This window comes from Planococcus donghaensis MPA1U2 (assembly GCF_000189395.1).
GTDB lineage: Bacteria > Bacillota > Bacilli > Bacillales_A > Planococcaceae > Planococcus > Planococcus donghaensis_B.
The window spans coordinates 115,343-171,480 of the sequence record NZ_AEPB01000001.1; the positions used below are offsets into that span (position 1 = coordinate 115,343).

Annotated in this window: 62 protein-coding genes, 1 pseudogene and 3 riboswitches (2 of these 66 running past the window's edge); of the genes and pseudogenes, 44 read left to right on the forward strand and 19 right to left on the reverse strand. The window is 40.8% G+C overall.

Annotation, left to right across the window (positions count from 1 at the left end; translation table 11 throughout):
• The 5 genes from GPDM_RS00465 to mtnW all read right to left on the reverse strand — a co-directional run.
• Positions 1-1,346: the beginning of a hypothetical protein gene (locus tag GPDM_RS00465; RefSeq protein ID WP_008427838.1), read on the reverse strand. Its footprint begins 1,855 nt before the window's first position; the window shows 1,346 of its 3,201 coding nt (coding positions 1-1,346); it begins with the start codon at positions 1,344-1,346; the stop codon falls past the left edge of the window.
• 141 nt (positions 1,347-1,487) lie between these two features.
• Complete coding sequence (locus tag GPDM_RS00470) at positions 1,488-2,018, reverse strand: 1,2-dihydroxy-3-keto-5-methylthiopentene dioxygenase (protein WP_008427839.1); 531 nt, start codon at positions 2,016-2,018, stop codon at positions 1,488-1,490.
• A gap of 15 nt (positions 2,019-2,033) precedes the next feature.
• Positions 2,034-2,648 carry a methylthioribulose 1-phosphate dehydratase gene (locus GPDM_RS00475; protein WP_008427840.1) on the reverse strand — a complete coding sequence of 205 codons (615 nt, stop codon included), beginning with the start codon at positions 2,646-2,648 and terminating at the stop codon, positions 2,034-2,036.
• Positions 2,645-3,310: a 2-hydroxy-3-keto-5-methylthiopentenyl-1-phosphate phosphatase gene (locus tag GPDM_RS00480; protein ID WP_008427841.1), complete on the reverse strand. Its 666-nt coding sequence runs from the start codon at positions 3,308-3,310 to the stop codon at positions 2,645-2,647. Before GPDM_RS00480 ends, GPDM_RS00475 begins: the two co-directional genes overlap by 4 nt.
• Positions 3,307-4,530 (reverse strand): 2,3-diketo-5-methylthiopentyl-1-phosphate enolase, encoded by a 1,224-nt coding sequence (gene mtnW / locus GPDM_RS00485; protein ID WP_008427842.1) that lies wholly within the window; start codon positions 4,528-4,530, stop codon positions 3,307-3,309. Before mtnW ends, GPDM_RS00480 begins: the two co-directional genes overlap by 4 nt.
• Positions 4,531-4,605: 75 nt before the next feature.
• A riboswitch (SAM riboswitch) is annotated at positions 4,606-4,715 on the reverse strand.
• Between the two features lie 232 nt (positions 4,716-4,947).
• Positions 4,948-5,101: riboswitch (SAM riboswitch) on the forward strand.
• 78 nt (positions 5,102-5,179) lie between these two features.
• Here mtnW and mtnK point away from each other — a divergent pair.
• From mtnK to GPDM_RS00510, 5 genes are all read left to right on the forward strand, one after another.
• The gene (gene mtnK, locus GPDM_RS00490) at positions 5,180-6,370 is read left to right on the forward strand and encodes an S-methyl-5-thioribose kinase (protein ID WP_008427843.1); all 1,191 of its coding nucleotides are present in this window, start codon (positions 5,180-5,182) and stop codon (positions 6,368-6,370) included.
• The gene (mtnA, locus tag GPDM_RS00495) at positions 6,367-7,428 is read left to right on the forward strand and encodes an S-methyl-5-thioribose-1-phosphate isomerase (protein WP_008427844.1); all 1,062 of its coding nucleotides are present in this window, start codon (positions 6,367-6,369) and stop codon (positions 7,426-7,428) included. Before mtnK ends, mtnA begins: the two co-directional genes overlap by 4 nt.
• Positions 7,425-8,507, forward strand: coding sequence for a sugar ABC transporter substrate-binding protein (locus GPDM_RS00500; RefSeq protein ID WP_008427845.1), 1,083 nt, complete (start codon positions 7,425-7,427; stop codon positions 8,505-8,507). The genes mtnA and GPDM_RS00500 overlap by 4 nt, the downstream gene beginning before the upstream one ends.
• A 63-nt stretch (positions 8,508-8,570) precedes the next feature.
• Positions 8,571-10,079 (forward strand): sugar ABC transporter ATP-binding protein, encoded by a 1,509-nt coding sequence (locus GPDM_RS00505; protein ID WP_008427846.1) that lies wholly within the window; start codon positions 8,571-8,573, stop codon positions 10,077-10,079.
• Positions 10,051-11,088: an ABC transporter permease gene (locus tag GPDM_RS00510; protein ID WP_008427847.1), complete on the forward strand. Its 1,038-nt coding sequence runs from the start codon at positions 10,051-10,053 to the stop codon at positions 11,086-11,088. Before GPDM_RS00505 ends, GPDM_RS00510 begins: the two co-directional genes overlap by 29 nt.
• A 416-nt stretch (positions 11,089-11,504) precedes the next feature.
• Here GPDM_RS00510 and GPDM_RS00515 read toward each other — a convergent pair whose 3' ends face one another.
• Entirely contained in the window at positions 11,505-12,041 is a 537-nt protein-coding gene (locus tag GPDM_RS00515; RefSeq protein ID WP_008427848.1) for a dihydrofolate reductase family protein, read from the reverse strand.
• Between the two features lie 230 nt (positions 12,042-12,271).
• On the opposite strand from GPDM_RS00515, the gene GPDM_RS00520 reads away from it, so the two are divergent.
• Both GPDM_RS00520 and GPDM_RS00525 read left to right on the forward strand, forming a co-directional pair.
• Positions 12,272-13,279, forward strand: coding sequence for an EAL domain-containing protein (locus tag GPDM_RS00520; RefSeq protein WP_008427849.1), 1,008 nt, complete (start codon positions 12,272-12,274; stop codon positions 13,277-13,279).
• A gap of 67 nt (positions 13,280-13,346) precedes the next feature.
• On the forward strand, positions 13,347-13,685 hold the full coding sequence (locus GPDM_RS00525; RefSeq protein WP_008427851.1) for a potassium channel family protein: 339 nt from the start codon (positions 13,347-13,349) through the stop codon (positions 13,683-13,685).
• A gap of 38 nt (positions 13,686-13,723) precedes the next feature.
• On the opposite strand, the gene GPDM_RS00530 is transcribed toward GPDM_RS00525, so the two are convergent.
• From GPDM_RS00530 to GPDM_RS00545, 4 genes are all read right to left on the reverse strand, one after another.
• Positions 13,724-14,731: a FecCD family ABC transporter permease gene (locus GPDM_RS00530; RefSeq protein WP_008427853.1), complete on the reverse strand. Its 1,008-nt coding sequence runs from the start codon at positions 14,729-14,731 to the stop codon at positions 13,724-13,726.
• Complete coding sequence (locus GPDM_RS00535; RefSeq protein WP_008427855.1) at positions 14,728-15,726, reverse strand: FecCD family ABC transporter permease; 999 nt, start codon at positions 15,724-15,726, stop codon at positions 14,728-14,730. Before GPDM_RS00535 ends, GPDM_RS00530 begins: the two co-directional genes overlap by 4 nt.
• Positions 15,727-15,816: 90 nt before the next feature.
• Positions 15,817-16,731: an iron-hydroxamate ABC transporter substrate-binding protein gene (locus GPDM_RS00540; protein WP_008427857.1), complete on the reverse strand. Its 915-nt coding sequence runs from the start codon at positions 16,729-16,731 to the stop codon at positions 15,817-15,819.
• 5 nt (positions 16,732-16,736) lie between these two features.
• Positions 16,737-17,528: an ABC transporter ATP-binding protein gene (locus GPDM_RS00545; RefSeq protein WP_008427859.1), complete on the reverse strand. Its 792-nt coding sequence runs from the start codon at positions 17,526-17,528 to the stop codon at positions 16,737-16,739.
• Between the two features lie 133 nt (positions 17,529-17,661).
• Between GPDM_RS00545 and GPDM_RS00550 the strand changes: the two genes are divergently transcribed.
• Positions 17,662-18,711, forward strand: coding sequence for an NAD(P)/FAD-dependent oxidoreductase (locus tag GPDM_RS00550; RefSeq protein ID WP_008427861.1), 1,050 nt, complete (start codon positions 17,662-17,664; stop codon positions 18,709-18,711).
• 245 nt (positions 18,712-18,956) lie between these two features.
• Here GPDM_RS00550 and GPDM_RS00555 read toward each other — a convergent pair whose 3' ends face one another.
• From GPDM_RS00555 to GPDM_RS00565, 3 genes are all read right to left on the reverse strand, one after another.
• Positions 18,957-20,156 (reverse strand): MFS transporter, encoded by a 1,200-nt coding sequence (locus GPDM_RS00555; RefSeq protein WP_008427865.1) that lies wholly within the window; start codon positions 20,154-20,156, stop codon positions 18,957-18,959.
• A gap of 93 nt (positions 20,157-20,249) precedes the next feature.
• On the reverse strand, positions 20,250-20,594 hold the full coding sequence (locus GPDM_RS00560; RefSeq protein WP_008427867.1) for a heme oxygenase: 345 nt from the start codon (positions 20,592-20,594) through the stop codon (positions 20,250-20,252).
• An 87-nt stretch (positions 20,595-20,681) separates the two neighbouring features.
• Entirely contained in the window at positions 20,682-21,275 is a 594-nt protein-coding gene (locus GPDM_RS00565; protein ID WP_008427869.1) for a histidine phosphatase family protein, read from the reverse strand.
• 122 nt (positions 21,276-21,397) lie between these two features.
• Here GPDM_RS00565 and GPDM_RS00570 point away from each other — a divergent pair, with 122 nt between their 5' ends.
• Positions 21,398-21,952 (forward strand): class I SAM-dependent methyltransferase, encoded by a 555-nt coding sequence (locus GPDM_RS00570; protein ID WP_008427871.1) that lies wholly within the window; start codon positions 21,398-21,400, stop codon positions 21,950-21,952.
• A 57-nt stretch (positions 21,953-22,009) separates the two neighbouring features.
• Here GPDM_RS00570 and GPDM_RS00575 read toward each other — a convergent pair whose 3' ends face one another.
• On the reverse strand, positions 22,010-23,233 hold the full coding sequence (locus tag GPDM_RS00575; RefSeq protein ID WP_008427873.1) for a dicarboxylate/amino acid:cation symporter: 1,224 nt from the start codon (positions 23,231-23,233) through the stop codon (positions 22,010-22,012).
• A gap of 152 nt (positions 23,234-23,385) precedes the next feature.
• On the reverse strand, positions 23,386-24,237 hold the full coding sequence (locus GPDM_RS00580; protein ID WP_008427875.1) for a MurR/RpiR family transcriptional regulator: 852 nt from the start codon (positions 24,235-24,237) through the stop codon (positions 23,386-23,388).
• A gap of 125 nt (positions 24,238-24,362) precedes the next feature.
• Between GPDM_RS00580 and gnd the strand changes: the two genes are divergently transcribed.
• The 12 genes from gnd (at position 24,363) to GPDM_RS00635 (ending at position 33,782) form a co-directional block, all read left to right on the forward strand.
• The gene (gene gnd / locus GPDM_RS00585) at positions 24,363-25,247 is read left to right on the forward strand and encodes a phosphogluconate dehydrogenase (NAD(+)-dependent, decarboxylating) (RefSeq protein WP_008427877.1); all 885 of its coding nucleotides are present in this window, start codon (positions 24,363-24,365) and stop codon (positions 25,245-25,247) included.
• 113 nt (positions 25,248-25,360) lie between these two features.
• Positions 25,361-26,701 (forward strand): GntT/GntP/DsdX family permease, encoded by a 1,341-nt coding sequence (locus GPDM_RS00590; protein WP_008427878.1) that lies wholly within the window; start codon positions 25,361-25,363, stop codon positions 26,699-26,701.
• 65 nt (positions 26,702-26,766) lie between these two features.
• Positions 26,767-28,311 (forward strand): gluconokinase, encoded by a 1,545-nt coding sequence (gene gntK / locus GPDM_RS00595; protein ID WP_008427880.1) that lies wholly within the window; start codon positions 26,767-26,769, stop codon positions 28,309-28,311.
• 379 nt (positions 28,312-28,690) lie between these two features.
• On the forward strand, positions 28,691-30,361 hold the full coding sequence (locus GPDM_RS00605) for an FAD-binding dehydrogenase (protein WP_008427885.1): 1,671 nt from the start codon (positions 28,691-28,693) through the stop codon (positions 30,359-30,361).
• Positions 30,351-30,776: a DUF4181 domain-containing protein gene (locus tag GPDM_RS00610; RefSeq protein WP_008427887.1), complete on the forward strand. Its 426-nt coding sequence runs from the start codon at positions 30,351-30,353 to the stop codon at positions 30,774-30,776. Before GPDM_RS00605 ends, GPDM_RS00610 begins: the two co-directional genes overlap by 11 nt.
• 273 nt (positions 30,777-31,049) lie before the next feature.
• On the forward strand, positions 31,050-31,226 hold the full coding sequence (locus GPDM_RS16785; RefSeq protein ID WP_008427889.1) for a hypothetical protein: 177 nt from the start codon (positions 31,050-31,052) through the stop codon (positions 31,224-31,226).
• 41 nt (positions 31,227-31,267) lie between these two features.
• A complete protein-coding gene (locus GPDM_RS16790; protein WP_237704112.1) occupies positions 31,268-31,516 on the forward strand; it encodes a DUF4181 domain-containing protein in 249 nt (82 codons plus the stop codon).
• Between the two features lie 22 nt (positions 31,517-31,538).
• Complete coding sequence (locus GPDM_RS16665) at positions 31,539-31,703, forward strand: hypothetical protein (RefSeq protein ID WP_008427891.1); 165 nt, start codon at positions 31,539-31,541, stop codon at positions 31,701-31,703.
• Positions 31,696-32,100, forward strand: coding sequence for a GNAT family N-acetyltransferase (locus GPDM_RS00620; RefSeq protein ID WP_008427893.1), 405 nt, complete (start codon positions 31,696-31,698; stop codon positions 32,098-32,100). The genes GPDM_RS16665 and GPDM_RS00620 overlap by 8 nt, the downstream gene beginning before the upstream one ends.
• A 42-nt stretch (positions 32,101-32,142) precedes the next feature.
• On the forward strand, positions 32,143-32,682 hold the full coding sequence (locus GPDM_RS00625) for a GNAT family N-acetyltransferase (RefSeq protein WP_008427894.1): 540 nt from the start codon (positions 32,143-32,145) through the stop codon (positions 32,680-32,682).
• 34 nt (positions 32,683-32,716) lie between these two features.
• Positions 32,717-33,274: a GNAT family N-acetyltransferase gene (locus GPDM_RS00630; protein ID WP_008427896.1), complete on the forward strand. Its 558-nt coding sequence runs from the start codon at positions 32,717-32,719 to the stop codon at positions 33,272-33,274.
• Entirely contained in the window at positions 33,231-33,782 is a 552-nt protein-coding gene (locus tag GPDM_RS00635; protein ID WP_008427898.1) for a GNAT family N-acetyltransferase, read from the forward strand. Before GPDM_RS00630 ends, GPDM_RS00635 begins: the two co-directional genes overlap by 44 nt.
• Here the strand turns inward: GPDM_RS00635 and GPDM_RS00640 are convergent.
• Positions 33,774-34,541, reverse strand: coding sequence for a nucleotidyltransferase domain-containing protein (locus GPDM_RS00640; protein ID WP_008427900.1), 768 nt, complete (start codon positions 34,539-34,541; stop codon positions 33,774-33,776). The two genes, GPDM_RS00635 and GPDM_RS00640, sit on opposite strands and share 9 nt — an antisense overlap.
• An 81-nt stretch (positions 34,542-34,622) precedes the next feature.
• Between GPDM_RS00640 and GPDM_RS00645 the strand changes: the two genes are divergently transcribed.
• From GPDM_RS00645 to GPDM_RS00665, 5 genes are all read left to right on the forward strand, one after another.
• Complete coding sequence (locus GPDM_RS00645) at positions 34,623-35,309, forward strand: Type 1 glutamine amidotransferase-like domain-containing protein (protein WP_008427901.1); 687 nt, start codon at positions 34,623-34,625, stop codon at positions 35,307-35,309.
• A gap of 265 nt (positions 35,310-35,574) precedes the next feature.
• Complete coding sequence (gene panB / locus GPDM_RS00650; RefSeq protein ID WP_008427904.1) at positions 35,575-36,411, forward strand: 3-methyl-2-oxobutanoate hydroxymethyltransferase; 837 nt, start codon at positions 35,575-35,577, stop codon at positions 36,409-36,411.
• Positions 36,412-36,560: 149 nt separating this feature from the next.
• Positions 36,561-37,460 (forward strand): DUF5996 family protein, encoded by a 900-nt coding sequence (locus tag GPDM_RS00655; protein WP_008427906.1) that lies wholly within the window; start codon positions 36,561-36,563, stop codon positions 37,458-37,460.
• A 15-nt stretch (positions 37,461-37,475) separates the two neighbouring features.
• Positions 37,476-37,754, forward strand: coding sequence for a GNAT family N-acetyltransferase (locus tag GPDM_RS00660; protein WP_008427907.1), 279 nt, complete (start codon positions 37,476-37,478; stop codon positions 37,752-37,754).
• 145 nt (positions 37,755-37,899) lie between these two features.
• Positions 37,900-38,505: a flavin reductase family protein gene (locus GPDM_RS00665; RefSeq protein WP_008427909.1), complete on the forward strand. Its 606-nt coding sequence runs from the start codon at positions 37,900-37,902 to the stop codon at positions 38,503-38,505.
• Positions 38,506-38,547: 42 nt separating this feature from the next.
• Here the strand turns inward: GPDM_RS00665 and GPDM_RS00670 are convergent, their stop codons facing one another.
• The gene (locus GPDM_RS00670) at positions 38,548-39,879 is read right to left on the reverse strand and encodes a murein hydrolase activator EnvC family protein (protein WP_008427910.1); all 1,332 of its coding nucleotides are present in this window, start codon (positions 39,877-39,879) and stop codon (positions 38,548-38,550) included.
• A 383-nt stretch (positions 39,880-40,262) separates the two neighbouring features.
• A complete protein-coding gene (locus GPDM_RS00675; RefSeq protein ID WP_008427911.1) occupies positions 40,263-40,727 on the reverse strand; it encodes a universal stress protein in 465 nt (154 codons plus the stop codon).
• A gap of 173 nt (positions 40,728-40,900) precedes the next feature.
• On the opposite strand from GPDM_RS00675, the gene GPDM_RS00680 reads away from it, so the two are divergent.
• The 18 genes and pseudogenes from GPDM_RS00680 (at position 40,901) to GPDM_RS00765 (ending at position 55,595) form a co-directional block, all read left to right on the forward strand.
• On the forward strand, positions 40,901-41,458 hold the full coding sequence (locus tag GPDM_RS00680; protein WP_008427912.1) for a methyltransferase family protein: 558 nt from the start codon (positions 40,901-40,903) through the stop codon (positions 41,456-41,458).
• 139 nt (positions 41,459-41,597) lie between these two features.
• Positions 41,598-42,017 (forward strand): organic hydroperoxide resistance protein, encoded by a 420-nt coding sequence (locus GPDM_RS00685; RefSeq protein ID WP_008427913.1) that lies wholly within the window; start codon positions 41,598-41,600, stop codon positions 42,015-42,017.
• Between the two features lie 23 nt (positions 42,018-42,040).
• Complete coding sequence (locus GPDM_RS00690) at positions 42,041-42,478, forward strand: MarR family winged helix-turn-helix transcriptional regulator (protein ID WP_008427914.1); 438 nt, start codon at positions 42,041-42,043, stop codon at positions 42,476-42,478.
• Between the two features lie 36 nt (positions 42,479-42,514).
• A complete protein-coding gene (locus tag GPDM_RS00695) occupies positions 42,515-42,994 on the forward strand; it encodes a glutathione peroxidase (protein WP_008427915.1) in 480 nt (159 codons plus the stop codon).
• Between the two features lie 76 nt (positions 42,995-43,070).
• A pseudogene (locus tag GPDM_RS00700) lies at positions 43,071-43,202 on the forward strand (DUF3934 family protein); the annotation flags it as partial.
• Between the two features lie 242 nt (positions 43,203-43,444).
• A riboswitch (cobalamin riboswitch) is annotated at positions 43,445-43,623 on the forward strand.
• A gap of 149 nt (positions 43,624-43,772) precedes the next feature.
• Positions 43,773-44,258, forward strand: coding sequence for an acyl-CoA thioesterase (locus GPDM_RS00705; protein WP_008427917.1), 486 nt, complete (start codon positions 43,773-43,775; stop codon positions 44,256-44,258).
• A gap of 1 nt (position 44,259) precedes the next feature.
• On the forward strand, positions 44,260-46,545 hold the full coding sequence (locus GPDM_RS00710; protein WP_008427919.1) for a ribonucleoside-diphosphate reductase subunit alpha: 2,286 nt from the start codon (positions 44,260-44,262) through the stop codon (positions 46,543-46,545).
• Between the two features lie 12 nt (positions 46,546-46,557).
• Positions 46,558-47,604 (forward strand): ribonucleotide-diphosphate reductase subunit beta, encoded by a 1,047-nt coding sequence (locus GPDM_RS00715; protein WP_008427921.1) that lies wholly within the window; start codon positions 46,558-46,560, stop codon positions 47,602-47,604.
• Entirely contained in the window at positions 47,585-48,028 is a 444-nt protein-coding gene (locus GPDM_RS00720; protein WP_008427923.1) for a flavodoxin domain-containing protein, read from the forward strand. The genes GPDM_RS00715 and GPDM_RS00720 overlap by 20 nt, the downstream gene beginning before the upstream one ends.
• A gap of 388 nt (positions 48,029-48,416) precedes the next feature.
• The gene (locus tag GPDM_RS00725; protein ID WP_008427924.1) at positions 48,417-48,824 is read left to right on the forward strand and encodes a DUF1259 domain-containing protein; all 408 of its coding nucleotides are present in this window, start codon (positions 48,417-48,419) and stop codon (positions 48,822-48,824) included.
• Between the two features lie 22 nt (positions 48,825-48,846).
• Positions 48,847-49,194 (forward strand): GNAT family N-acetyltransferase, encoded by a 348-nt coding sequence (locus GPDM_RS00730; protein ID WP_008427926.1) that lies wholly within the window; start codon positions 48,847-48,849, stop codon positions 49,192-49,194.
• A 161-nt stretch (positions 49,195-49,355) separates the two neighbouring features.
• Positions 49,356-49,979, forward strand: a complete 624-nt coding sequence (locus GPDM_RS00735; RefSeq protein WP_008427928.1) for an anthranilate synthase component II — start codon at positions 49,356-49,358, stop codon at positions 49,977-49,979.
• Complete coding sequence (gene pabB, locus GPDM_RS00740) at positions 49,954-51,699, forward strand: aminodeoxychorismate synthase component I (RefSeq protein WP_008427930.1); 1,746 nt, start codon at positions 49,954-49,956, stop codon at positions 51,697-51,699. The genes GPDM_RS00735 and pabB overlap by 26 nt, the downstream gene beginning before the upstream one ends.
• Positions 51,700-51,846: 147 nt before the next feature.
• The gene (locus GPDM_RS00745) at positions 51,847-52,590 is read left to right on the forward strand and encodes an SDR family NAD(P)-dependent oxidoreductase (RefSeq protein WP_008427933.1); all 744 of its coding nucleotides are present in this window, start codon (positions 51,847-51,849) and stop codon (positions 52,588-52,590) included.
• Positions 52,591-52,801: 211 nt separating this feature from the next.
• The gene (locus GPDM_RS00750; RefSeq protein ID WP_008427935.1) at positions 52,802-53,476 is read left to right on the forward strand and encodes a FusB/FusC family EF-G-binding protein; all 675 of its coding nucleotides are present in this window, start codon (positions 52,802-52,804) and stop codon (positions 53,474-53,476) included.
• A 177-nt stretch (positions 53,477-53,653) separates the two neighbouring features.
• Positions 53,654-54,214 carry a bifunctional transcriptional activator/DNA repair enzyme AdaA gene (locus tag GPDM_RS00755; protein WP_008427937.1) on the forward strand — a complete coding sequence of 187 codons (561 nt, stop codon included), beginning with the start codon at positions 53,654-53,656 and terminating at the stop codon, positions 54,212-54,214.
• On the forward strand, positions 54,211-55,107 hold the full coding sequence (locus GPDM_RS00760) for a DNA-3-methyladenine glycosylase family protein (protein WP_008427938.1): 897 nt from the start codon (positions 54,211-54,213) through the stop codon (positions 55,105-55,107). Before GPDM_RS00755 ends, GPDM_RS00760 begins: the two co-directional genes overlap by 4 nt.
• Complete coding sequence (locus GPDM_RS00765; RefSeq protein ID WP_008427940.1) at positions 55,104-55,595, forward strand: methylated-DNA--[protein]-cysteine S-methyltransferase; 492 nt, start codon at positions 55,104-55,106, stop codon at positions 55,593-55,595. The genes GPDM_RS00760 and GPDM_RS00765 overlap by 4 nt, the downstream gene beginning before the upstream one ends.
• 264 nt (positions 55,596-55,859) lie before the next feature.
• Here the strand turns inward: GPDM_RS00765 and GPDM_RS00770 are convergent, their stop codons facing one another.
• Positions 55,860-56,138, reverse strand: partial view of a class F sortase gene (locus GPDM_RS00770; RefSeq protein ID WP_008427943.1) — the final stretch only. The gene runs 690 nt beyond the window's last position; 279 of the gene's 969 nt are visible here — the last part of the coding sequence; its start codon lies beyond the right edge, outside the window — the gene reads right to left on this strand; it ends in the stop codon at positions 55,860-55,862.

A 56,138-nucleotide genomic window follows, 5' to 3' on the forward strand; every position in this document is an offset into this window, starting at 1 on the left:
TCACCAATTGCTTTAAACCAGCGGTCATATTCCGCACGTGTAATAGCGGCTTCACCAGGAAACGTTCCAGGTTTGGCCATGCCTAAGTTTACACCTTTAATAGTAAGAGGCTGCCATTTACCGTTTTCGTAAACTTCAAATGTTTGATCGTTTATACGAGAAGGATATGAAATGCCATTTTCGACAGCCAGCGTTTTTTGTGCTTTTTCAATAGGTGCTTTTTTGTCTTCGGCATTTGCCAAAATGGACTCCATCATTGGGATATACGTTTTCCAGTAAAAGCTCTTTTCAGCGTCTAATGATTCTGTAGACAGGAAAGAACGTAGTTTTGAGAAACCTGCAAAGCGGTAGAAATTCGGAACATCATTGATATCAACAAAATCCCCTGCAAAATAGTAAAGGTCGGCACCGTATTTCGATTGGTGGAACACTGCCGGGAAGTTCTGTGGAATGCCCGCTTTTTCCAACTTCTCTTTACCTGAATCCTGTAAGTCCCACTGGTAATCTGCAAGAACTTCCGTTTCTGGAGCAGCCAAATTAATGTCAAACCAATAATCGAAAGAAGGGCTCTCTGTCAAATCAAACTGAGCAATGCCTTGCTCAGTAAATGCAAGGTTAAGACCGTTGCTGCCAATTTCCTCAGCATCTTCAGAAAGCACAACAATTTCACCTGAATCGTCGTTAACTAACACAAATCCAGCACCCTCAAACTGCCATTGCTCACCATTTTTTTCGTAATTAGTAACAATCCACTGCGGAACGGCATCTGTAGAAGTTTGGAGCTCTTCAAAATAACGACCACTCCAACCGCTCCATTCAAGACCTAAAAACTTATTCATATCTTTAGATACTTCTGTAGAAGTCGGAGAAGCGAACGTGTTGAACTCCATGACTAAGTCTGTACCTTCAGACTGGACTTGCTGTTTAATCGCTTGCCACTCATCCATTTGAAGTCCGCCTGTGATCATAGATGAACTACCAGGTGTTTTTTCTTGAGTCTGCCACGGGAGATCTTCTTCGTAAACTCCATAAGAATCTGCCAAATAAATAAGGTCAGTTCCGGAATAATCTGTAGGTAATTCACGAATCGTATAACTTTCGTCTGTTTCATCTGGAACAAAACCGTAGTAATCGGTCGTAGCATTATAGGCCTGTTCTGTTTCAGAAACGTAGCGCTGATGATTTAAAAGCCATGTTAGACCTTTATGTTCCCTATAGCTTTCGGTGGGAACGGTTTTATCGATAATAGCGACATTAACTATTTTTTCTTCTTTTAAAAACCAAATTAAAATAGGGAGTGCAAGTAAAAGTATCACTCCACCAATAGACAAAATTATTTTTTTCATATGAACCGCTCATTTCTAATTTTAAAATATCACTCACAAGCCATTATAGCTTAAAAGACATTATAAATAGAAAGAAATTACCTTTTTTCTCAAAATAAAAAGACTCGATTTGGTCGAGTCTCTTCTTATTAGCTAGTCGATTTATACGGTGCTTTCTTCTTGATAAACAGGGACCCATCCTTCAGTTGTGACGAAAATACGAATGGCCACGACTTTCCGATCTTCAGCAAGAGTAAAGTAATGTGTGATGTTTTCAGGAACCGAAATGAGGTCGCCTGGCGTCAAATGAACTTCAAAGAAATTCTCATCTTTTCCTTGAATAATGAAAACCCCATGTCCGCTGACGATATAGCGTACTTCATCGTCTGTATGGATATGTTTGCGTTGGAAGTTTTTTAACAGCTCATCTAATTTAGGGTTAGAGTCTGATAAAGAAATAATATCCGCTGCCTGATAGCCTCGGCGTTCTGAGATATCACTGATTTCTGTTTGAAATGCTTGAAGAATTTCATCTTTATCGGTATCCGTCAAATCGAATTTTTCACGTAAATGCGCTGGTAATTTATCGATATCCCAATGCTCGTAAACAACCTCTTGTTGTTCCAAAAATGCAGCGACTTCGCTTTGCGCTTTAATCGTTTTTTCTGTTCCTTGAATTTTAATGATAGCCATGTTAATCTCCCTTTCTTACTTTAATTGTAGTTGTAAGGCCAATTGGTATTGAAACAAAAATTCACAAGCTTCAAGTAGTTTTTTCGCCTCAAAGCTATTTTTCCCCCAAACAGTAATTCCATGGTTACGGATTAGAACAGCTCCTTTATCTGCAGAAATAGTGGACTCAAACTCCCGCGTGAGTGTGGGAATATCTGCGTGATTTGCAATAATAGGAATTGTTAGGACCGCGTCTTCTTCCCACAACCCAAAAGCTTTAATCAGTTCCTGTCCTTGGAAGTCGATTTTTCCAGCGTCACCATATAATTCTGAAATGACATTATTAGCAACTGTATGGACGTGAAGGCTGCAACCGGCTTGGGTTTTTTTATAAATTGCACAATGCAATAAAGTTTCAGCAGAGGGTGTTAAAAATCTTTCGATAATAGGTTGTCCATTTCCATCCACTAGTAGAAAGTCTTCATCTGTACGTTTTTTCTTATCTTTGCCACTAGCAGTGACTAAGAATTCGAGTGGTTCATCAGCGACTTTAATAGCAAGATTTCCACTCGTCCCCATAAACCAATCGCGAACTGCTAGTTCATCTTTAACGTCCGCCAGTTCAAGCCATTTTTCATTCACTGCAATCATGACTTCACCCCTATATATTTATCCACTATAGCGATCACTTCGTGGAAAGTTTCGAATGGTTGATAATCGATTCTAGCATCTTTGCATTTTTCGGCCAGTAAATCTCTAGCGATGACAAAATCAGCTTCTTTAGCGGCTTCCCAGTCACTAATCGAATCTCCGATAACAATGCTGTTAGTGCCTTCGACTAAAAGTTCACGAATGATAGATGGTTTACAGCATCCACAGCCTTGACTCGTACAGATGTCATCACAGCCATGCGGAAACTCGATATTGATCAGATCTTTTGAAAAATCTGCGCTGTTGCAATAGATGTCGTCAAACGGACCGAAAGGGTCAAGAAGAGGATACACAAAAAAATCAATGCCACCGCTGACAATGTATAAAGAAAGTTCATGGTTTTTTACATAGGACACAAAATCACGAAAGCCTTCTCGTATTTCCGCTTGTTCGAGAACATATGAAATAATGTCATCTTTTTCTGCGACGGGAAGTAGTGAAAACATTTTCGCTACACCCTCACGTATAGTTATAGATTGGTCGAGAATTTGGTTTTTAATGGGCTCCCAACCAGGCGGATCGAATTTTTTCATGATGGCAATGATGTTATCGTTGGCTGTAATTGTGCCATCAAAATCGCAAAAAATAATTGGTTTGTTCAAGTTTTTGACCCCCATAACTCAAGTGCTGTTTGTAGTTGTTCGTGCTGTTTACTGGCATTTTGTAAGGTTTCTCCTTGCAGTACGGCATCAATCGCTTGTCTAAAAGCTTGTCCGCCGCCAACCGCTCCAGCTGGATGTCCGTGAACACCACCACCGGCATTAATCACACTATCGATGCCATAGTCAGCCATTAGCAATGGAACAAGTCCTGGGTGAATACCGGCTGATGGAACTGGAAAACTGCGTTTTAAGGGGCTTTCCTTAGTTAATTCTTCACCGAGTGACAGGGCAGAAGCTTTTTCCAATGCGACACTTCCGTAAGGAGATGGGAAAAGTGAGAAATCTGCGCCAGCATAACGGGTCAGTTTGCCAAGTGCCAGTGATGTGGCAAGTCCATAAAAAGCAGAAGAAGTAAAAGCACCGCTGAATGCGGGGTGTGCCATCAGAGGCAAAGCAATATCTTCGTCTTCAACGAGCTCTTGCATAACATCCAAGCCGTATGCGTGAACATTGAACAATAGCGCATCAGCACCTAGTTCGCGCGCTTTTTTGGCTTTTCCTCTCAGCTCAGAGGTTCGTCCTGAAAGGTTTACTGCATAAAGTGTACGGTGACCCGTTTCCTCATAAACCTGTTTTAATACTTCTTTGCCTGTAGTAATTCTCTTTTCAAATGGAGTCAGAGGGTTATCAAATAGAATTTCATCATCTTTAACGAGATCTACGCCGCCTAATGCTTGATGACGCAATTGAGTAGATAAGTACTCTAAGTCACGGCCGATGACGCCTTTGAATATGCTCATGAGAAGTGGTCGGTCAGTAACCCCAAGTGTATGGCGGATTTCTTCAATACCAAAGCGAGGTCCGGGAAAATGCTTCAATAAGTCATCGCTGAATTCCAGATCCAATAGCTTTACTTCACCATCCAAAGATAATTTTCCGAAAACGGTAGTTAAGATGGCCGGAAGGTCCGCTGAGAAATTTGCTGATGGATAAGCGATCGCAACTTCAGCTTTTATCAAACCTGGCTTTACTGGATGGGGATTTTCTTCAAATTCTTTTATGGAAATAACATTTCCTTTATGACGTTTTAATTGCTCTTGCTCAAGAAGTGGCAGGTTGGTCCAAGACCCGATTGTCAGTCCTAGCGCTATGCCTTCAGCTTTTTGCTCAAAAGATCCAGGATTTCCATATAATTGATAAATAGCAGTTAAAGTGCTCATTGAATTCACGCTCCTATGTAATGTTAAAAAATAAAAAACCTCTTCAAATAAGAAGAGGTTAAGGGCTTTAACAACTTCTTATTTCTCAGTCATTGTTTCTGACTGCAAGAATTAGCACCGTGTCCATTGCTGGACCGGTTGCCGGGTATCATAGGGCTTGTCCCTCCACCTGCTCTAAATAAGAAAGAATATGAAATTGGATAGCTTATTTTTATAAAGTGATTTAAGTAGTGATTATTCATGAGCGCACTCAGATTTCTTGAGATGCTGTCTAGAAGTAATTTTGATTATTTCACGTGTACAAGAGTCTGTCAACTCTATTGTTGCAAAATTGTTTTTATTTAAAAAATAGGATTGACAGTCAATTCTGAAACATGATAGGATTCTTTTCAGAACTTAATAGCGTGACTAGTAGTACTCTTATCAAGAGCTGGCAGAGGGATTTTGGCCCGATGACGCCCAGCAACCGACCGTAATACCGTTGTGAGACGGGGCGCTTTGGCGCCAGGATGAAATTCCTGCAAGGCACGGTGCTAATTCCATCAGAAATGTAATTTCTGAAAGATAAGAGGCATGGAATCTCTCTTATTCTGGCCTCTTTCTTTTAGAAAGAGGCTTTTTATATTGCAGAGAAAAAGGAGAGAAAACAATGACGCTTACTATTCCAACAACGTATAAAGGATTAACTGAAGCGACGGCAATTGCTTTAGCAAAGTCTGTCCATACCTTCGAGCCAACTGCCGAATTGAGTTGCCGAGAAATTGGAGACGGCAACTTGAATTATGTTTTCCAAATCGAAGATTCGAAAACAGGCAACCGTGTAATTATTAAGCAAGCACTGCCATATGCCAAAATCATTGGCGAAAGTTGGCCACTGACTTTAAAGCGTGCAACGATTGAAGCCAATGTTCTTAGAAAGCACGGGGAATTTGTGCCATCCTTGGTACCGGTCGTTTATGCGGCAGATGAAACATTGGCGATTACGGTGATGGAAGACTTGTCTCACCTTGTTATTGCACGAGAAGGGTTGATCAACGGACAAAATTTTCCTAAACTGTCGCAGGATATTGGAGAATACTTGGCGCAGACGTTGTTCCATACATCAGATTATGGTCTTCATCCTTTTGAAAAAAAACGTCTTGCTGCCGAGTTCACTAATCCAGAGCTTTGCAAGATCACAGAAGATCTTATTTTTACGGATCCATTTTTTGATCTTGAAACCAATAATTACGAATCACAGCTTCAATCAACTGCAGAAGCAATTTGGAAAGACCAGAAATTACAATTAGAAGTAGCTAAATTGAAAAAGAGCTTTTTAACTGAATCAGAAGCTTTGTTACACGGCGATCTTCACACAGGCAGTATTTTTGCCAATACAACTGAAACCAAAGTTATCGATCCAGAGTTTGGTTTTTATGGTCCAATTGGATTCGATGTTGGCTTATTCCTAGGCAATTTGATTTTCCAATGGATTACGCGTGAAGGTATTGAGCGTCAGGTGATTGCCTCACATATTGAGAAAACGTGGGAAGTTTTTGCTTTTTCGTTTAGTGATCTATGGAAAAGGGAGAGCGTTGAATCGTTTAGAGACACTCAAGGTTATTTAGAATTTGTTCTAGATAAAGTGTTAACAGATGCGGCAGGTTTTGCGGGCTGTGAATTGATTCGCCGAACGATTGGTTTAGCTCACGTGAAAGATTTAGACAGTATAGCGGAGACAGAAAAAAGAATTAACAGTAAAGAACAAGCGCTATCTATAGGGCGAGCATTGATCTTGCAGCGTCAACAAATTGACTCAATCACTGATTTTCTAAAGATTTTACAGGAGGTGCACAAATGAGCATTCCTTTATCTATCAAATGGAATGGTCAACAACTGACTATTCTAGACCAACAAAAACTACCACACCTTATCGAATACGTAACACTTGAAACTATAGAAGATGTTTACGAAGCCATCTTTTCATTAAAAGTTCGAGGTGCTCCAGCCATTGGCATCACAGCCGCCTATGGATTGGCTCTTGGAGCTCAGCGGCATGAAACGGTTTCACTGGGAGCTTTTCAGCAATACATAAAAAAAGATGTATCTTACTTAAACGCTTCAAGACCAACAGCCGTTAACCTAGCTTGGGCGCTGAATCGTCTCCAGGATAAAGTTAGTGAAGCAACTAATGTTGAGCAGGCAAAGCAACTATTGTTAGCAGAGGCCATTAAGATTCATGAAGAAGACGAAGCTTCTTGTCGACGTATCGGTGAGCATGCGTTGACGTTGTTAGAAGGGCGCACAAAAGTCATGACGATTTGTAATGCTGGTTCCATTGCGACTGCAAAATATGGCACAGCCCTGGCACCGTTTCATCTAGGCAGTGAACGCGGCCTTCATTTTGATGTCTATGCTTGCGAAACTCGTCCAGTTTATCAAGGTGCGCGTTTAACGGTATGGGAACTGCAACAATCAAACGTTGATGTGACCTTAATCACTGACAGCATGGCGGCACATACGATTAAAGCAAAAGGCATCGAAGCTATTATTGTCGGTGCAGACCGCATTGCCGCTAATGGGGACACCGCAAACAAAATTGGTACTTTTAATTTGGCTTTATTGGCCAAAGCTTTTAATATTCCTTTTTATGTTGCGGCGCCAGTTTCGACATTCGATTTGGAGATTGAAGACGGGACGGCAATTCCGATTGAAGAGCGCAACCCGGAGGAAATTACTCATATGAATGGACGGCCGATTGCGCCACTTGGCACAAAAGTATTTAATCCCGCATTTGATGTGACACCGTCGCAGCTGATTACCGCAATTATTACCGAAAAAGGCATTATTACCGCCGACTACCAAAAAAATATCTCTAGGTTGCTTGCCGCATCTATAAGAAAAGGAGAAAAAATATGAAAAAACAATCGTTCTGGCTACTTGTCACTTTATTATTAATCGGTATTGTATTGGGTGCTTGTCAACCTAAAGGAGAGGTTACAGAAGAAAAAACTTCTTTAGAAACAGAAGCAAAAACCTCAGCTCATCCGCTTGCAGGTAAAGAAATTGCTTTAATCATGCAGATCAACCTCGGTACTTTTTCTGCACAATACATAGCAGGTGTTGAAGAGCAAATTAAAAATTTCGGAGGCAAAGTGACGGTTTTCACTTCTGAAGGAGATTTGGCAAAAATGGCTTCTAACTTAGATGCTGCGATTAACCAAGGCGTCGATGGTATTTTAATTGATCACGGCACAAAAGAAGCGTTAAACCAAGGTGTGGAAAAAGCGCTAGAAAAAGGGATTTCAGTTGTGGCATTTGATGCAGGGATTGATATGGACGGCGTCGTTTCTTTGGAACAAGGCGATCAACAAATGGCACAGATGACTTTGGAAAAATTAGCACAAGACAATGAGGGCAAAGCCAATATCGTCAAAATTTGGACTGCTGGTTTTGCACCGATGGAAAGACGTCAAATAGCATATGAAAAATTCTTGGCAGATAACCCGAATATCCAAGAAGTCACAGCATTTGGATCTGCAACTAGCAATACGGCATTGGATACGCAGTCACAAATGGAAGCAATATTGAAGCAATATCCAAATGAAGGAGAAATTACAGCAGTATGGGCTTCATGGGACGAATTTGCTAAAGGCGCTGTTCGTGCTATCGAACAGGCTGGTCGGACAGATATTAAAGTTTATGGAATCGATATGAGTGATGAGGATCTTCAGTTAATGCAAAAAGAAAACAGCCCTTGGCTAGCTTCTGCAGCGGTTGACCCAACAGATATTGGGCGCATTCAAGTGCGCTATTTATACCAATTGCTAAATGGAGAACAGCCGGAAGAAAAAGTAATTCTAGAACCTATATTTATTGAGGCACAGAATTTACCGGAAGAAGCGGTGACAACCGATAAACTGAGCGACTATATAGAAGGTTGGGGGTCAAGTGACCAAGGTTATACAGATGATTTGCGTGAATTAGAAGGACAATAATTTTTATCAAATTGAGCTGTCCTGAAAAGTAGGACAGCTTTTTTACCAGAAAGGAGCATTGTTATGGCGGAACCTTTACTTTCGATGTCGGCGATTGGAAAAAAATTCGGTACAGTGACAGCGTTGCAAAATGCAGAGTTCCACTTAAAAAAAGGTGAAGTTCATGCCATTCTAGGCGTCAATGGTGCGGGCAAAAGCACATTGATTAAAATCCTGTCCGGTGTTTATCAACAAGATAACGGAACTATCTATTTGGATGGTTCTCTTGTTCAACTAGCCACGCCAAAGTCAGCTAAAGAAAAAGGGATTTATTGTGTCTATCAGGAAGTAGACACTGCAATTGTGTCGGACTTAACGGTAGCAGAAAACATCTTGCTCGATACATTTGCCAACAAGGGTAAGTTGTTTATCTCAAGACAAAAACTCAACGACAAAGCTCGAATGATCTTACATGAGTTGCAAGTAGAACATATTAATGTGCAACAAAAAGCGATGCACCTAACTTTAGCGGAAAAACAGATGGTGTTAATTGCAAGAGCATTGGTCCATTCAGCAAAAATCATCATCTTTGATGAACCTACAGCTCCTTTATCAATTCATGAATCGGAAAAATTGTATGCCGTTATCTCGAAACTAAAACGAAAAGGCGTTGGATGTGTCTTTATTTCGCATCGGTTGCCAGAAGTGTTTGAAATTAGTGACCGGATTACCGTGATGCGTGAAGGAGCCTGGGTTGAAACTTATGCTACAGTCGCTGCCGATCAAAGTCAGGTGATAGAAGCAATGCTTGGTGAGGCACTGAGCCATGAATTGGAACCAAGCACGCACTTTCAAGGTGCACCTTTTCTGCAAGTGGAAAATTTATCGGATGGTGACAAACTTAAAAACTTGTCGCTTACGGTTTCATCAGGCGAAGTGGTTGGTGTGGTCGGTCTCGTCGGTGCCGGAAAAACGGAACTTGCAAAAGCTTTATTTGGAGCAACTCCTCTTACGTCAGGCACGATAAAGCTTGAAGGCAAGGTGACCAAAATCAAGCACCCAGCTGACGCCATCAAAGCAGGAATGGCATTAATTCCTGAAGAACGGAGAAAAGAAGGGTTATTTGTTCAGGAATCACTGGAGATTAACGCCACATTTCCAAACTTGAAAAAATTCTCTAAAGGTTTGTTCATAAACCGTAAAGCTGAAAAAAGGTATGCAAATGAGATTATTGAACGTTTGCGCGTTAAAACTAGCAGTACTGACACTGCGCTTCTTCATCTAAGTGGTGGAAACCAGCAGAAAGTAGCAATTGGTAAATGGATTTCGCTCGATTCTGCTTTGTATCTATTTGATGAACCGACTAAAGGTGTGGATATTGGAGCGAAAGTGGATATTTTTAAATTGATCCGTCAATTGACGGAAAAAGGCAAAGGGTGTTTGTATTTTTCTAGTGAAATTCATGAAGCGATCGGAATTTCTGATCGTATTCTCATTATGCACAATGGTCAAATCGTGAAGGAATTGTCACGGCAAGAAGCGACCCAAGAAAGGATTTTGTTGTATGCAAGTGGTGGAAAAGAACAATTTTGAGAAAAACAAGAGCTCAGTAAAAAACAATGCGGTTCAGTTTCTATTCAAATATGGCGCAATTGCTTTGCTGGTGTTTATCATTTTTTATTTTAGTACAATCAGTGATGCCTTTTTTACATATGATAATTTCACGGACATTTTACGCTCGATTTCCATTGTGACATTATTAGCTTTAGGCGTGACGTTCACGCTTGTAGTAGGTGGCTTTGATCTGTCAGTGGGTTCGACAATGTCATTTTCAACCGTCGTTTCTGCATCATTAATGGTGTGGTACGACATGCCGTTGTGGCTTGTTCTTATTCTGCCATTATTAATTGGAGTTTTAGTTGGTCTATTTAACAGCTTTCTCATTGTGATTATTGGCATTCCAGACTTGCTCGCAACTTTGAGCGTGATGTATATCGTAGCTGGTTTGCACCGAACTTATACGGAAGGCTACTCAATCTATAATAATATGCCTCTAACTTCAGGGAGCACCGCGCCTGGTCAATTGTCGGACGCCTTTCTTTGGATTGGCCAAGGACAATTAATGGGCCTGCCAGTTCCTGTTTGGATTATGCTAGTGATGGTTACGGCATCTTATATCGTACTGCACCACACTCGTTGGGGACGAATTCTTTATATGACGGGTGGGAATGCTGAAGCTGCTACGTTGTCAGGAGTTAACGTTAAAAAAGTGAAATTTACAGCTTATGTGGTATCTGGTATCTTTGCATCAATGGCCGGTATCCTCTTTACGGCACGTGTAGGTTCGGGACAAATTGATGCGGGAGCTCCCTTAATGATGGAGGCGGTGGCGGCTGTCTTCGTGGGATATTCAGTTTTAGGAGCAGGTAAGCCAAATGCTTTAGGTACATTTTTCGGTGCAGCAGTTATTGGGATTTTGTTGAACGGACTGACGATACAGAACCTTCCCTATTATGCTTTCGATATTATTAAAGGAAGTGTATTAGTCGCTGCCTTAGCTGTTACTTATATTTATGCTAAAAAGAAACTCAACAGAACATAATTTCTACAAAAAAAGGCTCCTTATATAGGAGCCTCAGCTTGTAGACAAAAGAATACTTACTCATTTTTTTGTATGCAGATGGGATTCTCCGCCCCCAGTGGACGCTTTCCACGGACTCCGCGCTGAGCCTCCTCGTCGCAAGCTCCTGCGGGGTCTCATCACTTCGTTTTTCCGCTGGAGTCGCCACTGGCTGCTCCGAATCCTTTAGTGAGTAGAAAAAATCTTTCCATAAGTTACTTTTAATATGAAGCGTCTTAAAGGATCTCACTTTATTTGTAGCAAGAAGCCTTCAACTGGGCTGGTCCACGGAAAGCGAAGTGGCCAGCCCAGTTGAAGAGTATGCATCACTATTCAGTTTAATAAGACTTTGTCTACAGTCTGAAGGCTCCTTATATAGGAGCCTTTTTAATATCGACTTATTTATCCGGTGCATAACTAGCAATCAAAACACCTGAATCGGTTGAACGAACATTTTGTAGGTTGAACATTTTCTGATCGGCATTTTCCTTGAATAACCGTTTTCCTTCACCCAATACAAGTGGGAATGTCATTAAATGAAGTTCATCAATCAAATCATGTCTTAGCAAGGTTTCGATAAGTTCGGCACTTCCATAGACCAATAATCGTTGACCGGTTTTTTTAAGTTTAGCCACTTCTTGGGCTACGTTGCTCGTGATTAGACGTGCGTTCCATTCTGTACGCTTTAAGCTTGTCGAAACAACATACTTTGGTAATTTGTTGATTCGTTCAGCAAAGCCTTCTTCATCTTCTGCAGAAGGCCAAGCGGCGGCAAACCCTTCATAAGTTACGCGTCCAAGCAACAAGGCATCACTGCTAAACAGCAGATCCAATTGAAATTTAGCAATTTCGTCATCCCAGTAAGGTGCTGTCCAAGACGGTTCTTCCATAACCCCATCAAGTGTTAAATACATAGCCACAATAATTTTTCCCATAATCATTCTCCTTTGTGAATGAATTAATAGCGGGCGGTTCTTGAAGCATGATAGTTAGGTTGTCTATAGCTTTAATTCGATTTCAATTAGAAAACTCCTTTAAAGTTCTTTTGGAAATTAGCAGCTGTTTAAATAATAAAAAAGAATAAATTTACTTTTTTATAAAAAATAACAGTTTTTAGTATTTTTCAAGTAAACTATAACTACTGTATAAATAGGAGTGATAAATAATGCAATGCAATAGCTGCACAGTTGCAGCCATCAAATTTGAAATTAAGCTAGAAGGACAAACAAATCTTTCGGCGTTGCCAATGGTCATAGAGCACTTGAAAAGAAGAGAAATTGATGTTGTTTTAAAAGGCAACAAGCTGCAAATAGATGAAAAAGGTGCAAGAGAATTCCTCGATTTTTGCAATGATTTACTAGTGATGGAGACTGCTACTTTTCGTATTAACCAGGAAGCTTGGCAGCCACTACAAGAGATGTCAAAAGTTTTCGCTATGGAATGGATCGATGCCGTCATTAAAGAGGAGCGGATTGTTTGTCACTATCAACCGATTGTAGACGGCGATGAAAATATTTATGCGTTTGAAATGCTAGCGCGTTTCCAAAACGAAGATGGTTCAATGATTTATCCAAATGAAATTTTTCCTGCGGCAAAAACACGTGGTCGTTTATATGCACTCGACCGGGTTTGCAGGATGACTGCGGTGAAATATGCAGCCGCATTAAATGGAACAAAAGCGTTTATCAACTTTATCCCGACCTCGATTTATTCACCCGAATTTTGTTTGCGGTCGACCATCGCATTGTCTGAGAAATTAGGGGTAAACCCAAATTCGTTAGTGTTTGAGGTAGTGGAAACTGAAAAAGTAGACGACATCGATCACTTAAAGAAAATTCTCAGTTATTATAAATCGAGAGGCTTTGACTACGCATTAGACGATGTTGGCGAAGGGTATAGCACGATTGAATTATTGGCTGATTTAAAGCCTAAGTATATGAAACTCGACATGCAATTTGTTCAAGGCGTTGCAACGGATACCAAAAAACAAGAAATCGCCAAAAAGTTTCTGGAAAAAGCTCAAGAAATTGGCTCGATTCCATTAGCAGAAGGTATAGAAACACGTCAAGATTTTGATTGGCTAAAGCAGCTCGGTTATCAATTATTCCAAGGGTATTATTTTGGAAAACCAGCAGCAACGCCTATAACTGTAGTTCAAACCCCAACAACTTAACTAGTTGTTGGGGTTTTTTATCAAAGTATTTATACTGAGAGAATAAATAAAAAGAAGAGGCGATAAAATGATATCCTTTATTTTGACATTAAGACGCATGCTAAAAGCCTTTTTTCAACTGATTAAGGATAAAGAATTCCAAGTATTGCTTGGATTAACGGCAGTGATTTTGTTATCGGGCACGATTTTTTATTCGACAGTAGAAGGCTTTACCGTAGTGGACGCATTGTATTTTAGTGTCGCAACATTAACAACTGTTGGGTCAGCAACTCTAGAACCAGCAACTGATTTCGGTAAAATTTTCACCATCTTATATATGATTACAGGTATTGGCGTTATGTTGAGTTTAATCTTGAAAGTATCTGTGCAAATGCAAAACAAAAAGAAACAAACGGATTTAAAATAAACAGCCGGGATTCTTCGACTATGAAGAATCCCGGCTGTTTATTTTCTCAACAACAAATAGATGAAGTAAGGCGCACCGATTAACGCGGCCATAATGCCTGCTGGAATACCTGAAGGCTCGAGTAAGTTTCGTCCGATTGTGTCTGCTAGTAACAATAGCCAACCACCTATCAAAATCGCAAGTGGTAAAAACAATTGATGTCGCGGTCCAACGATGGCTTTGGCGATATGCGGGGCCATTAGCCCGATAAACGCGATTCCACCAGTAACAGAAACCGCAGAAGCGGCTAAAGCGACAGCTGCCAGTAGCAACACAAGTCGTTCTTTTTCAATAGAAACACCAATCCCGACAGCGACAGGATCGCTCAGCCCAAGAACGTTCATGCGGTTTGCTTTATATAACGTAAACGGGATTAATACCAATAACCACGGAAGAATAGCAATGATAAATGGCCAATCCGCTCCCCAAATACTACCTGCTAACCAATTGGCGATAAAATCAACTTTTTCTGGTTCAGCAGAAGAAATGAGCACAATCATAACACCAGAAAGTGCCATCGAAAAGCCGATTCCGACGAGAACTAATCGAACAGGTTGTAGCCCTGTGCTTCGAGAATAAGAAAAAGCATAAATTAATATAGCCGTTAAAAGTGCACCACCAAAAGCGACAATCGGTAGCAAGTAAGCAAAAGCCCCAACTTCAACTGGGATAAATAAGAAGAACACCGCAATGGCAACACCAGCTCCAGAATTGATCCCAATGATTCCAGGGTCTGCCAAGTCGTTACGCGTCACACTTTGTAAAATAGCGCCAGATAAAGCGAGTGCCATTCCGGCTAGTAAGGTAATTAAAATTCGCGGCAAGCGAATTGAAAACAAAATAAATTCTTCTTTAAATGTTCCTTGTCCCAATATAGCAGGCATTAACCGATCATAAGAAATAGGTGAATAACCTAAGCCCATACTGAGCATAGCTGTTAGTAAAATCAGTGCCAGCAAACCATAATACGAAATTCGTTGCTTTTTGCGTAAACTAGGATGAATCATGCGAATGCTTTGCCTCCTTTACGAACGATGATTAGGAAGAACGGCAAACCGAGAATTGCAATGATTGCGGCGACTGGAGTTTCAAAAGGCGCGTTGATTGTCCGGCCAATTAAATCGGCGAGCAACATAAAAATCGCTCCAGCTACGGCAGACATCGGAATGATAAAGCGGTAATCGGTTCCAACAATCGCACGAACGATATGGGGAATCATCAACCCGATAAATGCCATATTGCCAGCTAGTGCCACAGCAGCACCTGCAAGAAGAGTAATGACGATAAAAAGAATCGCTTTAATTTGCGCCGTTTTTTGTCCTAAGCCAATTGCAGCTTCTTCACTTAAACTTAAAATAGTTAATTGCCGTGCTAACACGAAGGCCACGAGTAACGACACAGCGATAAAAGGAACCACTACTTGTAGTTGTCCCCAAGAAGTGCCGATCAATCCACCCGCGGTCCATTGTGAAACGTTTTTTGAGATATTAAAGTAAAGACCAATACCTTCAGCAATCGCCGTTAAAAATGCCGATATCGCGGCCCCAGCGAGCACAATGCGAAACGGTGAAAATCCACCTTTTTTAGCGGCGCCAATCCCAAACACTAACGCAGCACCCACCGCGGCACCGATAAAACAAGCGATCATAATACCGAAATAATTTGCCGCCGGAACAAACGCTAAAGTAAACGCAAGCGCGGCATTAGCCCCAGCTGTTAAACCGAGAAGCCCCGGGTCAGCCAGTGGGTTGCGCGTCATGCCTTGCATCATCGCACCGGATACAGCAAGTGCAGCACCTACAAAAATGGCCGCGACTTCACGTGGCAATCGAATTTCGCGAATCACACCAATATGATCGCTAGAAGAAGTCGAAAACAAAGCGAGTCCGACTTCTTTTAAACTGATATCCGCCGCACCGAAAATTAAAGAAATCATCAAGGTCAGTGCGAGTAAGACAAAACTCAAAGTTAATTTAATTGGAAAGGGAATTTTAGGTGTCATTAGTCATCATCTTTTCCTAAGAATAAAAGAGAGATTCTTTAACAGAATCCCTCTTTTTTTGTTATATAAATTGGACTCGCTAGTATTGCCTCACTCACCTAAAAAGTTTTCGATAAAGAAATCCAATTGGTATTCGAGTGTGAGGGGGTCGTTAAAGTAAAATTCTTTGGCGTTGGCTTCAAAAATTTGTCCGCTTTTGGCAGCCGGAGTGTTTTTGTAAACATCTGTTTCTTGGAAGGAGTTATCTTGCGTGCTGTCTTTACTAAAGATAACGTAATCACCCATGTATTCCGGTAATACTTCTTGAGACAACATGTAATAGCCGTCTGCTAACGCCATTTCTTCTACTTTTTCAGGCATTTTTAATTTCATTTCTTGGTAGAGAATTTCGGTTCCGCGTCCCCAGTTATCTCCGAAAACGTATAATTGCTTATCGAAGTTCTCAATAACCGAAACAGTGGTATCTTGTCCGATTTTCGCACGAATGTCTTCTCCAGCTTGTTGCGAACGTTCTTGGAAATCGGTAATCCACTCTTGCGCTTGCTGTTCTTTGTTCAGTAATTTCCCGATTTCAAGATGTTGTTCCAAATAGCTTAAATTGCCGTATGTAAATGTCACAGTTGGAGCGATTTTATTTAATTTGTCAATATTATTGATAGTGGACCCACCAATAATCAAGTCTGGACCTAATTCAATAATTTTTTCAAGGTCTGTGTCGGCTACTTCTTCTACATCTTTTAGTTGCTCTTCAAAGCGAGGATTCATTTTTGACCAAGAATCGACACCGACTAATGGAACGTCTAGAGACATTACGTCTCCGCTATATGTAGATAAAACAATAACGCGCTGTGGATCAGCTGGAACTTCTACAGGACCATTTTCAGATTCATAAGTAATCGTGTCAGAGCTGGTGTCGCTCGTTTCTTTTGCAGCAGTATCAGAATTACAAGCACTAAGAAGAAGTAGTAAAGAAAATAAAGTGAAAGGTAAAAATAGTTTTTTCATATGGGTTAAACTCCTTTGATTAAGTTATAAGTTGTACACATCGGTTTTTGCGTTCGCGGATCAAGCCCGATTTCTGCATCAATTCGAAAAACTTCTTTCAGAACGGGTTGCGTAATTACGTCATGGCAATTGCCGGCTTTAACGATTTTGCCGTCTTTCATCGCAATAATATGGTCTGCAAAACGAGCGGCTTGGTTTAAATCGTGAAGCACCATAATGATGGTTCGTTCTTGCTCTTTGTTAAGTTGTTGCAAAAGCTCCAATATTTCTAGCTGATGCGCCATGTCCAGGTACGTTGTAGGCTCATCTAAAAAAATCATTTCAGTTTCTTGTGCAAGTGCCATTGCAATCCATACACGTTGGCGTTGACCACCAGATAACGCATCGACCGGATGGTATTTAAAAAATTGTGTACCGGTAACATCGAGTGCCCAATTGATGATGTCATAATCTCTTTTAGACAGACGGCCAAATCCTTTTTGGTAAGGAAAACGACCGTAAGAAACGAGTTCACCAACTGTAAGTCCGGCAGCACTATCAGGTGTTTGCGGAAGAATTGCCATTTTCTTTGCGAGTGATTTTGTGTGTTCTTGTGCAATATTGCCGCCATCTAAAACCACTGTTCCGGATTGATGCGGAATCACACGAGTCATTGCTTTTAAAAGTGTAGATTTTCCACAGCCATTCGAACCGATGATTGTCGTAATCTTTTTATCCGGAATTTCAACAGACAAATCCTTCACAATCAAGCGATCTCCGTAGCTAATATTTAGCTCCTCGGTGAATAAGCGCACCATTTCCAAATCCTCCTTTGCAATATTTAATGTATTTTTCATTGATAATGATTATCATTTTCAGTACAATACACACTATAAGACTAATTTTTAAGCTTGTCAATACAGAATCTGATAGGACAGGAGTGAGGTATAGATGGGGAAAAGTGTGCTTTTTGATGTAACAATTATCGGTGGGGGACCTGCAGGTTTGTACTCTGCGTTCTATAGTGGCTTACGAGAAATGAAAACAAAGATTATTGAATTTCAACCGCAATTGGGTGGAAAGATTCATGTTTATCCAGAAAAAATGATTTGGGATGTTGGAGGACAGCCTCCGATGCAAGGTGCTAAATTGATTGATCAGCTAGTAGCACAAGGACTGACATTTCAGCCAGAAGTGGTATTGAATGAAAAAATAGAAGCGATTGCCAAAAACGAAGAGGGACTTTTTGAATTGAAAGGTTCTTCAGGAGAGGTGCATTTGTCGAAAACAGTTATTGTGGCAGTAGGAGGCGGTATTTTGAACCCTCAAAAGCTACAAATCGAAGGAGCAGAACGTTTTGAAGTATCCAATTTAAATTACACCGTAAAATCTTTAGAACGCTTTAAAAACAAAACCGTGCTCATCTCTGGAGGAGGCAACTCAGCAATCGATTGGGCGAACGAGCTCGAGCCTATTGCTAAGCAAGTGTACATTACGTACCGTAAACCAGAACTCGCAGGGCACGAAGCACAAGTAACGCAGTTGATGAACGGATCAGCAATTTGCTGTTTGGAGACCAACATTACGCGCCTGATTGCATCGGACGACCGGGATGCTATTGAATTTGTTGAGCTAACTCATCAAGGAACAGGAGAAACTCAAATTCTCTCCATTGATGAAATGATCATCAATCATGGCTATGAACGAGATATTAGTTTGCTAGGTAACAGTCCTTTAAACATCGACATCGCCGACGACTATTACATTGCAGGAACACCAAGCAGTGAATCTTCTGTTGAAGGTCTGTTTGCAGCCGGTGATATTTTACAGCACGAGGCGAAACTGAATTTAATTGCGGGAACATTCCAAGATGCTGCTAACGCCGTCAATAAAGCCAAACAGTGGATTCAGCCAGACGCGCGTAAAGTTGCCATGGTGTCTTCGCACAACGAAGTGTTTAAAAAGCGTAACAAAGAGTTGGTCAAACAACTGTTTGTGTGAGAGAAAGGTACATCCATTTAAAATCTTTAAACGCACCTTTATTTGTAAAAAATGTATGGTAAAGTGTGGTAAAAGGGGGATGTGCCATGGGGTGGATGATCATAATAGTCATAGCGTATTTGCCAATTTTTTATCGAATTCATAAACGCCTAAATTTTCTTGAGAGTGAAGTAGCTAGGTTGAAAAAAGAGCAGTAAAATAGGAAAACGCCTAACCTAAAGGTTAAGCGTTTTTTTGCGGAGCAGTTATTTATAACCCAACGCAACTGCATTTGCGCGTTCTTTTTTGCCATGTAATACATAATAAAGAATAGAAGTAGCAAGTACAACAAAGCCTAAAATTCCATAAAGTGAAGAATAACCGATTAGTGGAATGATAAAACCAAGCAGGTAAGGTCCAAAACCTAATCCTGCATCCATCGCGATGAAAAATGTCGATGTCGCAAGTCCCATTCGGTGAGTCGGCGTTAACTTTATGGCTACAGCTTGAGTCGTCGACTGCATATTGCCGAATCCAAATCCAATTAATGCGCCTGCGACCAATAAGCCGGCACTACTGCTAGATACATTCAACAAAAACAATCCTGCTGCAAAAAGCACAAATGCTGGGTACATAATAAAGTTGGCGCCTTTTAAATCCATCAGTCGTCCTGTAAATGGACGAGATAGTAAAATGGCAATTGCATAAACCAAGAAAAAGTAACTAGCAGCTTGCACAAGGTTTTCTTCATTTGCATAAAAGTTAATAAACGACAGAACACTCGAATAACAAAGTGCGACAACTAAACAAATAATGGCGATGGGCACGGCTTTGGGCTCAATAAATCCTGAGACCTTGAACCCTTTCGTAACGTGAGTTGTCGGAGGTGCTTCTACTGGCGGTACATAGACTAACAAAGAGACGATTAAGCTGACTACACCAAGAACTAAACAAACAGTAAAGATCATTTCATAACTGCTGTACTGACTCAACATCAAGCCAATAAACGGGCCAAAAGCTGCTGCCAAAGTCGAACTCATACTAAAATAGCCGATGCCTTCACCTTTACGGGTCATGGGGATAATTTGCGCCACAATGGTTCCTGCAGCAGTGCTGGCCATCCCTAAAGTCATGCCATGAAGAAAACGATTAGCCATTAAAAACGGCAGTCCCAAATTCAAGAAGTAGAAAAACGTCGTTAACGTAAATAAGGTCGTACCAACGATCATCGTTCTTTTACGACCTATTTTATCAATGCTACGGCCGATGAAAATTCGGCCAGTTAAGGCGCCTAAGATGAATATTCCTGTAACCAATCCGGCTTCACTTGTTGAAGCGCCGTATTCTGTTACTGCGTAAACGGCGATGGTCACCATTAGCAAGTAAAAAATGAGGACCAAAAAGAAATTTACCAATGAAGTCAGGATAAAATCTCTTGTCCATAAAGCAGGTTTAAATTTGTTCATAATGAGAGGCTCCTTGTTAAGAGATAATAATCAGATGGTACGAAAAATCAAAAATAAACAGACAGCCCAAACTAGGCCATCTGCTTATTTCACTTAGTTTGAAGTTGTGGCTTCAACCAGGCCGACAACTTTTGTAATGACGAGCTCGCTGCCGAGCATCGGTGATTCTTTTTTTGGTTCATTGCTGTCGCCACTAGGTTCAGGGCGTTTGTGAGCTTGTTTAAACGCATCACTTGTTTTCCATGCTTCAAAATTTTCGAGCGTTTCCCAATACATATTAACGTTTAGCTCATCGTATTCAGCCAAATTTTGCGTGATCGCGACTTCGACTTTGATAAAGCCTTCCATTTGTTGCAGCGGGCCTGGACGTGAAAAGTTAGGAGCCATTTTTTCTGCAAATCCAGGTTTCATTTTAATGCGGTTCGATACGATATACATGAAAGAGCTCTCCTTTTTGTTTGTATTTAAAGTACTAACTATTGCTTACTTTATCACATTCATCGAACGAACTAGTTGCGCCAACGATCAAAAACTTTTACTATTTTCCAAATGCACCGTGCAATTATATAATGAACAGTCCCATTTGTTTTCAGCGTTCGTCAAAATCGTAATGGATGTATTATCTAAAGACTTTTTTGTGAATTTTTCAGGCAATAGTTTTTTTAACGTCAAACCAATCAATCCCCCGTGACTCACAAGCAACGCACGTTGTCCTTTGAAATTGACTAACACATCTTCAACAGAAGAAATGCCTCTTTCTGCTGCATCGTCCAAATCTTCCATGTCTAAGTCGAGAGTTCGCCAATCGGTTCCCCATTTTTCAATGCGTTCTTGCTCAGTCGTGCCTTCGATTTTACCCCCGCTTCTCTCGCGAAGTCGTACATCAAAATGACTTACTGGTAAATTGAGTTTCTTGCCAATAATTTCAGCTGTTTCTTTTGCTCGAGCCAAGTCGCTTGAGATGATTAAGTCCCATTCGTCTTCTTGAGCTAAGCGTTCTGCGAGTGCTTCTGCCTGCTGTTGTCCTATATCATTAAGTGAAACGTCCGCAGACCCTTGCGCGATGCCTTGTATATTCCAATCCGTGATGCCGTGTCGTACAAATCCGATTGTGGTCATGAAAGCCATCTCCTTTGCTATACTTCTTTAAAGGATAACGGAAACCGAAAGAGCAGACAAATGTTAACAAAAGCTAAAGCGAATTACGCTTAGTTACCAATTTTAAGTAGGGAGGATAACTAATGAAAAAAGTAGCTTACGATAGTTATTATGAAGAAGAAAACTATTTTGGAAATCCCTATCCAGGTCTTGTAGCATTTTTTACAAATATCGAAATAAGAGGAACGGTTTTGGATTTAGGCTGTGGGCAAGGTCGGGATGCCTTACCATTAGGCAATCTAGGTTATAAAGTAATCGGCGTCGATCACTCGAGTGTTGGTATTGAACAACTAAATCAACAAGCAAAACTTCAAAAGTTACCGGTAGAAGGACGTGTTGGAAATGTTTGCGATTATCCGATTTCAGCAGAAATTGATATTGTGTTACTAGATTCCATGCTGCATTTTTATAAAAATGACTTGGCTAAAGAAACGCAGTTTGTGGAGAAAATACTAACAGAGTTAAAGGGTGGGGGCATCTTTGTAAACTGTCTCCTTAAGGGGCAACAACGCGAAGATACATTAAAACATATCATTGAAAAGTCACCATTTGAATGGGACATTTTGCTAGATGATTATACTGAATACAAAGAAGCGAATGCTGAGTTTCATTTGTTTGCGATTAAAAAAAGAAGTTAAAGTCACAATTAAAACCCCTTAAGACGAGCAATTGCTCATTTTAAGGGGTTTTAATTGTTAAGCTGTTTGTCGTTTCTTTTCGTTTTTATCAATGAGGGTAGTGCCGACTAAGTCTCCTGTAACGTTAAGCCCTGTGGCACCCATGCCGACTAATGCATCAATAGCAGTCAGCAATGCGACCGCTTCGATCGGTAAGCCTAATTGAACAAATACCGTTGCAATCATCACAATACCAGCACCCGGTACACCTGCAGTGCCCACTGATGCAAGTGTTCCGATAAGAACAACCATCAGCATTTCAGAAATACTTAACGGGTCTCCAACGAGATTGGCTGCGAAAACCGCTGAAACGGCAATCCGAATGGCTGCGCCGTCCATATTGATCGTGGCACCGAGCGGCAAACTAAAACCATATAAACTTTTGGATAGCCCTAAATTCTTCGCAGCATTCAAGGTTAATGGCAATGTACCCGAGCTACTTTGAGTGACAAATGCCGTTAACATTGGCGTACGAGCTTGTTTGAAGAAATCCAATGGGTTTATTTTGAATACCAATAGGAGCACTACATACAACACAATTTGCACAATCAGTGCGACGTATAATACTAAGACCATCTCACCTAATGAAAAGAGGGTATCTAAGCCTTGATTTCCTACTGTTTTTGCCATAATCGCAAAAATACCAATTGGCACATATTGAAGAACGGCTTTTAAGACGAGCAAAGTCATTTCATTTAGCGCATTTACGGTTTTATATAAATGCTCGCCCAAACTTGCCAGTTCAGCGGAATTACGCATGTAAGACAAGGCGATACCGAAGGCAAAAGCGATAAAAATAATGCCGAGTAAATTGAGTTCAGTAAACGCTGTAAAAATATTAGAAGGGACAATGTTCAACAGCACACTGATGATGCCTGGGTTTTCCGGTACATCAAAAGTTTCGTTGCCTTGCAATTGCATCCCCATACCGGGTTTTAATAAGCTAGCTACTGTAAGCCCCACAATAATCGCAAACGCAGAACTCAACGTGTAATAGATAAACACTTTTCCACCCATTCGTCCCAGATCGCCAATAGATGATTGATTAATTCCGACCATCATGGTGAATAAGATTAAAGGAACGATTAAGAAGGTTAATAATTTCAGCAATAAGTCGCCTAGAGGTGCCAAAACAGCTGCTTGCTCTCCGAATATTAACCCAACGGCAACGCCGAGTATAAGTGCAATCGTAATTTTTAAAATCAATGAAGCATTTAAATACTTCGCCCAGATGGTTTTCATAACGTACCTCTCATTTCTACAAAAGTTAAATCCCTATAAAGTCTATCGGAATTCATCTTATTAATTTATATCAAGGGGGTAGGAGTGTCAATGCATCTGCTTGTTTATATAAAAAAACCCGTTCCTGAAGAGAAAGGAACGGGTTATTAGTGTTATAGACGTCTGTGCGACATTGCTTCGCGCATATCTTGGAGTGCTTTTTTTCCATCATCGCCACGAAGAATCATTAAATTGGTATAAAGAGCGTCGATTAAACTCAATTGAGCAATTCGTGAAGAAAGAGCTTCTGAACGGAAGTCTGTTTCTTCGGAAACGGTATAAAGAGCAATATCCGCTTCTTTAGACAACGGCGATTTAGCGAAATTAGTCACAGAGATAATGGTTACACCTTTTTCTTTCAATACACGGAGCACATCGAGTACATCAGTTGTTGAACCTGAATGGGAAATGACAATTGCCACATCATCGGATTGAAGCTGAGAAGCGGCCATAAGTTGCATGTGGGAGTCTAAATTCATTGAAACGTGAAGACCTAAACGAACAAACTTATGGTATCCATCCATCGCGACCATCGCCGATCCGCCATTGCCGTAAAAATCGATTTTTCGAGCGTTCATTAATTTTTGAATCGCTTGTTCCATCGCTTCATCATCGACAATTTGCAAAGTATCTTCCAAAGTTTTGATGTTGGAGCGGAAAACTTTTTCCGTAACCGCATTAATGCTGTCGCCTTCTTCGATTTTTTCATGAATGTCTTTTAAAGGGGCGACAACTTCGGCAGCAAGTGAAATTTTAAAAGCTTGGAATCCTTTAAAGCCAATGCGTTGGCAAAAGCGAAAAACAGTAGATTCGGCAAGTCCTAATTCATCCGCAATTTGATTGATCGTCAAATGAATAATATTCTTTGGGTCATTTAATACATAATCGGCAATCTTTTTTTCTTTTTCACTAAAATGGCGGTAACTACCGCGTATGGCAGCCAGCGCAAATTGCTGTTGTTTCATGATCCGCGCCTCATTTCTTTAAATAATATCTGTCTATTATAGAATAACATGTTGCGTACGGAAAAATATTTGATACAATGAATTCAATAAAGAAAAATATTCTTTTTCAAAGAGGAGGATTTTTAATGGAAATTGGAATTATCGGTTTAGGGAAAATGGGATTAAACTTAGCACTTAATTTAATCGATCATAACCACAAAGTCGTCGGCTATGACAGTCATGCAGTAATCGAAGAGAGCAATTTTAACCAAGTTTCTTCTATTGAAGCCATGGTGAAAGAACTAAAAGCCCCGCGTACGCTTTGGTTAATGGTACCAGCTGGAGAAATTACAGAATCTGTTATTCAAGGATTGATCCCGCTACTCGAAGAAGGAGATTCAATTATTGATGGTGGAAACTCCAACTACAAAGACACTGTACGTCGTGCAGCAAACTTAAAAGAGCACGGAATATTCTTCTTTGATTGTGGAACAAGTGGCGGAACAGAAGGCGCGCGTCACGGAATTTGTTCAATGATTGGTGGCGATGCTGAGAAATTCAAAACAATCGAACCACTCTTGAAAGACATTTCTGTACAAGATGGATATTTATATACCGGTGAAGCTGGAAGCGGTCATTTCTTGAAAATGATTCATAACGGAATCGAATACGGCATGATGCAATCTATTGCAGAAGGCTTTGACATCCTTAACAAAAGTCCATTTGGGTATGACTTTGAAAAAGTGGCTGACGTTTGGAATAACGGCTCTATTATCAGTTCGTACTTAATGGAGATGACCAAAAATGCATTTTCAAAAGACGCTAAACTAGAAGGCATCAAAGGGGTGATGAACTCTTCTGGAGAAGGCAAGTGGACAGTAGAAACAGCGCTAGATTTGAACGTTCCGGCGCCGGTCATTACCTTGTCGCTGATGATGCGCTATCGTTCGTTAGAAGAAGACACATTCGCAGGAAAAGTCGTCGCAGCTCAGCGCAACGAATTTGGCGGTCATGCAGTAGAGAAAAAGTAAGTGAATTTAGTTTGAAAATATGAAGAAGTCGCAACCAGTGTTGCTGGTTGCGACATATCCAAATGAAACAAGATCAACTATAAATGTATTGCACACAACAAGGGGGAAAAAATATGTCAGGTTCAATGTTGATTATGGTAGCGCTTGCAGGTATATTTTTATTGTTATTCTTAGTTATTCGCACGAAGTTACATGCTTTTGTGGCCTTATTATTGGTTAGTTTACTTGTCGGGATTGCTGCGGGTATGCCGTTGAATGAAGTAATCGCATCTATTCAAAGTGGGATGGGCGGCACACTTGGATTTGTCGCAGTAGTAGTTGGACTTGGTGCGATGTTTGGAAAAATGCTTGAAGTATCTGGTGGTGCAGAACGTTTAGCCGCTACGATGATTGCTAAATTTGGGGAAGATAAAGCACAATGGGCGTTAGGGGTTACTGGATTTATTGTAGCGATTCCTGTATTTTTTGATGTTGGTTTCATTATTTTAGTGCCGATTGTGTACGGATTGGCTAGAAAAACAGGTAAGTCACTTTTACATTACGGGATTCCACTATTAGCGGGTCTTGCAGTTACGCATAGTTTCATTCCACCAACGCCTGGACCAATTGCGGTTGCAGAGTTGGTTGGCGCAGAACTTGGCTGGGTTATTTTATTCGGTGTTCTTGCCGGTATTCCCGCAATGATTTTAGCTGGACCTGTATTTGGACGTTTTATCGGCAAAAAGCTACATATTGAAATTCCAGATTATATGGAACTTGAAAAGAAAGAATACGATAAAGACCTACCAAGCTTTGGCATGATTACGTCGTTGATTTTGATTCCACTTGTGCTGATCTTATTGAATACCTTATCAGGTGTGTTGCTAGAAGAAGGCAACACATTACGTGAAATCTTAACTTTCCTTGGTCACCCGTTCGTCGCGTTGACAATTGCAACATTGCTGACGTTTTATTTGTTGGGGACTAAGCGTGGGTATTCGCGCCAAGAAGTACAAGATATTGCGACGAAAGCGCTTGAACCTGCAGGAATTATCATTCTAGTAACAGGTGCGGGTGGTGTTTTCAAGCAAGTATTAATTGACTCAGGTGTTGGTGCAGTACTTGGTGATATGATGGGTGATTCGGCGTTACCACCAATCGTCTTGGCGTTCTTAATTGCTTCTGCGGTACGTGTAGCACAAGGCTCTGCAACTGTTGCGATGGTAACAGCTGCTGGTTTGATCACGCCACTTCTTGAAATGGTGGGCATGACAGGTCCTGCTCTTGGGTTGATCGTAATCGCGATTGCTTCGGGTGCGACCGTCTTATCACACGTTAACGACTCAGGCTTCTGGTTAGTTAACCGTTATTTTGGTATGGATGTTAAAGATACATTAAAGTCATGGACGGTTATGGAAACCATTATCGGGTTAACCGGTTTCGTGGTAGTGTTGATCATAAGCTTTTTTATCTAATGAAACAGGAAAGGAAAAAGGAGCTACTGCCTTTTTCTTTTTCTTGTATATAGAGGAGGATTTTTATGCCTGAGCAGTCGTATTATTTAGGCGTCGATATTGGGACGACGTCTACAAAAGCAGTGTTGTTTGACCGAGCGGGGAAAGTAATCGCAGGGGACACCGTCTTTTACGCATTAGATACACCAAATCCGTTAATAGCTGAACAAGATCCAGAAGAAATTTTTCGCGCAGTGTTAACTTCGGTACGAAAAACAATTCGTAAAAGCGAAATAGATACAAAGCAGCTGAAGTTGGTATCGTTTAGCTCAGCGATGCATAGCCTTATTGCCGTAGACGCAGCGGGAGGCTTATTGACGCAAAGCATCACATGGGCGGATACGAGAAGTGCAAAGCATGCCAAGTACATTAAAGAACGACTGAACGGGCACGAAATTTATTTGCGTACCGGCACACCGATTCATGCCATGTCGCCACTCGCAAAATTACTTTGGCTAAAAGATGAAAAGCCGGAAGTTTGTGAGCACGCGGCGAAATTTATTGGCATAAAAGAATTTGTCTTTCATGAACTATTTGGAACGTACGTTGTGGATCATTCCATTGCTTCAGCAACAGGACTTTTCAATTTAGAGCAATTAGATTGGGACAAAGAAGCGTTGGCAGTGGCGGGCATTACGCCAGAACAATTATCTCATCCGGTTCCGACAACGCATCAACTAACCGGATTGGTTACAGAGCATGCTGTGTTTATGGGCCTTCCTGAAAATGTGCCGTTTATTATCGGGGCGAGTGATGGGGTGTTAGCTAATCTAGGAGTCGATGCCATCGAACCGGGTGTTTTGGCAGTTACAATCGGCACAAGCGGCGCCATTCGAACAGTAACGACTGAGCCAAAGACAGATCCAAAAGGACGCACATTTTGCTATGCGTTGACTGAAAATCATTGGGTAGTTGGTGGACCTGTTAATAACGGCGGAATTATTTTACGCTGGCTGCGCGATGAATTTGCATCGTCTGAAGTGGAAACCGCGAAACGACTAGGAATTGATCCATACGACGTTCTGACGAAAATCGCTGACACGGTGAATCCCGGAGCAGACGGCTTATTGTTCCATCCGTATTTAACGGGAGAACGTGCACCGCTTTGGGACGCCAATGCACGCGGATCATTTTTCGGCTTAAGCATTCACCATAAAAAGCAGCATATGATTCGATCAGTGCTAGAAGGCATTGTTTTTAATTTGTATACGGTGCTGCTAGCAGTTGAAGAATTGACCGGCGAACCGGTACGCATTCAAGCGTCAGGTGGTTTTGCACGATCGGATATGTGGCGCCAATTGCTGGCCGATGTTTTTGACAAACCAGTCGTTATTCCAGAAAGCTTTGAAAGTTCATGCCTCGGCGCTGTGGTGCTAGGGATGTACGCAATTGGCGAAATTGACGATTTTAGCATCGTCTCTGAAATGATTGGCCAAACGCATACGCATGAGCCGGAAAAAGAAGCGGCGGGCATATACCGAGAGCTTTTACCGATTTATATCCGGTTATCGCGTCTTTTAACAGCGGAGTACGAAAGCATTTCTGATTTCCAACGAAAACATTTAGAGTAGTAGCAACATCCTGGACCAGTTTCGCTGGTTTGGGGTGTTTTTTTATGGGGCTGATGGGAGCTTGTGCGCGGTGATTGAGAAATACGCGCGGTGGAGTCGGGATATGCTCGGTGGAGAGAGAATATGCACGGGCGCAGAAAGATATGCGCGGTGGAGAGGAAATATGCGCGGGCGCAGGGAGATACGCGCGGTGGAGAGAAAATACACGCGGACGGCAAGGCGATACGCGCGGTAAACCCAAAATACGCACGTTCCAGCAAGTTTCTTTGCGCAATAGACAAAACTATCAGAAAACAACAGGAAATATCTATAATCTTCCAATCGCTCGTGATACGATAAAACCAGTAAAGAAATCAGTAACATCAAAGGGGATGTAGATATGGAACTTGATGCGATTGTGGTAGGAGCGGGACTTGCGGGGTTAGTGGCGGCTGCGGAAATCGCAGACGCTGGCAAAAAAGTCTTGTTGCTAGATCAAGAGCCGGCAGCTTCTTTAGGCGGACAGGCGTGGTGGTCGTTTGGTGGACTATTTTTAGTCGATTCGCCTGAACAGCGACGGATGGGCATTAAGGATTCAAAAGCATTGGCTTGGCAAGATTGGCTTGGAGCAGCTGGATTTGATCGGGAGCAAGACGAAGATTATTGGGGCAAAAAATGGGCCCAAGCATACGTTGATTTTGCGACACATGAAAAACGAAGCTGGCTTGCAGCAATGGGCGTTAAGTTTTTCCCGGTCGTTGGATGGGCAGAACGTGGTGGCTACTTGGCGGAAGGTCATGGCAATTCTGTGCCACGCTTTCACATTGTATGGGGAACCGGTCCAGGAATTTTGGCTCCTTTTGAGCGACGCGTTCGCGAACATATCAAAAACGGGCGGATCGAATATCAGCCACGGCACCGAGTAGACGAATTGATTACAAAAGAAGGTCGTGTGATTGGTGTGACAGGTTCTTTACTAGAAGCGAGTGATGCAAAGCGTGGAGAGGCTAGTTCGCGCACCGTCGTCAGCAACTTTCGCTGCGAAGCAAAAGCAGTCATTGTCACAAGTGGCGGGATAGGTGCCAATCACGAATTAATTCGAAAAAATTGGCCAAGTCGTTTAGGAACAGCACCCGAAAGCATGCTGACAGGCGTTCCGGCGCATGTGGATGGTCGAATGCTTGCGATTACTGAAAAAGCAGGAGGGCGAATCGTCAACCGTGACCGGATGTGGCATTACACGGAAGGCATTAAAAATTGGAATCCGATTTGGAACAAACATGGCATTCGAATTTTACCAGGACCTTCGTCAATGTGGTTTGATGCGAAAGGGGAACGTTTTCCTGCACCCAATTTTCCGGGATTTGATACGCTTGGCACACTTGAAACCATCCAAAAAACGGGGTATAGCTATTCGTGGTTTATTTTGACGCAGAAAATTATTGAAAAAGAATTTGCGCTGTCGGGATCTGAACAAAACCCGGACTTAACCGGCAAAAGCATTCCACAAGTTTTGTCTCGAGTTCGTGCAGGGGCAACCGCTCCAGTCCAAGCTTTTATGGACAAAGGCGAAGATTTTATTGTCGCGGATACACTCGAAGAGTTAATTGCTGGCATGAACAAATTAACTGGAGAAAATTTGTTGGACGTTTCGCGAATCAAACAACAAATTAGAGCGCGTGACGACCAACTTGATAATGAATTCTCAAAAGATCTGCAAATCACAGCGGTGCGTGGTGCTCGAAATTACCGAGGAGATCGGCTAATTCGCGTGGCGACACCGCATAAATTACTCGACCGCAAAAAAGGTCCGCTTATTGCAGTGCGTTTAAATATCTTAAGTCGCAAAACTTTAGGTGGTTTACAAACAGATTTATCCGCGCGGGTACTCGATGATGCAGGTCAACCTGTACCTGGCTTATACGCAGCTGGGGAAGTCGCTGGCTTTGGTGGCGGTGGCGTTCATGGCTACCGTTCATTAGAAGGAACATTTCTGGGTGGCTGCTTGTTTTCTGGAAGAGTAGCGGGAAGAGCGGTGGCTGGTAAAGGAGGTTCAGCAAGTGCTCTTTGATGGAATAGCGTATCAAATTTTTCTGTTTGCACTTGGTTGTGGCTCGAGTATTTATTTAATGAATTTATTTCTGAGAAAAATTTTAGGGGTTGAGAAAAAGAAAGCTAAGCCAATAAACGATCTTCATAAAAAGTGGGGAAACAGATTAAGTATAGGGTCGGCAATTCTTATTTTTTGCATGTCGATGGCAGTAATTAAGTACGGACCTACAGCTAGCCTAATCGTATTCGGACTAACTGTTGTGATGGGGGTTGCGCAAGTTTTGCTGCGAGCAGGATTTGAAAAGAAGCATGCAGAAAACTCGAATGATTATTTGTTCACCATTTTAGAATCAGTAACGACCGTTATGATTTTGTTGATCTTTGGCTTTAGTTTATTTCCAGACTTTATTACGTTCGTCCTCAATATATATTGAAAATATGCAAAACGCGCAAAACTAGGAGGCTGGTTTTGCGTGTTTTTTTTTGTTCGGGAAGTTTATGCGCGGTAACGGGGAGAATACGCGCGGTGCAGAGAAAATATGCGCGATCTGCAAGGCGATACGCGCGCTAGAAAGAAAATACGCGCGTTCCATAGACTTTGTTTGCATAATAAATAAAACTGTCAGAAAATATCTATAATTTTCCAAACTGTCATGATACGATAAAAGAAATTACAAAGTCATTCATGATCAAAGGGGATGATGCAGATGGATCTCGACGTGATGAGGGTGAGAGACAGTCTTCCTATACTAGTTGGAGATGGAGTTTCAGAAAGTGAAATGGCATTCCGTTTTATTCTTTTTATCGGTGGCAGCATTTTGAGTATCTTTTTAGTGGATATGTTACTTAGAAAAATTCTAGGAGTCGAAAAAAGAAATCTGTAAAAGATAGGCACTTCAACGATTTACACAAAAAATGGGACGGAATCGTAAGCACAGGCTCAGGAATTAGTTTGTTAATCTTAACGCTCATTATTATTGGGTTAGATTCTTCTATCAATATGTATTTTTTTCTACTAATTGCAATCATCACAATGATCCCGATATTGGTTCAGATAGGGTTCGAGAAAAAGTATGCAAAAAATCCAAATGAATACTTGCTCACGATACTAGGGATGGCAATAACTGTTGTGATCATGGGAACATTGCTTTTTATTTTGTCACCAAGATTTTAACTGAAATTAAGGAGGTAACAACATGGGCGATATTATTGGAACACTTTTTATCTTTATCCCTATTTTGATTGTGGCATTTGCATTCAGCTGGATTCGTCAAATCCGTTTAAATTCAGAAAAGCAGATTGAACAAAATAATGAAATCATTGCATTATTAAAAGAAAGTAGAGGGAATACGAGTGACTAACCAAGAAGCGGTATTGATCCGTCCTTACCAGGATGAAGATTTTCCAACAATTAACGAATTGAACAAACAACAAGGCTGGACCAATCTTGTAGAAAAGCAGCAAGAGACAAAACAGGCTTGGGGCAACTCTACAGTAGCAGTAGTTGCCGTAAGGGATGGACAAGTAATCGGCTGCTTAAGAGGCTTAACCGATGGATTTATTACTTTATACGTGTGCGAATTATTGGTGGATCAAGCACATCGGAAATTAGGGGTAGGGAAAAAGTTAATGCGTCATATTCACAATCAATACCCGAAAACACGCATAGAATTGTTGGCTAGCAGTACGTCACGCAGTTTTTACGAAACACAAAACTACCGTCCTTTTTATGGTTTTCGCAAAACGATAGAAGTATAAATGTGTTTCACGTGAAACGTTTTAAGTAGAGGGGGATCTTCAATGAAAGGTGAACAAGTGTATATTCGTTTTTTTCAACGTGGAGATGCCGAACAAAAACTAAAGCTAGAAGTTGAAAATCGAGATTTTTTTGAAGAGTACTCTGTAACGCGTTATTCGGATTTTTATACGCTTGCTATGCAACGGGAATTAATCGAAATCTATACCGAGCAACAAGAAGATGATCAATCGTATAGCTTTGGAATTTTTGAAAACAACACGGATGTACTGGTTGGCACAATTAGCTTAGTACAAGTGATGAGAGGACCTTTGCAAAGTGCGATTCTTGGATATGCACTGGATAAAAAACATAACGGCAAAGGTTATATGACAGAAGCGATAAAGTTAGTTGTGGCATACGCTTTTAAAAAGTTGGCGCTCCATCGTATTGAAGCAGGTGTTATGCCTGGCCATATGGCTTCTATCCGAGTATTAGAAAAAGCTGGATTTCATCAAGAAGGCATCGCCATTAAAAACGTTGAAATCAATGGGAAATGGCAAGATCACCAAATAATGGCTATCATCAATCCGCGAGATGATTAAAGTGTAGAAAAGCCGCAAAGAAAGGGTTGGTTGCATGCGTCTTCAGTCTGACAGACTCCAATTCCGAGTATATACAGACGAAGATTTTGATTTCCTATGGTCACTATTAGCTGACCCGGAAATAGTTCGCTATATTGGCAAAGGCGAAACGAGAGATAGAAGTAAAGCGCTCGAGTTTCTTTATTGGATTTATCGCTCTTACAAGGAAACCCCAGGAAGAGGACTTTTATTACTAATTCGAAAAGAAGATGGTAAAAAAATTGGCCATGCTGGGCTTGTCACTCAAACCATTGAAGGTGTAGAAGAATTAGAAATTGGCTACTGGGTGGCTAAAGAATATTGGGGACAAGGCTACGCCAAAGAAGCAGCGGCAGCTCTACGACGTTACGGACTACAGCAACTCGGAAAAAAACGGTTTATTTCCTTGATTCAAAAAAATAATACGGCTTCACAAAAAGTAGCAGAACATATTGGGATGACCATAGAAAAAGAGATTTCCCTATATGGAAAAAATGTTTATATTTACGCAGTAGAAGAGGAGAAGAGCGATGGAATTTCCGGTGTTGGAAACAGAAAGATTGATATTAAATAAAATCGAAGAAAAAGATGCAGCACAATTTTTCGACATCATGTCCCGTGATGAAGTAACTGTTTATTACGGAATGGATAGTTTGACTTACCAAGAAGAAGCAGTTGAAATTATTCGTTCGTTCGATGCAGTTTGGAACGCAAAACGAGGGATACGCTGGGCGATTCGCTTGAAAGAAAAGGATGAATTTATTGGAACGATTGGGTTAAACAACTTGAATGTAAAAGCAAAAAAAGCGGAAGTTGGATACGAACTGCACCCCGACTTTTGGCATCAATACTACACGCAAGAAGCGAATCGCGCCGTATTAACTTACGCTTTTTCTGAACTAGGTTTATATCGCATGGGAGCAGTCACTTTCCCAGAAAATATTTCGTCGAACCGACTACTGGAAAAGCTCGGATTTACATTAGAAGGTCGCCTCCGTGGCTATTTGCATCAGCGAAATCAGTCCCACGATGCTTACGTTTTTTCTTTACTGAAACCAGAATGGCAGAAAAATCTAATGTGAATCGTTAATCATCGCAGTCAGTAGCGGCATCATCGTTTTGCGCTCTGCAACGTGGTTGTCGATCCACTTTGCTTCTTCAGCAATCAGTTGACGGAGTCGAGATGCAGCTTGTGCATGATTTTTTGGAGTCATCAAGTTGGAACTAGACTCGATTTCTGAAAAAACCATGTCTGGTAGTGAGTGACTGATAGTTTTTAATCCTAATTGAGCACGATGAGGCGCATATCGGTACAGTAAAACCCGTGCCAAATGCTCAAGTACATGAGATAACATTTTCGCGGCCCATACGTCATTTCCTCTGCCGCTCGCTTTGCGGTATTGAAATAAAAACCAAGCAACGTCAATAACATGGTCTGTATATTCTTCTTTACTCAGCTCAAGGTTTTGCGATGCGACAAATTGATCGAGTAAATTTTCAGGGTCGTAAACCACTTTGAAAAAATCCTTTGTAGAAAACGATTCAATTGTTACCGTAAACAAATCGATATGCAACAAATTATCAAAAACCACAATCAGTTGAGGCGCAATAATGAAGATGTCGTCTTGAAACAACACCGGTCGATACGCTTCAAGGTGAGCAAGTCGCTCTTTCAAAAACAATTCTTCATGTTCTGAATCCACTAAGCAATAAAGGTCAATATCCGAATGTTCGTCGTGTTCATTTCTACCCATGGAGCCTTTCAGAAAAACGGCCCGCACATACGGGCTTTTTATTAAGCTCTCCGTAATTTGTTGTACGGCAATTTCTTGCGTAAGCATAAGCAATTCCTCCAATGACTGAATTTTTTTATTATAGCAGAAGAGGATAAAAGTTCCAATTCTAAAAAAGAGGTGTTTTACATGCGTCAAATTATCGCGATGGGCGGCGGTGGATTCTCCATGGAACCGGACAACCCGCTACTCGATCAATACATATTAAAACAAGCAAACAAAGCTCGACCAAAAATCTGTTTTATTCCAACAGCAAGTGGAGATGCAGATAGTTATATTGAAAAATTTTATAACTTTTTCAATCAGCAAGACTGTGAACCAAGTCATTTTTCTTTATTCAAACCACATACACGAAACTTAGAGGCGTTTGTATTACAACAAGACATTATTTATGTGGGTGGCGGCAATACTAAAAATTTATTGGTGCTTTGGAAAGAATGGGGATTGGATCAACTATTGAAAACTGCGTGGGATCAAGGAATTGTTTTAGCGGGTCTTAGCGCAGGTTCGATTTGCTGGTATGAACAAGGTGTCACCGATTCTTATGGCGACAAGCTCGAACCACTCGAAGCGCTCGGGTTTTTACCGGGCAGCCATTGTCCGCATTACGACGGCGAAGCCGAAAGAAGACCGACCTATCGTCAATTTGTGGAGCAAGGAACGCTCCAACCTGGCATTGCCGCAGATGACGGAGCAGCAGTCCATTATATCGACCAAGACATCAAAAAGGTTGTCAGCTCAAGACCAGCAGCTAAAGCGTACCGCGTATTTCAAGGTGGGGAAGAGGAATTGATGGTTGAGTATTTGGGGGAGTAAAATGTTACAATAGCTTATTTTGGCAACATCCGTATATGCCAAGACCCAAACCATGTCCCAACACACCCACATCTGCTATAGTGAAATTAAGGGCAGTATCCTTGCTGAACTGCACCCGTAAAAATTACTCAACAACTGCATAGTTCTGCCTTGATCTTAAATCGACAGGGACGGAGAAAACCTACAATAAACTTCCTGCCCGTCTGCCCAGAATTGGAAAGATGGGCTTTATTTTTGGTTTCCCTCCCAAAAGGAGAGAGAAAAAATGAAGAATACAGCTTCACTGATCAAAATGAAAACACAAAACGAAAAAATCGCCATGCTGACGGCTTATGATTACCCATCAGCTAAGCTTGCAGAAGAAGCAGGCGTGGATGTCATTTTAGTCGGCGATTCTTTAGGAATGGTCGTTCTTGGATACGATTCTACTGTAAAAGTAACTATAAATGACATGATTCATCACGGCAAAGCGGTACGTCGCGGGGCACCCGATACCTTTTTAGTTGTCGATATGCCTTTTGCTTCGTTTCATGGAAGTGACCAACGTATATTAGATAACGCCGTCCAAATTTTTCAAGAAACTGGAGCGGAAGCAGTTAAAGTGGAAGGTGCAGACAAAGTCCTAGACGCGATTAAACTCCTAACATATACCGGCATTCCGGTTGTGGCGCATTTAGGTTTGCTTCCTCAATCGGCAGGGGTTCTTGGTGGCTACAAAGTGCAAGGCAAAACAGCAGATGCTGCACAAAAGCTGATCGACGATGCCCTCGCTTGTGAAGCGGCAGGCGCATGCATGCTGGTTCTTGAATGCATCCCTTACCAATTAGCTAAGAAAGTAACGGCAGCCCTTACGATACCTGTCATTGGCATTGGTGCTGGCAGTGAAACAGATGGACAAGTACTGGTTTACCACGATACCTTAAAATACGGTTCGCATCATTTGCCGAAATTTGTTCGTTCGTATGCTGAAACAGGCGAGAGCATGAAAAATGGCTTGATTCAGTATGTGAATGAAGTAAAATCAGGCGTATTTCCTGCAGAAGAACATCGCTTCACGATGAAAGAAGAAGAACTGAAGCAATTGTATGGCGGAAAAGAATAAGCACTAAAAAGATAGTACACCCCCAAAGTTAGCAATAAAAACTAACTTTGGGGGTGTTTTGTCGTTAAGTTCCCTACTCTATGTTAGAAAAAATTTCTCGCGGGTATGTGAATTTAATAAGGAACAAAATATAGAGGGGAGGAGACACGATGAAAGCGAGTATTATTAAGCATTCAGAATGGGCAGATACGAAGTTTACGCTGCATTTAATCTCTCAGATTTTAGGGAAGATAAAACTAGTCACGGCTCATAAAGAACCTCAATGGGCACATATAACACTTCCGCTAACGCCAAACGGCTTTACTACGGGTTTGTTATTTGCAGGGGATGACCTTTTGCAACTGGATGTAGATGTCAGAAATAGTTTGATCTCGATAAATGTCAATGGAACAACCGAAGACATCCCGATTGAAACGTCAAAATCGATTAAAGATTATTTTGATGAAATATTTCACAGTTTGCACTCGCGAGGAGTCGACGTAACAATAAACCCAAAACCACAGGAAATGGCGTACAAAAAGCTATTAAATGAAGACGAGACCCCGTTAACGTTCCATCAGCAAGATGCAGTGAGGGGATTAACGCTTTTTCAATTCGTCCTAAATGAGCAGCTGAAATTTTTGGCCCCATTACGATGCCGTAAAATAAAACCGGCTCTTTTTTGGGGGACGTTTGATGTTTCAGCTATTATTGTAAATGGAATTATGGAAGAGTTTCCGGAAGATAAAGTGATTGAAAAAGCAGCATTTGACGAGCATATGATCGAGTATGGATGTTGGCTAGGCGACGAGAAAACCGATACACCTTCTTTCTTTGTATTGCCCTATCCATTTATCAACAAAGATTTAAATTATCCGAGTGTTAAGCCGGCTGAAGCATATTACGAAGCAAGTTTGAGCGAATATTTTTTAGATCTAGAAAGCGTGATGAAATCAGACAATCCAAGTGAAACAGTTCAAGCGTTTTTCCGCACGACTTTTGATGTCTTACAGGCGGAATTAGAGTGGGAAGGCTGTTCTCATTACTTTATACCGCTGAAAATGGAATAGAGGAGGAAATGGAAGATGGAAATTAAAACTGGAGAAAACAAATTTTATATTGGGAATGACTCAGGAGACCCGGATGCAGAGCTTCACTATGAACCAACCGACTCTAAGTTAATAAACATCGATCACACATATGTGAGTGAGAACTTACGAGGGCAAGGCGTAGGTGAGATGCTTGTGGAGAAAGTGGTAGATTACGCGAGACAAGAAGACATACAAATTACGGCAAGTTGTCCATTTGCCAAAAAAGAACTTTCAAATCGTCCGGAATTTGATGATGTTTTAGCTACTAAATAAGACCATTATAAGGAAAAAAGTAAGGTAGCCAAGTTTATTTGGCTACCTTAATGAGTTAATAAATAGTTGATCAATCTTTCAAAGAAGGAATGTTTGAATAACTTGAAAAATGTTAAACACTCAAATAGAAAAGAGGTTATTCTGAATGATTCCGATCAATCCTAAACAAAATAGTGAGCGAGAAAATTATAAATTATTAGTTGGTTCGATCGTTCCTCGACCTATTGCGTTTATCACAACTCAATCTGAATCAGGTGTTGTGAACGGAGCGCCATTTAGTTATTTCAACATCGTCTCTTCCAATCCGCCAATGGTATCTGTTTCTATACAACGGCCGGCCGGAAAGTTGAAAGACACTGCTCGAAATATTTATGATACTGGTGAGTTTGTAGTGCATATTGTAGATGATAAAAATGTGGCACAAATCAATGAAACCGCAGCAACTTTACCACCATCAGAAAGTGAAGTAGAAAAAGTCAATTTAACACTCGTTCCTAGTACGGAAATTTCAGTGCCTGGTGTAAAAGAATCGAAAGTGCGTATGGAATGTCGTTTAGTACAAGCCATTCCCTTAGGCGGAGATGGACCTGGGAGTGATTTGTTTATTGGAGAAGTAATTCAGTTTCATGTAGATGAAAAAATATATGAGAGTGGTCGCATTGACCCTAGAGGTTTAGGGGCAGTTAGCCGTTTAGCAGGTGCAAATTATGCGCATATAGGCGAAATTTTTTCAATCGAAAGACCAAAATAAAAAACCCCCAAATTCTCATTCGAGAATTCGAGGGTCTATCTATTATCGTACGTAAGGAGCAGGGTTGACTGCGTTTGAACGTGAGCCATTCCAAGGTCCTACGTGAATTTCAAAGTGAAGGTGTGTGCCTGTTGAACGGCCTGTGTTACCCATACCGCCGACTTGTTGGCCTTGTGATACGGATTGTCCTACTGATACATTTATTGAACTCATATGAGCGTAAACCGTAGCGTGAGTACGTCCATTAATAGAGTGTGTAAGAATAACAACATTTCCGTATCCGCCCATGTTACCAGCGTATGAAACCATACCGCTAGCTGCAGCAGAAATACGCGTACCAGGTACGTTTGCAATATCCATACCCAAGTGAGATTCTGCGCCTACGCCAATGTCACGGCCGCCGAATCCTGATGTAAAGCGTCCAGATGCAGGAAGGATGAATGTTGAACCGCCTGTAGATGGAGCAGATGATGCTACCGCTTGTACAGGTGCTTTAGAAGTAGATGCAGTTGCTTTAGCCGCTGCTGCCGCTGCTGCTTTACGTGCTGCTGCTTCTTTCGCTAAACGTTCTGCTTCAGCTTTACGAGCGATTTCTGCAAGGCGTGCTTGTTCTGACGCGATTTGTTTTTCAAGAGATGCACTAATATCAGCTGTTTCATTATGTTCCATTTCAAGAGTTGATTTTTCTTTTGCTAAACGCGCTTGTTCAGCTTTTAAATCTTCTTCAAGTTGAGCTTGTTCATTTTTCTGAGCAGCTAGGGAGTTTTTCAAGTCCACTAGTTCTGCTTTAGTAGCTTCTTGTTCTGCTAGCTTAGTTTCAACTTCAGCTTTTTGTTCAGCAAGAAGTTTTTTGTCAGCTGCTTGTTCACGCATAATTTCACGGTCTGCTTCGATTAAGATATTGACTGCTGAAAAACGGTCAATAAAATCAACAAAGCTATTTGCACCTAGTAGAACATCTATGTAGTCTACTGATCCACCACTTAATTGAATGGCACGTGCACGTTCTTTTAATAATTCTTCACGTTCTGCGATTTTTCTTTCCAATTCTTCAATAGACTTTCTCAATTCATCGATTTCAACTTTTGTTTGATCGATTTCAGCTTGAGCAACGTCAATTTTATCTTGAGTTTCAACGATTTGGCTATCTAACTCGCTAATTTTTGCGATGATTTTCTCGAGAGTGGTTTGGTTTTGCGAAATTTCGCTTGCTTTTTGTTGGATGCCAGCGTTCAATTCGCTTTGCTTTTGTTGAGCCTCTTGCTGTTGTTTTTCTAAATCGCTTAATTTATCAGCATTTGCGGTAGGCAAAACCATTGTAAAAGCTAATATAGATGATAAAGCGATTGTTAAAAATTTTGATGATCTATTCAAAACTGTTGCTCCCCTTTCATATATCCGTGACTATCTATAAGTTTTCCGTGACGATTTATAAATTATCGTGAAATTCTTTACATAAAAATGGTTTCTCCTACAACTTTTGTGACAGGTAGGAAAAATCCAGCAGAATCATTGTAACACCACATAAACCTATTTTTTATTACAGTTTCTTATCAATTTGAATGCGTAGATGACAAACTATCAGAAAATAGCATTTATGTGTTGTTTTTTGTTAAAAAAACGATTTATATTCGAATTTTCTGTAAATATATATGGTTTTATTAACCATTTGAGTGGATTTTAGAGAAACTTATGTAATAGAAATGACTTAAAGCATAGAAAAAAGCCTTTCCTAAAAATTTAGGAAAGGCTTTGAGTTATTCATCTGCTAATACATCTTCTTGTTCTCTACGAACAACAAGTACATCACATTTTGCTGTACGAACAATTCGTTCAGAGACACTGCCCATGACAAATCGTTCAGCCGCATTTAATCCGGTAGCTCCACAAATGATGACATCAATATTTAGTTTAGGTGCAAGTTCTTTCGGAATGGCGATTTTAGGGACGCCGTATTCAATAATGACATTTACATTCTCCACACCAGCAGCGATTGCTTCTTCTTTATACTTGGCTAATAATTCTTGAGACGTTTTTTTTGTACGATCTGCAATTGTGCGGTCGTAAGCTTCAATAGAGCCAAATGAACGGTTATCGATGATATGTGCAAGGTGTAAGGTTGCATTGTTTCGAGTAGCAGCAGCTAAACCTTTCTTAAAAGCGAGTTCCGATTCTTTCGAGCCGTCGACTGCTACTAAAATATTAGAATATTTTAATGTCATTTAGCATTCCTCCTTGTTTCTCTATGTAAACATTCGCCATCAGAGAATAGAGTTCCTTCTTAGTCACTTATAATCTTCTAGTTAGCGAGTTCATTTGTAAGAAGTAGAAATTGTTTTACATGAAAACCTTCTATAGTATAAAAGGAAAGAAACAGGAAGTTGAGGCTTATGTGATGACGATAATGGAATGGGTATTTACAGCAATAAGCGTATTTTGGCTTTGTGAATTTTTGATTTTTCGCAATCGCGGAGTTGGTCAGGGAGACTCGTTGGAAAAACGTACTTTTGTTGCGATTTTTGGAGTATTGATCGGCACCATTGGAGTGGCGTATTTTTTACAAGAACTCAAGCCGTTCCAAACTCTTTCGTTTATAGGGCAAGTAGTGGGTATCATCTTTCTCGCGACAGGAGTGTTTTTGCGTTTTTGGGGGATTTTGCACTTGAAATCTCAATTCACACGTTACGTCACTGTTCGAGAGGGTGACGAAATTGTCAGTACCGGACCTTATCGGAAACTACGTCATCCGCTATATACGGGTCTATTTTTAATCACGCTCGGCATGGCCCTGTTTTTTGGTAGCTTAGTTGCGACAATCATCGGAGGCATTGCAATGGTATGGGCTTTACTTCAGCGTATCAATTACGAGGAGCGTCTACTGGTTGAAAAATTCGGTGCAGATTATGAACTTTGGATGAAGAAACGTGCCCGATTAATCCCATTCGTTTATTAATAAGAACGATCCAAAAGCTTTTATTCTTCTTAACGGAAAATAAAAGCTTTTTTCATTTGTAAGCAGTTCTTTTTACATCGTGTACGATATAGTCTAATGTAGGTCGTGTACGATATAAATGGATGGGAGACTACATACAATGAAAACACTATTTGAAACAACAATGATCAATACAGGCGGAAGAGAAGGAGCGGTATATTCTCCGGACAATATTTTTTATATGGACGTAGCAAAACCTCAAGCGCTTGGAGGCTCTGCAACAACTGCAACAAACCCGGAACAGCTTTTTGCGGCTGGCTATAGCGCATGCTTTAACAGCGCGTTGGAATTGGTGCTAGAAGCTGGTAAAGTAGAGATAGAGAAAAGTGAAGTAACAGCAACTGTTGCGTTGATCGGAGACAAAGCAGATGGTGGCGTAAAACTAGCGATAAAATTAGTGGTCGACATTACCGGCATTGATAAAGCATTAAAGCAAGAATATGTAGAAAAAGCACACAAAACATGTCCATATTCAAAAGCTATTGCGGGATCTGTAGATGTAGAGATAACCGTTTTATAATAACCAGTATAGGTGAGATGTAAATGGAAAAACCGACAAAACTCGAGCAACAATTGTGTTTTGAAGTGTATAAAGCTTCTAGCAATTTTTCGAAAATGTATGCAAGAGCATTAGAGCCGTTCAATTTAACTTTTTCGCAATACTTAGTGTTGCTTGTCCTTTGGGAGGAGCACGAACTGCTGTCGAAAGATATTGGGGAAAGGTTGGGACTTGGTACCGGTACATTAAATCCAATCATTAAACGAATGATAGATAATGGTCACTTATCAAAGCAACAATCGGAAAATGATAAACGGGCATTTGTAATTTCATTGACCGACAAAGCAAAAAAAGATCAACCAGCTATTGAAAGAGCCGTTTTTGAAAAAGTGGAAAGTTGCAATTTTATGGGTGTTAATGCAATAACGTTGATGCAGAACTTAAAAGAGTTGAATGCAGCGTTCAAAACGATGAATTTGTAAAAGATCACATGAATCAGTAAATGAGGAGTGAGTGAAATGACTATTTACGATATTGAAGTATCAAAACCGAACGGCGAAGCATACTCATTAAGTGAATACAAAGGTAAAGCCATGTTAATCGTGAACACAGCAACAAAATGCGGGCTACGCGATCAGTTTGATGGTCTCGAAAAATTGTACGAAGAATACAAAGAACAAGGTCTAGTCGTTCTAGGATTTCCATCGAACCAGTTTAAGCAAGAAGAAGCTACAGGTGAACAAGCACAAGAAGCTTGCCGCATGACCTATGGGGTTACGTTCCCGATGCATGATTTAGTGAAAGTGAATGGTACAGATGCACACCCACTTTTCAACTATTTAACGAGCAACACAAAAGGCTTTTTAACAAGTGATATCAAATGGAATTTCACAAAATTTTTAGTTGACCAAAATGGCGATATTGTTTCCCGTTTTTCTCCGAAAGACACACCAGAGTCCTTTAAAAAGGACGTTGAAAAAGTACTAGATCGCGCGTAACGAGAAGGTTTCTGTTTCACTGGCGGCCGCGATGTGATAAGCTGTACATCATCGTAGCAGTAATGGAGTGATTAAAATGAGCAAAGCAAAAGCGAAAGCAAAAAGCGGTACGGGTCAAGGAACCGGCAAAAAAGGCTGGACTCGCTGGAAATCTGGCGCCAACAAAGCAAAGAGTTTCAAACCGTACACAAGCAAAAACAATAAAAAAGCAGACGAACCAAAAACAGATAAAGAAAAAGCGTCTGTATGGATCGATGCATAGATAAATGGTGAGGGTTGTCCAACAGGGCATCCTTTTTTTATTTGGATACCTTAAAAAAGGTCGTTAGAAATAATGCGTTTTTCATCAAATGCTTTGAAATTCTAAAACAACTTGTTAAACTGGTAAAAGTGGTTTATAGTTTACTAATACAATATTTAGTGTTTTATTCTAAAAAATAACTATATATAGTAGAAATCGATAACGAAGGTGCCTGAATAGGCTTAATAGGGAATCCGGTGAAACTCCGGAGCTGTACCCGCAACTGTAAGTGCTGACGAGCTATCACAATCCACTGTCCAATGGACGGGAAGGAGATAGCAAAGGATGACGCACGAGCCAGGAGACCTGTCTTCGTTACAAGTTTATGATCTTCTCCGGGAGTAGAGAGAGATAACGAAGATATGATGCGCAAGCAGTTAAGTTTAGCTGTCTTGGTATGTTATTCTGCGTTTTCAAACCCATCCTCTCCTCGAGAGGATGGGTTTTTTGTTTTGTAGAGATGGAGGAATGGAAGGTATGACAGAAGCATTAGCAGCAGGTGTAGCCAGAACAGTTCAAACAAAATTGGTGTTGCCACCCGATACCAATCATTTAGGCACAATATTTGGGGGAACGGTACTCGCATACATAGATGAAATCGCGGCGATTACCGCAATGAGACACAGTGGAGAAGCAGTTGTGACCGCTTCAATCGATACCGTGAACTTTTTATCTTCTGCCAAAGTAGGAGACATCTTTATTTTAGAAGGAGTTGTCATTTCGACCGGAAGAACATCGATGGAAGTTTATGTGAAAGCAGAATGCCAACAAATTGAAACGGGCGTGACCAATTTAACCACAACCGCGATATTGACAATGGTTGCAGTCGATAGTGATGGCAAACCAATCCCTGTTAAAGGCGTAATCCCTGAAACGGACGCAGAGAAAAAGTTATTCCAAAGTTCACAAGAACGAAAAAAACGACGCATGCAATTAAACGAATACTCAAAGGAGTTGTGCTGATATGAACATGAAAATTGAGACGGCGGAAATGTCCTCAGTCGAAAAAGCGCTTGAACGGGCAACAGAAGTATACGGTTTAGATACACGAGAGCTACTTGAGCGAGCAGGAGAACTTGCGGAACAAGCAAAAGGCGAACAATCGTTATTGTATGCGCTAAACCATATTACGATGGATCAGCCCGATTGGACCTATGTAGCTGCCGAATTGTATGCCAGTGATTTATATAAGAAAGCTGCAGAACATCGTGAGTATTCTGCTTCTGAGAAATACGGAGATTTTTACAAACTCGTTCACGAGCTAACGCAAGTTGGAATTTATTCGAAAGAATTATTGTTTTCTTATTCGCAAGAAGAAATCACAGAACTTGGACAAGAAATCGAACCAGAGCGGGACTTATTGTTTAATTACATTGGCTTGTTTTTGTTAGCAGACCGTTATTTAGCCAAAGATTACGAAGGGCGTTTGTTTGAACTGCCGCAAGAGCGCTTTTTGGTCATTGCCATGACATTGATGCAAAACGAACCAAAAGAACAGCGTTTAGAACTAGTAAAAGAAGCATATTGGGCGATGAGTCATTTGTATATGACGGTTGCTACACCAACTTTATCAAATGCTGGTAAAAGTTTTGGGCAGTTGTCATCGTGCTTTATCGATACGGTAGACGATTCTTTAGACGGTATTTATTTAAACAATTGGGATATCGCTCGTCTTAGTAAAGACGGGGGCGGCATCGGCATTTATTACGGCAAAGTGCGCGCGTTAGGCTCAGATATTAAAAAATTCAAAGACAATTCTTCAGGCGTCGTGCCGTGGATTCGTTTGCTTAACGATACGGCAGTTAGTGTCGATCAGCTTGGTCAGCGTCAAGGCGCTGTCGCGATTTACTTAGATGTTTTCCATAAAGACATCATGAACGGTTTTTTGGATTTGAAAACAAACAATGGCGATGAGCGCCGTAAAGCACACGACATTTTTACAGGCGTATCAATTCCAGATTTGTTTATGGAACGTTTGCAAGAAAAAGATGAAAATGGTCGCAGCATTGGTGAGTGGCATACGTTTTGTCCGCATCAAGTCAAAAGAGTGATGGGTTGGAAAGATGCGAATGGCAACGCATTAGGACTCGAAGATTTTTACGATGAAAAAGACACCAAATACTTTAGCGATAAATACCAAGAGGCAGTCGATCATCTATTATTGCCGCGCAAAACGTACCGTGCAATGGAAATTATGGCACGCATTATGGTGTCGCAACTAGAAACCGGCACCCCGTACATGTTTTATCGCGACGAAGTCAATCGTCAAAACCCGAACAAACACACGAGAGGTCGCGGGTTAACATCAATTTATTGCAGTAATTTGTGTACAGAAATTATGCAAAACATGTCAGCTACAACCATTGTTAAAGAATATACTGATGAAGACGGCAATCTTGTTATGATTCGCAAGCCAGGCGATTTTGTGGTGTGTAACTTGTCATCGATCAACTTGCCGAGAGCAGTTAAATCGGGCGTATTAGAGCGTTTAGTGCCGATTCAAACGCGTATGCTCGATAACGTTATTGATTTAAATACGATTTCGGTTGGACAAGCTGAAGTAACAAATAAAAAATACCGCGCAATTGGTTTAGGAACATTTGGATGGCACCACTTGCTTGCGCTTGAAGGCATTCATTGGGAAAGCGAAAAAGCAGTTGAGTTTGCCGATAAGCTATACGAAGAAATTGCTTATCAAACGATTCGTGCTTCTATGCAATTAGCGGAAGAAAAAGGGGCGTTCAGTCAATTTTCCGGATCAGAATGGCACACAGGCGAGTATTTTGAACGCCGCAACTACACGAGTGAGCGTTGGAACGACTTACAACAGCAAGTGGCAACAACAGGAGTTCGAAATGGCTGGATGATGGCCGTTGCGCCAAACTCATCAACTGCGAAAATCGGTGGTTCAACAGACGGCATCGATCCGCTCTATGCTGTTGAATACGCTGAAGAGAAAAAGAACTTCAAATTTAAAGTGACTGCGCCTGACTTGGATCACCATACGTATGATTTCTACCGTCGTTCTCGTCACGTACTGGATCAAAAATGGAGCATTCGTCAAAATGCAGCACGTCAACGCCATATTGATCAATCGATTAGCTTTAACTTTTATGTGCCGCACACGATTAAAGCAAAAGAATTACTGGATTTGCATTTAGAAGCGTGGAAGCAAAACTTAAAAACGACTTATTATGTCCGCAGTACATCACAAGCGGAGATCGAAGAATGCGAAGCATGTCAAAGCTAAAGGAGAATGATCATGACAATACATGAACCATTAAAAAAGATTAAATTATTAAATCCAGAACATCCAAATAAATCGACTGGCGTGTTAAACGGTCAGTCTTCGGGGTTATTGAATTGGAACGATATTGCGTATCCGCAAATGTACGATTTGTACCAAGCGTTGTTGGCAAACTTTTGGAAAGCGCAAGAAATCAATATGCAAGACGATATAAAGCAATGGGATAGCTTGAGCAGTGTGGAAAAAGACGTCTTTTTACGTATCAATACACAACTCGCATCACTCGACAGTTTGCAAACACCAACGATGAGTCAAGCAATGGACTACGTGACCGATTCAAGCTTTAAAGCAATATTTGCGGTAATTTCTCAACAAGAAGCCGTTCATACTGAGTCGTATTCGTATATTTTAAGTTCACTTGTTTCCGTGAGCGAACAAAATGAGCGCTTCAATCAAGCAAAAAGCGATCCGGTTGTTCAAAAGCGCAATGAGTTGATTTTGGATGCATACGAAGAATTTCGTCAAAATCCAACGCCGCAAAACTTGTTTAAGCTAAGCGTCAATTCGATTAACTTAGAAGGCATTTATTTTTATGCCGGCTTTGCGTTTTTCTATCATTTGGCGCGTCAGCAAAAAATGCTAAAAACCAGTACCATGATTAGCTATATTCAACGCGACGAAATGCAGCATGCGTATTTTATCGCGCAGTTTATCCGCATCATGCTGACGGAAAATCCAGAACTCCATACAGACGAAAACATTCAATACATTTATACGACCATCGATAAAGCGGTGCAGCTTGAAAAAGAGTGGGCACAGTACATCTTAGCTGATATAGAAGGATTGGATTTGGTAGAGTTTGGAGAGTATGTAGAGTACTTAGCCAACAAACGATTGCGTCAACTTGGTCTAGACAATTTATACGAAGAGCGCAGCAACCCAATGCCATGGATTCAAGTATTTGGCGACGATATGATGAACGATACCAAATCTGATTTCTTTGAACAAAAGTCCAGAACGTATACGAAAGTGTCACAAACGAATGGCTTTGACGAACTTTAAGTCAAGAACCGCAATTGTTTATGCCTCGGTTAGTGGGAACACGGAACACTTGGCAGAAATGTTGCAAACGGCCATGCTCAAACGGAAAATTCCGGTGGAGCTTTACCGAATAGATGAATTTTCGCTCGAAGAATTGCCTTGTTTTGATAGTGTGATAATTGGCACATATACATGGGGGAGCGGAGAAATTCCAGAAGAAATGCATAAGTTGTATCAAGCGATTGAACAGCTTGGTAACAAAGAGCTGAGAACAGCTGTTTTCGGAACGGGAGATAGTTTTTTTGCAGAATTTTGTGGTGCGGTTGATCGTTTTCGAGATATGTTATACGTTAAAACATCGCTGATAGCTAGCTTAAAAGTGGAATTGATGCCTCAACCAAAAGACTTGATTCGCTGTGAGAAATTAGCAGCGCTCATTAAATAGAAGATAAAAAATCGCCGTAAGGCGGTTTTTTTATTTTGTCTATGAGTGTTTATTTTTTAAAAACGGGGTATAGGATAGAAAAGAATGAGAAAGCAAATTCTTACCATTTCTAGCTGCAGAAGCTGTTAGAAATTTTTGTCATGAATTTTTATCGTTCAAAAAAGATAAACACCTTTATTACTTTTGAAAAGATTGTTAAATGAGAAATCGGCGTTTTCATTTACATCATCTTTTAAAGTAAGAAGTTGAAACGCAGTAAAATACAATCCGTTAATGATTTTGGCTACGAAAAAACGCCGAAAAGAATCTAAGGATTCTTTCCGGTGTTTTTATATCTGAAATTCTTTACTAAATCATATTAAATTTGAGAAACAGGAGGGTGAATTGGATGGAAAGTTTAGAGCGATTGGCCGAACAAGTTGGCGTTTTGCTGAATGCAGAAGTGGAAGCGCAAAATGGCGAATGTTTAATCAAAAAAACGAGGGCCATCAATATTTCGTCTCAAAACAAAAACTTTAATTGTGTGCTAGATCATGATATTTCGTTTAAAAATCTGAAAGAAGATGGCACTGCGCTTAACCAGGCAGAAATATTATTGCTTCCAGAAGAGTTAACTCTTTTTACAAACGCGCTTCACGAGCATCCGATACCGTTGCCGATAAACTACCAGCAACGCGTAGACATAAATCCGAATATTGTATGCATCTACATGTCTTCAGAAGAATCACCTGAAGATTTTGCTACGAGACTATCTGCTGTATTTAGCGCGATAGAGCAAAAATCACTAGTAAAGTAACGACTGAAAGGGGAAGAGTGTAATGCTCACTAGATATAAACGATCGCATGAAAAAGTGGCGATGGGCTTGCTGGCATACATGCCCGAAGAGCGAAATGTAAAACAACTGAGAAAAACGATGGAATTATACAATGAACGCCCAGATTGGCAGCTTTTCTTTTGGAAAGCAAACGATGATTACGCGGGCATCATTGGTGTTCATATAGAAGACGACGAGTTTTTTACCGTGCAGCACATTACCGTTATTCCATCGTTTAGAGGAGAAGGAATTGGCCATAAAATGGTGGCAAGTGTTGAAAAATTGATGGTAAATCTTAAAGCAAGACCTTCTGAGGCCACAAAAGCATTTATGATGAAGTGCAGAGTATAAATAAGTGTAAGAAATAGCGTAAATAAGAAGTAGCAGTAAAGCCGGTTGTGGCGATGCACAAACGGCTTTTTTAATGGATATATTTCCATCTGAGGCGATCTACAGCGTATAATAAAAACACCTGAATGATTTTATAAAAGCGAAGGTAAGAGGTGTGCACCATGATTGTCATCATCGATAACCAAGATTCATTTACTTATAATCTGGTTCATTATTTTGAGCAACTAGATCCATCCGTCCGTATATTTCAAAACGATGAATTAATAGAAAAACAATTAGAAACGTTAAATCCCGATTTAATCGTCCTGTCCCCAGGGCCGGGTCGCCCTGCAGCAAGGGGAGCGAGCAAGAATGTATTAACAAAATTAAGCGGACATATCCCGATATTAGGTGTATGTCTCGGGCATCAGACCATTGTGGAACATTTCGGTGGCACAGTGACAAAAGGAAACCAGCCAATGCACGGCAAAGTTTCGACTCTAACACATGATGAAAAAGGACTTTTTAAAAACATCGCCAATCCAACATCGGTTACTCGTTACCATTCATTAGTGGCTGAAAATGCGGTACCGGAATGCTTAGTAGTGACGGCTCGTTCTGAAGACGGTGCGATCATGGCCGTTCGTCATCGCAATCTGCCAATTGAAGGCATCCAGTTTCACCCAGAATCGATATTAACAGTGGAAGGCTTTCATATGTTGAAAAATAGTTATGAACAAGCTAAAGAGTGGAAAGAAACAAACAAGGGAGGTACTGAATATGTCGAACCCTCACCTAATGTATGAGTTTAAAAACAGTGCTGGAGAAATTGAACCCTTGTATTTTAGCGATCCAGTCAACGTTTTTGAAACACATGAACTAGCAGATGTTGCTAATATGTTGGAAAAAGTCGAAAAAGCAATGAATGATGGTTTTTATGCAGCTGGCTATGTGTCGTACGAAGCAGCTCCGGCTTTTCGACCGGAAATGCAAGTTCAATCGGGAGGCGAAATGCCGCTTCTTTGGTTTGGCATTTTCAAAGAGCCACAAAAAATGCCTCCAATTTCTAAAAAGCAACAAACGTATCAGGTGTCAGATTGGGCAATGGCGAGTTCGATTGAACAGTATAAAGCCGGTATCCAACAAATCAAAACAGCCATCGAAGAAGGGCATACGTATCAAGTGAATTATACAGAACGCTTGTCTGCAGATTTTACCGGGGACGACTTAGCCTTTTATCACCAATTAGCAAGAAACCAACAAGCAGATTACGGAGCTTATTTGAACTTAGGGCGATTTCGTCTTTTGTCAGCATCCCCAGAGCTGTTTTTTAAAGTTCAAGGAGGCAAGTTAATTGCAAAGCCGATGAAAGGCACAGCGCCAAGAGGACGAACGACACAAGAAGATCAAGAACATATAAAATCCTTGTTGTCGTCTGAAAAAGAAAAAGCTGAAAACGTAATGATTGTGGATTTGTTGCGAAACGACATGAGTCGCTTAGCCGAAAAAGGCAGTGTAAAAGCAGATCCTCTTTTTACGGTTGAAACTTATCCGACAGTTCATCAACTAACGTCAACGGTCACCGCGGATTTAAAAGACCATACGACGATTTGGGACTGGTTTCATGCTTTGTTCCCATGTGGCTCGATTACTGGGGCACCGAAAATTAGTACGATGAAATACATAGCTGCATTAGAGCAAACACCAAGAGAAGTTTATTGCGGCGCTATCGGGTTTATTACGCCTGACAAGGAAGCGGTCTTTAACGTACCTATCCGGACCGTTGTGATTGACGCAGAAAAAGGTGTAGCACGTTACGGTGTAGGCGGCGGCATCACGTGGGATTCAACGGCTGAAGGAGAATACCGTGAGTTGCAGACTAAAGCAAAAGTGCTTACTGCAAAACGCCCTGTATTTAAATTACTCGAATCATTAAAACTAAAAGATGGGGAGTACCCATTATTGTCGTATCATTTGGCGCGTCTAAAAGATTCGTCGGGTTATTTTCATTTCCCGGGAAATAGTGAAAAAGTGAAAGCTGAATTGGTTAAACTGGCCCAACAATATCCGCAAGGAACTTACAAAGTGCGTCTTTTAGTAGATCGTAAAGGTGAACTGGAACTGCAAGCGCAAGAAACGGTTATGATGGAAGAGCCGCTTACATGTGCCTTAGCTAGTTCTCCTATAGATAGTAAAAATCCGTTTTTGTTTCATAAAACAACACACCGTGAAGTATATAAACAGGCAAGTGCTGAGCTTTCAAAAGAGTTCTTTTCAGTCTTATTATGGAATGAAAAACAGCAAATCACGGAATTCACAATCGGCAATGTGGTAGTCGAAAAAGAAGGTCGATTTTTCACGCCGCCAGTAAAATGTGGTTTGTTAGCGGGCACTTTCAGACAGCACTTGTTAGACGAAAAAAAGATTGAAGAAAAAATCATTTTAAAAGAAGAGTTAAAAGAATATGATGCTATTTGGTTTATCAATGGTGTACGAGGATGGCTCGCTGTGGAGTTAAGTGAGTAAATACAATGAAATAAAAAATTCTAACCGTGAAAATGTCTCGGTTAGAATTTTTTTGTGTCATTCATAAATAGTTATTGAAATTGTAATATTCAGATAATAGGTGTTTAATAGGAGGTGAGATCTTTTTAATACAAGGAGGCGGAACGAGTGGAACTAGCAGGTAAAGTAGCGATCGTGACAGGTGGGGCATCCGGAATCGGGTTTGCAACAGCGAAAGCATTTTTGGATAAAGGCGCTAAAGTGGTAATTGGCGATTATAATGAAGAAGGCGGGCAGCAAGCAGAACAACAATTAAAGAAAAGCAGTGGCGATGTGGCTTTTGTTAACGTAGATGTTTCGATAGAAGAATCAGTTAAACAAATGGTAGCAACAACTGTTGAACATTTTGGAAGAGTGGATATTATTGTGAATAATGCGGGAATTGGAGTGCTTGGAGTCACGCATGAATTGACGTACGAAGATTATCATAAAGTAATTGCTATAAACCAAGACGGTGTCTTTTTCGGTGCCAAGCATGCCATTATAAATATGTTGGAACATGGTGACGGAGGTGTCATCATCAACACGTCATCAATTTTGGGATCTGTTGGTGAGGGGGGAGCTTTTGCCTATAATGCTTCAAAAGGAGCTGTAAACTTAATGACCAAGTCACTGGCTTTACAGTATGCTGAACACAAAATCCGGGTGAATGCAGTAGCACCAGGATATGTGGAAACCGGTATGGTCAGCAAAGAAGCGTTAGGCGACTTTTACGATGCCTTAGTAGACAAACATCCTGTTGGTAGATTGGGCCAACCAGAAGAAATTGCACATGCCATCGTCTTTTTAGTCGAAAACGAATTTGTTACAGGTACCACAATCATGGTGGATGGTGGTTATACAACTCAATAGACAAGAGACCCAAAAAGCTGCAATGTGCAGCTTTTTTTATTGGACATTTTTGACACAGGTAGCGGCAACTAAAATCTGATAGATGGAAAAGAAACAATGGATAAAGTATGATGAAATCATAAAGAACTGTGGAGAGAAACGGAAATTATTATATAGAAAACCTCTTTCTTCCGTGTACAGGCACGTATTAAAACGTAAGGAGTGGGTGCTCATGATTCATGCAAAAGAAACGATAGAAAACCAAAATGCCAATCATTCGAAAGCGTTTATTCGAAATGACCAATACAACTTTATTAAAGACCAAACAAAAGTTTTGCTGACGGCACAAACTAGCACAAATGACGTTGAAGTATTAAGTGTCCTGAGGCATCTAGCGTATGAGAAAGTCCAGAATCTATTTCCCGTTCTTACCGAAGAGCAAAAGAAAATTCTTCATCCGCTCGTCCAAATAAAAGAACTGAGCGAGGCAGAAAGATTTTTAGAACAACTGCAACCATATCTTATTCCTTTTAAATCGGTTACCGATCAAGACTTAAAAAAACTATTCCCTAAAGCGAAAAAGCTGAAAGGGCCAAATGTAGAAATCATTAATTTCCATAAAACTTCTTATTTAGGATGGACGGAAAGCTCTAATTTGCGCTATTTAGTTGTGGAGTTAAATGATCAATTGATAGGTCTTCAAGGGAGTTTCACACGTAGCCAAAAACAAGGAATTTGTAGAGTCTGCAATCGTCACAGTGAAGTGGGACTGTTTGTTGCCAAGACGAAAAACTCAGGAAACGAGCAATTTATTAAACGTGGCAATTATGTTTGCCAAGATGCCAAGGTATGCAATGACAATATTAAAACTTTGGATTTGCTAGCTGAATTTATGTGTCAGTTCTAAAGGGTACTAAGAAAATCACTCTGCACTCGTGTAAATCGATGTTAGAGTAATTTTTTAGCTTATTTCTTTTACTAGAGTAATTATAGACCGTAAAGACAAGATTGAGGATGCATCTTTATAGGTAAAAGGGATAAACTAAAGACAAAACTTTAAAACAGTGTGAACGGAGGTTTGTGTATGTGGTTGTCTTTTGATGAAATGTGGGACAAAGTAATAGCTTGCGACCGCAAGTATGACGGTCTTTTTTACACATGCGTGAAAACCACCAAAATTTACTGCCGCCCTTCTTGTCGTTCTCGGAAGCCGAAAAAAGTGAACGTGCAGTTTTGTCTGACGATAGGAGAGGCTGAGGCAAACGGGTTCCGCGCATGCAAGCGGTGTCAGCCAGAAACCAATTATTCTCCTGCTGAAGAACTTACGCGTAACGTTATGACTTACTTAACTGCCAATTATAAAGAGCGGGTTAGCCTTCAACAAATCGCACACCATGTCGGTATGAGTCCGTCTTACTTAGAGCGCATTTTTAAACAAGAAACTGCAGAAACGCCACATGCCTGTCTTGAGAAGATTCGCATTGATAAAGCTTTATACTTGTTAACAAGTACTGACTTATCAAATCTTGAAGTCGCGCTAGAAGTAGGATTTCAAAGCCCGTCAAACTTCTATAAAGTATTTCGCAAGCTAACAAACCGTTCGCCATCAGAATATCGAAAGCAAAGTGAGTTGGTTTTACTATGAAGCCTATACAAAGTACGCAGTATATAGAAATTGCAACACCTGCTGATTTTAATTATGACGAATGTCTCGTTCATCTTGGCAGGTCTTCGCAAGAAAACTTATACCGGATTAAAAAAGACAAAGTGATTAAGTTGCTCAAAATAAACGGAGAACGGGTGCTGTTTCAACTAACAGCAGTTCCCGGAGCTTTACGTATCGAGTTTCCGCTAAATGCACCTACTCTAGATGAAACAGAGCAAGTCGTTGCGTATATAGAAGACTGGTTTGATTTGAACACCGATCTACGAGAATTTTACGAAATGGCAGAAACGGATCCCATCTTAAATCCAGTAGTCCAACAATATTACGGCTTGCGTATAATAGGTGTCCCGGATTTGTTCGAAGCATTAGTGTGGGCTGTCATGGGGCAGCAAATCAATTTAACATTTGCGTATACTTTAAAGAAAAGATTTGTCGAAAGTTATGGGGATTCAGTTGTTTACGAAGACGAAACGTATTGGACTTTCCCGCATCCTGAAACAATCGCAGTATTGCCGCTTGAAGAATTGAGAGCGTTACAGTTAACAGGACGGAAATCAGAATATATTTTAGGCATTGCATCTATGATGGCGACAGGCGTCTTAAACAAAGAGCGATTGCTAGAAGAGCCAGACATGGAAAGTAAATTGTTAGAAATTCGAGGAGTCGGCGCATGGTCGGCCAATTACGTCATGATGAAATGCTTGCACGATGCATCTGCTTTCCCGCTTGCAGATGTGGGGCTGCATAATGCACTAAAAGCTCAACTAGACATGGAGCGAAAACCAACACTCGCAGAAATTACCGAGCTCTCGGCAAATTGGAGCGGGTGGGAAGCCTATGCCACATTCTATTTATGGAGGTCATTATTATGAATCACGTGCACCAAATTGAATTTCAATCACCTATCGGCATCGTAGAAATTACCGGAACAGACAAAGCCATTCGGTCAATTTTGTTTAGTGAAAAAAGTGACGTGACAATGCCGCTCTCTCCAGATAGCCCACAAGTGTTGAAAGACTGCCAACAGCAACTTGAAGAATATTTTCAAGGACAGCGCATGGATTTCACATTTGCTTGTGAGTCTGCAGGAACAGAATTTCAGCAAAGAGTGTGGACTGCGTTAACCGATGTGCCGTATGCAGAAACCGTGTCTTACGGCGCGATTGCTAAAGCAGTCGGTAGCGAAAAAGCGGTCAGAGCAGTAGGGAATGCCAACAGTAAAAACAAATTGAGCATTGTCGTGCCATGCCACCGCATTATCGGCGCAAACGGCAAGCTTACGGGTTACGCCGGCACATTGCCTCGAAAAGAATGGTTACTGCGTCACGAAAAAGCATGCAGTGAAAATCAATCAGTTTAATGGTGAATTTAAAAAAGCTGTCCCGAAAATCAGGTGAAATGATTTTTGGTGACAGCTTTTTGTTGGTCATAGAAGGATCACTTGCTTTGATTTCGGCGCCTGCATGTCAATCAGTTTATACGTAAAAACCTGAGAGAGAAAAGTGGAGGGCTTTTCTTTCTCAGGTTTTAAATTTTTTCTAAGCGAGGGCGCGTCCAAGGGCTAATTGCGTGAGCTGTGTCCCTGGAAAGCGTCCGGCTAGAATGATTTCTTCGATTATAAAACTTATTTCGTTTTTGCTAATGCTTTTTTAGATTCATTCAAATCAACATCAACAGAAGTAACAAAATAACGTTTTGTATCATCTGTTTGGATGTTTACTTTCTTGCGGTCAAACAACGAAACCGTTTCGATTTTCGTTGTTTCACCCGTTTGGATGTCTTCTTCATAAATGCGGTAACCGATAATCGCATCGTCACGCACTGCATGCCAAGAAATATTAAATGCAGTAGCAAAAACGTTTGCCGGTGGTTCAGGTTGTTTATCGGTAACGCTTGAATCAGA

What these genes read in the sequence shown, in the direction of transcription:
- GPDM_RS00470 (WP_008427839.1), bottom strand. Translation starts at nt 2,018, where the DNA reads ATGGCTATCATTAAAATTCAAGGAACAGAAAAAACGATTAAAGCGCAA.
- GPDM_RS00475 (WP_008427840.1), bottom strand. Translation starts at nt 2,648, where the DNA reads ATGATTGCAGTGAATGAAAAATGGCTTGAACTGGCGGACGTTAAAGAT.
- mtnW (WP_008427842.1), bottom strand. Translation starts at nt 4,530, where the DNA reads ATGAGCACTTTAACTGCTATTTATCAATTATATGGAAATCCTGGATCT.
- mtnK (WP_008427843.1), top strand. Translation starts at nt 5,180, where the DNA reads ATGACGCTTACTATTCCAACAACGTATAAAGGATTAACTGAAGCGACG.
- mtnA (WP_008427844.1), top strand. Translation starts at nt 6,367, where the DNA reads ATGAGCATTCCTTTATCTATCAAATGGAATGGTCAACAACTGACTATT.
- GPDM_RS00500 (WP_008427845.1), top strand. Translation starts at nt 7,425, where the DNA reads ATGAAAAAACAATCGTTCTGGCTACTTGTCACTTTATTATTAATCGGT.
- GPDM_RS00505 (WP_008427846.1), top strand. Translation starts at nt 8,571, where the DNA reads ATGGCGGAACCTTTACTTTCGATGTCGGCGATTGGAAAAAAATTCGGT.
- GPDM_RS00510 (WP_008427847.1), top strand. Translation starts at nt 10,051, where the DNA reads ATGCAAGTGGTGGAAAAGAACAATTTTGAGAAAAACAAGAGCTCAGTA.
- GPDM_RS00515 (WP_008427848.1), bottom strand. Translation starts at nt 12,041, where the DNA reads ATGGGAAAAATTATTGTGGCTATGTATTTAACACTTGATGGGGTTATG.
- GPDM_RS00520 (WP_008427849.1), top strand. Translation starts at nt 12,272, where the DNA reads ATGCAATGCAATAGCTGCACAGTTGCAGCCATCAAATTTGAAATTAAG.
- GPDM_RS00525 (WP_008427851.1), top strand. Translation starts at nt 13,347, where the DNA reads ATGATATCCTTTATTTTGACATTAAGACGCATGCTAAAAGCCTTTTTT.
- GPDM_RS00530 (WP_008427853.1), bottom strand. Translation starts at nt 14,731, where the DNA reads ATGATTCATCCTAGTTTACGCAAAAAGCAACGAATTTCGTATTATGGT.
- GPDM_RS00535 (WP_008427855.1), bottom strand. Translation starts at nt 15,726, where the DNA reads ATGACACCTAAAATTCCCTTTCCAATTAAATTAACTTTGAGTTTTGTC.
- GPDM_RS00540 (WP_008427857.1), bottom strand. Translation starts at nt 16,731, where the DNA reads ATGAAAAAACTATTTTTACCTTTCACTTTATTTTCTTTACTACTTCTT.
- GPDM_RS00545 (WP_008427859.1), bottom strand. Translation starts at nt 17,528, where the DNA reads ATGGTGCGCTTATTCACCGAGGAGCTAAATATTAGCTACGGAGATCGC.
- GPDM_RS00550 (WP_008427861.1), top strand. Translation starts at nt 17,662, where the DNA reads ATGGGGAAAAGTGTGCTTTTTGATGTAACAATTATCGGTGGGGGACCT.
- GPDM_RS00555 (WP_008427865.1), bottom strand. Translation starts at nt 20,156, where the DNA reads ATGAACAAATTTAAACCTGCTTTATGGACAAGAGATTTTATCCTGACT.
- GPDM_RS00560 (WP_008427867.1), bottom strand. Translation starts at nt 20,594, where the DNA reads ATGTATATCGTATCGAACCGCATTAAAATGAAACCTGGATTTGCAGAA.
- GPDM_RS00565 (WP_008427869.1), bottom strand. Translation starts at nt 21,275, where the DNA reads ATGACCACAATCGGATTTGTACGACACGGCATCACGGATTGGAATATA.
- GPDM_RS00570 (WP_008427871.1), top strand. Translation starts at nt 21,398, where the DNA reads ATGAAAAAAGTAGCTTACGATAGTTATTATGAAGAAGAAAACTATTTT.
- GPDM_RS00575 (WP_008427873.1), bottom strand. Translation starts at nt 23,233, where the DNA reads ATGAAAACCATCTGGGCGAAGTATTTAAATGCTTCATTGATTTTAAAA.
- GPDM_RS00580 (WP_008427875.1), bottom strand. Translation starts at nt 24,237, where the DNA reads ATGAAACAACAGCAATTTGCGCTGGCTGCCATACGCGGTAGTTACCGC.
- gnd (WP_008427877.1), top strand. Translation starts at nt 24,363, where the DNA reads ATGGAAATTGGAATTATCGGTTTAGGGAAAATGGGATTAAACTTAGCA.
- GPDM_RS00590 (WP_008427878.1), top strand. Translation starts at nt 25,361, where the DNA reads ATGTCAGGTTCAATGTTGATTATGGTAGCGCTTGCAGGTATATTTTTA.
- gntK (WP_008427880.1), top strand. Translation starts at nt 26,767, where the DNA reads ATGCCTGAGCAGTCGTATTATTTAGGCGTCGATATTGGGACGACGTCT.
- GPDM_RS00605 (WP_008427885.1), top strand. Translation starts at nt 28,691, where the DNA reads ATGGAACTTGATGCGATTGTGGTAGGAGCGGGACTTGCGGGGTTAGTG.
- GPDM_RS16785 (WP_008427889.1), top strand. Translation starts at nt 31,050, where the DNA reads ATGGATCTCGACGTGATGAGGGTGAGAGACAGTCTTCCTATACTAGTT.
- GPDM_RS16665 (WP_008427891.1), top strand. Translation starts at nt 31,539, where the DNA reads ATGGGCGATATTATTGGAACACTTTTTATCTTTATCCCTATTTTGATT.
- GPDM_RS00625 (WP_008427894.1), top strand. Translation starts at nt 32,143, where the DNA reads ATGAAAGGTGAACAAGTGTATATTCGTTTTTTTCAACGTGGAGATGCC.
- GPDM_RS00630 (WP_008427896.1), top strand. Translation starts at nt 32,717, where the DNA reads ATGCGTCTTCAGTCTGACAGACTCCAATTCCGAGTATATACAGACGAA.
- GPDM_RS00635 (WP_008427898.1), top strand. Translation starts at nt 33,231, where the DNA reads ATGGAATTTCCGGTGTTGGAAACAGAAAGATTGATATTAAATAAAATC.
- GPDM_RS00640 (WP_008427900.1), bottom strand. Translation starts at nt 34,541, where the DNA reads ATGCTTACGCAAGAAATTGCCGTACAACAAATTACGGAGAGCTTAATA.
- GPDM_RS00645 (WP_008427901.1), top strand. Translation starts at nt 34,623, where the DNA reads ATGCGTCAAATTATCGCGATGGGCGGCGGTGGATTCTCCATGGAACCG.
- panB (WP_008427904.1), top strand. Translation starts at nt 35,575, where the DNA reads ATGAAGAATACAGCTTCACTGATCAAAATGAAAACACAAAACGAAAAA.
- GPDM_RS00655 (WP_008427906.1), top strand. Translation starts at nt 36,561, where the DNA reads ATGAAAGCGAGTATTATTAAGCATTCAGAATGGGCAGATACGAAGTTT.
- GPDM_RS00660 (WP_008427907.1), top strand. Translation starts at nt 37,476, where the DNA reads ATGGAAATTAAAACTGGAGAAAACAAATTTTATATTGGGAATGACTCA.
- GPDM_RS00665 (WP_008427909.1), top strand. Translation starts at nt 37,900, where the DNA reads ATGATTCCGATCAATCCTAAACAAAATAGTGAGCGAGAAAATTATAAA.
- GPDM_RS00675 (WP_008427911.1), bottom strand. Translation starts at nt 40,727, where the DNA reads ATGACATTAAAATATTCTAATATTTTAGTAGCAGTCGACGGCTCGAAA.
- GPDM_RS00680 (WP_008427912.1), top strand. Translation starts at nt 40,901, where the DNA reads ATGACGATAATGGAATGGGTATTTACAGCAATAAGCGTATTTTGGCTT.
- GPDM_RS00685 (WP_008427913.1), top strand. Translation starts at nt 41,598, where the DNA reads ATGAAAACACTATTTGAAACAACAATGATCAATACAGGCGGAAGAGAA.
- GPDM_RS00690 (WP_008427914.1), top strand. Translation starts at nt 42,041, where the DNA reads ATGGAAAAACCGACAAAACTCGAGCAACAATTGTGTTTTGAAGTGTAT.
- GPDM_RS00695 (WP_008427915.1), top strand. Translation starts at nt 42,515, where the DNA reads ATGACTATTTACGATATTGAAGTATCAAAACCGAACGGCGAAGCATAC.
- GPDM_RS00705 (WP_008427917.1), top strand. Translation starts at nt 43,773, where the DNA reads ATGACAGAAGCATTAGCAGCAGGTGTAGCCAGAACAGTTCAAACAAAA.
- GPDM_RS00710 (WP_008427919.1), top strand. Translation starts at nt 44,260, where the DNA reads ATGAACATGAAAATTGAGACGGCGGAAATGTCCTCAGTCGAAAAAGCG.
- GPDM_RS00715 (WP_008427921.1), top strand. Translation starts at nt 46,558, where the DNA reads ATGACAATACATGAACCATTAAAAAAGATTAAATTATTAAATCCAGAA.
- GPDM_RS00720 (WP_008427923.1), top strand. Translation starts at nt 47,585, where the DNA reads ATGGCTTTGACGAACTTTAAGTCAAGAACCGCAATTGTTTATGCCTCG.
- GPDM_RS00725 (WP_008427924.1), top strand. Translation starts at nt 48,417, where the DNA reads ATGGAAAGTTTAGAGCGATTGGCCGAACAAGTTGGCGTTTTGCTGAAT.
- GPDM_RS00730 (WP_008427926.1), top strand. Translation starts at nt 48,847, where the DNA reads ATGCTCACTAGATATAAACGATCGCATGAAAAAGTGGCGATGGGCTTG.
- GPDM_RS00735 (WP_008427928.1), top strand. Translation starts at nt 49,356, where the DNA reads ATGATTGTCATCATCGATAACCAAGATTCATTTACTTATAATCTGGTT.
- pabB (WP_008427930.1), top strand. Translation starts at nt 49,954, where the DNA reads ATGTCGAACCCTCACCTAATGTATGAGTTTAAAAACAGTGCTGGAGAA.
- GPDM_RS00750 (WP_008427935.1), top strand. Translation starts at nt 52,802, where the DNA reads ATGATTCATGCAAAAGAAACGATAGAAAACCAAAATGCCAATCATTCG.
- GPDM_RS00755 (WP_008427937.1), top strand. Translation starts at nt 53,654, where the DNA reads ATGTGGTTGTCTTTTGATGAAATGTGGGACAAAGTAATAGCTTGCGAC.
- GPDM_RS00760 (WP_008427938.1), top strand. Translation starts at nt 54,211, where the DNA reads ATGAAGCCTATACAAAGTACGCAGTATATAGAAATTGCAACACCTGCT.
- GPDM_RS00765 (WP_008427940.1), top strand. Translation starts at nt 55,104, where the DNA reads ATGAATCACGTGCACCAAATTGAATTTCAATCACCTATCGGCATCGTA.